General features: G+C 37.5%; 60 protein-coding genes, 1 other RNA gene and 2 pseudogenes (1 of these 63 running past the window's edge). 16 read left to right on the top strand and 47 right to left on the bottom strand.

Annotation, left to right across the window (positions count from 1 at the left end; genetic code table 11):
- Positions 1 to 484 precede the first annotated feature (484 nt).
- Both QRN68_RS09985 and QRN68_RS09990 read right to left on the bottom strand, forming a co-directional pair.
- Positions 485 to 1,486: a serine hydrolase domain-containing protein gene (locus QRN68_RS09985; protein ID WP_285396731.1), complete on the bottom strand. Its 1,002-nt coding sequence runs from the start codon at positions 1,484 to 1,486 to the stop codon at positions 485 to 487.
- Between the two features lie 35 nt (positions 1,487 to 1,521).
- Positions 1,522 to 2,346, bottom strand: coding sequence for a MerR family transcriptional regulator (locus QRN68_RS09990; RefSeq protein WP_285396733.1), 825 nt, complete (start codon positions 2,344 to 2,346; stop codon positions 1,522 to 1,524).
- Positions 2,347 to 2,529: 183 nt separating this feature from the next.
- Here QRN68_RS09990 and QRN68_RS09995 point away from each other — a divergent pair, with 183 nt between their 5' ends.
- Entirely contained in the window at positions 2,530 to 3,126 is a 597-nt protein-coding gene (locus QRN68_RS09995; protein WP_285396735.1) for a TetR/AcrR family transcriptional regulator, read from the top strand.
- 62 nt (positions 3,127 to 3,188) lie between these two features.
- Positions 3,189 to 4,331 (top strand): MFS transporter, encoded by a 1,143-nt coding sequence (locus QRN68_RS10000; RefSeq protein ID WP_285396738.1) that lies wholly within the window; start codon positions 3,189 to 3,191, stop codon positions 4,329 to 4,331.
- A 501-nt stretch (positions 4,332 to 4,832) separates the two neighbouring features.
- Here the strand turns inward: QRN68_RS10000 and mdh are convergent.
- From mdh to QRN68_RS10025, 5 genes are read right to left on the bottom strand one after another with little or no spacing between them, the layout of a single operon-like run.
- Positions 4,833 to 5,780, bottom strand: coding sequence for a malate dehydrogenase (mdh, locus tag QRN68_RS10005; RefSeq protein WP_285396740.1), 948 nt, complete (start codon positions 5,778 to 5,780; stop codon positions 4,833 to 4,835).
- Positions 5,780 to 6,145: a BMC domain-containing protein gene (locus QRN68_RS10010; protein WP_285396742.1), complete on the bottom strand. Its 366-nt coding sequence runs from the start codon at positions 6,143 to 6,145 to the stop codon at positions 5,780 to 5,782. The genes mdh and QRN68_RS10010 overlap by 1 nt, the downstream gene beginning before the upstream one ends.
- On the bottom strand, positions 6,138 to 6,422 hold the full coding sequence (locus QRN68_RS10015; RefSeq protein ID WP_079560024.1) for a EutN/CcmL family microcompartment protein: 285 nt from the start codon (positions 6,420 to 6,422) through the stop codon (positions 6,138 to 6,140). The genes QRN68_RS10010 and QRN68_RS10015 overlap by 8 nt, the downstream gene beginning before the upstream one ends.
- A gap of 36 nt (positions 6,423 to 6,458) precedes the next feature.
- Entirely contained in the window at positions 6,459 to 7,325 is an 867-nt protein-coding gene (locus QRN68_RS10020; protein ID WP_285396743.1) for a phosphate propanoyltransferase, read from the bottom strand.
- Between the two features lie 12 nt (positions 7,326 to 7,337).
- Positions 7,338 to 7,928, bottom strand: a complete 591-nt coding sequence (locus QRN68_RS10025; protein ID WP_285396744.1) for a phosphate propanoyltransferase — start codon at positions 7,926 to 7,928, stop codon at positions 7,338 to 7,340.
- Between the two features lie 59 nt (positions 7,929 to 7,987).
- Here QRN68_RS10025 and QRN68_RS10030 point away from each other — a divergent pair, with 59 nt between their 5' ends.
- Entirely contained in the window at positions 7,988 to 8,494 is a 507-nt protein-coding gene (locus QRN68_RS10030) for a hypothetical protein (protein ID WP_285396745.1), read from the top strand.
- Here QRN68_RS10030 and QRN68_RS10035 read toward each other — a convergent pair.
- The 18 genes and pseudogenes from QRN68_RS10035 to QRN68_RS10120 all read right to left on the bottom strand — a co-directional run.
- On the bottom strand, positions 8,474 to 8,752 hold the full coding sequence (locus QRN68_RS10035) for a BMC domain-containing protein (RefSeq protein WP_053482447.1): 279 nt from the start codon (positions 8,750 to 8,752) through the stop codon (positions 8,474 to 8,476). The two genes, QRN68_RS10030 and QRN68_RS10035, sit on opposite strands and share 21 nt — an antisense overlap.
- A gap of 16 nt (positions 8,753 to 8,768) precedes the next feature.
- Positions 8,769 to 10,256 (bottom strand): aldehyde dehydrogenase family protein, encoded by a 1,488-nt coding sequence (locus tag QRN68_RS10040; RefSeq protein ID WP_285396746.1) that lies wholly within the window; start codon positions 10,254 to 10,256, stop codon positions 8,769 to 8,771.
- A gap of 14 nt (positions 10,257 to 10,270) precedes the next feature.
- Positions 10,271 to 10,921: an ethanolamine utilization microcompartment protein EutL gene (gene eutL / locus QRN68_RS10045; protein WP_285396747.1), complete on the bottom strand. Its 651-nt coding sequence runs from the start codon at positions 10,919 to 10,921 to the stop codon at positions 10,271 to 10,273.
- 11 nt (positions 10,922 to 10,932) lie between these two features.
- Complete coding sequence (gene eutC, locus QRN68_RS10050) at positions 10,933 to 11,958, bottom strand: ethanolamine ammonia-lyase subunit EutC (protein ID WP_285396748.1); 1,026 nt, start codon at positions 11,956 to 11,958, stop codon at positions 10,933 to 10,935.
- A gap of 9 nt (positions 11,959 to 11,967) precedes the next feature.
- Positions 11,968 to 13,338 carry an ethanolamine ammonia-lyase subunit EutB gene (locus QRN68_RS10055; protein WP_285396749.1) on the bottom strand — a complete coding sequence of 457 codons (1,371 nt, stop codon included), beginning with the start codon at positions 13,336 to 13,338 and terminating at the stop codon, positions 11,968 to 11,970.
- Between the two features lie 5 nt (positions 13,339 to 13,343).
- Positions 13,344 to 14,768 (bottom strand): ethanolamine ammonia-lyase reactivating factor EutA, encoded by a 1,425-nt coding sequence (locus QRN68_RS10060; RefSeq protein WP_285396750.1) that lies wholly within the window; start codon positions 14,766 to 14,768, stop codon positions 13,344 to 13,346.
- 20 nt (positions 14,769 to 14,788) lie between these two features.
- The gene (locus QRN68_RS10065) at positions 14,789 to 15,286 is read right to left on the bottom strand and encodes a EutP/PduV family microcompartment system protein (RefSeq protein WP_285396751.1); all 498 of its coding nucleotides are present in this window, start codon (positions 15,284 to 15,286) and stop codon (positions 14,789 to 14,791) included.
- Positions 15,287 to 15,296: 10 nt separating this feature from the next.
- Positions 15,297 to 15,638 carry an ethanolamine utilization microcompartment protein EutS gene (gene eutS / locus QRN68_RS10070; RefSeq protein WP_053593758.1) on the bottom strand — a complete coding sequence of 114 codons (342 nt, stop codon included), beginning with the start codon at positions 15,636 to 15,638 and terminating at the stop codon, positions 15,297 to 15,299.
- Positions 15,639 to 15,662: 24 nt separating this feature from the next.
- Positions 15,663 to 16,907, bottom strand: coding sequence for an ethanolamine utilization protein EutH (eutH, locus tag QRN68_RS10075; RefSeq protein WP_285396752.1), 1,245 nt, complete (start codon positions 16,905 to 16,907; stop codon positions 15,663 to 15,665).
- 91 nt (positions 16,908 to 16,998) lie between these two features.
- A complete protein-coding gene (locus QRN68_RS10080) occupies positions 16,999 to 17,577 on the bottom strand; it encodes an ANTAR domain-containing response regulator (protein WP_285396753.1) in 579 nt (192 codons plus the stop codon).
- Positions 17,570 to 19,000: a histidine kinase N-terminal domain-containing protein gene (locus QRN68_RS10085; RefSeq protein ID WP_285396754.1), complete on the bottom strand. Its 1,431-nt coding sequence runs from the start codon at positions 18,998 to 19,000 to the stop codon at positions 17,570 to 17,572. Before QRN68_RS10085 ends, QRN68_RS10080 begins: the two co-directional genes overlap by 8 nt.
- Positions 19,001 to 19,250: 250 nt before the next feature.
- A complete protein-coding gene (locus QRN68_RS10090) occupies positions 19,251 to 21,158 on the bottom strand; it encodes an ATP-dependent DNA helicase (protein WP_285396755.1) in 1,908 nt (635 codons plus the stop codon).
- An 85-nt stretch (positions 21,159 to 21,243) separates the two neighbouring features.
- Positions 21,244 to 22,380, bottom strand: a complete 1,137-nt coding sequence (locus QRN68_RS10095; protein WP_285396756.1) for a THUMP domain-containing class I SAM-dependent RNA methyltransferase — start codon at positions 22,378 to 22,380, stop codon at positions 21,244 to 21,246.
- Between the two features lie 3 nt (positions 22,381 to 22,383).
- Positions 22,384 to 24,129 carry a putative bifunctional diguanylate cyclase/phosphodiesterase gene (locus QRN68_RS10100; protein WP_285396757.1) on the bottom strand — a complete coding sequence of 582 codons (1,746 nt, stop codon included), beginning with the start codon at positions 24,127 to 24,129 and terminating at the stop codon, positions 22,384 to 22,386.
- Between the two features lie 296 nt (positions 24,130 to 24,425).
- Positions 24,426 to 24,806, bottom strand: an RNA gene (rnpB, locus tag QRN68_RS10105) — RNase P RNA component class B.
- A 60-nt stretch (positions 24,807 to 24,866) separates the two neighbouring features.
- The gene (gene gpsB / locus QRN68_RS10110; protein ID WP_285396758.1) at positions 24,867 to 25,163 is read right to left on the bottom strand and encodes a cell division regulator GpsB; all 297 of its coding nucleotides are present in this window, start codon (positions 25,161 to 25,163) and stop codon (positions 24,867 to 24,869) included.
- Between the two features lie 121 nt (positions 25,164 to 25,284).
- Positions 25,285 to 26,541 carry a ribonuclease H-like domain-containing protein gene (locus QRN68_RS10115; protein ID WP_285396759.1) on the bottom strand — a complete coding sequence of 419 codons (1,257 nt, stop codon included), beginning with the start codon at positions 26,539 to 26,541 and terminating at the stop codon, positions 25,285 to 25,287.
- 6 nt (positions 26,542 to 26,547) lie between these two features.
- Positions 26,548 to 27,009, bottom strand: a pseudogene (locus QRN68_RS10120) (Zn-binding domain-containing protein); the annotation flags it as partial.
- Positions 27,010 to 27,472: 463 nt separating this feature from the next.
- Between QRN68_RS10120 and QRN68_RS10125 the strand changes: the two are divergent.
- Positions 27,473 to 27,784, top strand: a complete 312-nt coding sequence (locus QRN68_RS10125) for a hypothetical protein (protein ID WP_285396760.1) — start codon at positions 27,473 to 27,475, stop codon at positions 27,782 to 27,784.
- Between the two features lie 100 nt (positions 27,785 to 27,884).
- Positions 27,885 to 28,406: an SHOCT domain-containing protein gene (locus QRN68_RS10130; RefSeq protein WP_285396761.1), complete on the top strand. Its 522-nt coding sequence runs from the start codon at positions 27,885 to 27,887 to the stop codon at positions 28,404 to 28,406.
- A 42-nt stretch (positions 28,407 to 28,448) separates the two neighbouring features.
- On the opposite strand, the gene QRN68_RS10135 is transcribed toward QRN68_RS10130, so the two are convergent.
- The 5 genes from QRN68_RS10135 to QRN68_RS10155 all read right to left on the bottom strand — a co-directional run bounded on the left by QRN68_RS10135 (position 28,449) and on the right by QRN68_RS10155 (position 34,104).
- On the bottom strand, positions 28,449 to 28,649 hold the full coding sequence (locus QRN68_RS10135; RefSeq protein WP_285396762.1) for a cold-shock protein: 201 nt from the start codon (positions 28,647 to 28,649) through the stop codon (positions 28,449 to 28,451).
- Positions 28,650 to 29,375: 726 nt separating this feature from the next.
- The gene (locus tag QRN68_RS10140; protein WP_350224346.1) at positions 29,376 to 30,635 is read right to left on the bottom strand and encodes a phage tail protein; all 1,260 of its coding nucleotides are present in this window, start codon (positions 30,633 to 30,635) and stop codon (positions 29,376 to 29,378) included.
- A 289-nt stretch (positions 30,636 to 30,924) separates the two neighbouring features.
- A complete protein-coding gene (locus QRN68_RS10145; RefSeq protein ID WP_285396763.1) occupies positions 30,925 to 33,192 on the bottom strand; it encodes a DEAD/DEAH box helicase in 2,268 nt (755 codons plus the stop codon).
- The gene (locus tag QRN68_RS10150) at positions 33,167 to 33,550 is read right to left on the bottom strand and encodes a YppE family protein (protein ID WP_285396764.1); all 384 of its coding nucleotides are present in this window, start codon (positions 33,548 to 33,550) and stop codon (positions 33,167 to 33,169) included. The genes QRN68_RS10145 and QRN68_RS10150 overlap by 26 nt, the downstream gene beginning before the upstream one ends.
- 359 nt (positions 33,551 to 33,909) lie before the next feature.
- Positions 33,910 to 34,104: an endonuclease gene (locus QRN68_RS10155; RefSeq protein WP_285396765.1), complete on the bottom strand. Its 195-nt coding sequence runs from the start codon at positions 34,102 to 34,104 to the stop codon at positions 33,910 to 33,912.
- Between the two features lie 427 nt (positions 34,105 to 34,531).
- Between QRN68_RS10155 and recU the strand changes: the two genes are divergently transcribed.
- Together recU and QRN68_RS10165 are read left to right on the top strand one after the other, a co-directional pair.
- On the top strand, positions 34,532 to 35,182 hold the full coding sequence (gene recU, locus QRN68_RS10160; protein WP_285396766.1) for a Holliday junction resolvase RecU: 651 nt from the start codon (positions 34,532 to 34,534) through the stop codon (positions 35,180 to 35,182).
- Positions 35,179 to 37,935 carry a transglycosylase domain-containing protein gene (locus QRN68_RS10165; RefSeq protein ID WP_285396767.1) on the top strand — a complete coding sequence of 919 codons (2,757 nt, stop codon included), beginning with the start codon at positions 35,179 to 35,181 and terminating at the stop codon, positions 37,933 to 37,935. Before recU ends, QRN68_RS10165 begins: the two co-directional genes overlap by 4 nt.
- Positions 37,936 to 38,046: 111 nt before the next feature.
- On the opposite strand, the gene QRN68_RS10170 is transcribed toward QRN68_RS10165, so the two are convergent.
- The 6 genes from QRN68_RS10170 to QRN68_RS10195 all read right to left on the bottom strand — a co-directional run bounded on the left by QRN68_RS10170 (position 38,047) and on the right by QRN68_RS10195 (position 42,915).
- Positions 38,047 to 38,361, bottom strand: a complete 315-nt coding sequence (locus QRN68_RS10170) for a YpoC family protein (RefSeq protein WP_285396768.1) — start codon at positions 38,359 to 38,361, stop codon at positions 38,047 to 38,049.
- Complete coding sequence (nth, locus tag QRN68_RS10175) at positions 38,358 to 39,020, bottom strand: endonuclease III (RefSeq protein WP_285396769.1); 663 nt, start codon at positions 39,018 to 39,020, stop codon at positions 38,358 to 38,360. Before nth ends, QRN68_RS10170 begins: the two co-directional genes overlap by 4 nt.
- Before the next feature lie 12 nt (positions 39,021 to 39,032).
- A complete protein-coding gene (locus QRN68_RS10180; RefSeq protein WP_285396770.1) occupies positions 39,033 to 39,761 on the bottom strand; it encodes a DnaD domain-containing protein in 729 nt (242 codons plus the stop codon).
- 137 nt (positions 39,762 to 39,898) lie between these two features.
- Positions 39,899 to 41,194 (bottom strand): asparagine--tRNA ligase, encoded by a 1,296-nt coding sequence (gene asnS / locus QRN68_RS10185; RefSeq protein ID WP_285396771.1) that lies wholly within the window; start codon positions 41,192 to 41,194, stop codon positions 39,899 to 39,901.
- 28 nt (positions 41,195 to 41,222) lie between these two features.
- Complete coding sequence (locus QRN68_RS10190) at positions 41,223 to 42,416, bottom strand: pyridoxal phosphate-dependent aminotransferase (RefSeq protein WP_285396772.1); 1,194 nt, start codon at positions 42,414 to 42,416, stop codon at positions 41,223 to 41,225.
- Between the two features lie 16 nt (positions 42,417 to 42,432).
- A complete protein-coding gene (locus tag QRN68_RS10195) occupies positions 42,433 to 42,915 on the bottom strand; it encodes a cell wall elongation regulator TseB-like domain-containing protein (protein ID WP_285396773.1) in 483 nt (160 codons plus the stop codon).
- Positions 42,916 to 43,534: 619 nt separating this feature from the next.
- Here QRN68_RS10195 and QRN68_RS10200 point away from each other — a divergent pair.
- Complete coding sequence (locus QRN68_RS10200) at positions 43,535 to 45,634, top strand: multicopper oxidase family protein (protein ID WP_285396774.1); 2,100 nt, start codon at positions 43,535 to 43,537, stop codon at positions 45,632 to 45,634.
- A 507-nt stretch (positions 45,635 to 46,141) separates the two neighbouring features.
- On the opposite strand, the gene QRN68_RS10205 is transcribed toward QRN68_RS10200, so the two are convergent.
- The 5 genes from QRN68_RS10205 to QRN68_RS10225 form a co-directional block, all read right to left on the bottom strand.
- Positions 46,142 to 47,404 carry an MFS transporter gene (locus QRN68_RS10205; protein ID WP_285396775.1) on the bottom strand — a complete coding sequence of 421 codons (1,263 nt, stop codon included), beginning with the start codon at positions 47,402 to 47,404 and terminating at the stop codon, positions 46,142 to 46,144.
- A 27-nt stretch (positions 47,405 to 47,431) separates the two neighbouring features.
- Positions 47,432 to 47,623 (bottom strand): hypothetical protein, encoded by a 192-nt coding sequence (locus QRN68_RS10210; protein ID WP_285396776.1) that lies wholly within the window; start codon positions 47,621 to 47,623, stop codon positions 47,432 to 47,434.
- Positions 47,624 to 47,796: 173 nt separating this feature from the next.
- Positions 47,797 to 48,102, bottom strand: coding sequence for a hypothetical protein (locus QRN68_RS10215; protein WP_285396777.1), 306 nt, complete (start codon positions 48,100 to 48,102; stop codon positions 47,797 to 47,799).
- Complete coding sequence (locus QRN68_RS10220) at positions 48,095 to 48,670, bottom strand: MarR family winged helix-turn-helix transcriptional regulator (RefSeq protein ID WP_285396778.1); 576 nt, start codon at positions 48,668 to 48,670, stop codon at positions 48,095 to 48,097. The genes QRN68_RS10215 and QRN68_RS10220 overlap by 8 nt, the downstream gene beginning before the upstream one ends.
- A gap of 260 nt (positions 48,671 to 48,930) precedes the next feature.
- Positions 48,931 to 49,071, bottom strand: a complete 141-nt coding sequence (locus QRN68_RS10225; protein WP_285396779.1) for a hypothetical protein — start codon at positions 49,069 to 49,071, stop codon at positions 48,931 to 48,933.
- A gap of 111 nt (positions 49,072 to 49,182) precedes the next feature.
- On the opposite strand from QRN68_RS10225, the gene QRN68_RS26935 reads away from it, so the two are divergent.
- From QRN68_RS26935 to QRN68_RS10250, 5 genes and pseudogenes are all read left to right on the top strand, one after another.
- Entirely contained in the window at positions 49,183 to 49,557 is a 375-nt protein-coding gene (locus QRN68_RS26935; protein ID WP_350224348.1) for a DUF2085 domain-containing protein, read from the top strand.
- Positions 49,558 to 49,568: 11 nt separating this feature from the next.
- Positions 49,569 to 49,979 carry a zinc ribbon domain-containing protein gene (locus tag QRN68_RS10230; RefSeq protein WP_285396780.1) on the top strand — a complete coding sequence of 137 codons (411 nt, stop codon included), beginning with the start codon at positions 49,569 to 49,571 and terminating at the stop codon, positions 49,977 to 49,979.
- A gap of 22 nt (positions 49,980 to 50,001) precedes the next feature.
- The gene (locus QRN68_RS10235) at positions 50,002 to 50,304 is read left to right on the top strand and encodes a zinc-ribbon domain-containing protein (protein ID WP_285396781.1); all 303 of its coding nucleotides are present in this window, start codon (positions 50,002 to 50,004) and stop codon (positions 50,302 to 50,304) included.
- A gap of 286 nt (positions 50,305 to 50,590) precedes the next feature.
- Positions 50,591 to 51,031 (top strand): ABC transporter transmembrane domain-containing protein, encoded by a 441-nt coding sequence (locus QRN68_RS10240; RefSeq protein ID WP_285396782.1) that lies wholly within the window; start codon positions 50,591 to 50,593, stop codon positions 51,029 to 51,031.
- Positions 51,032 to 51,070: 39 nt separating this feature from the next.
- Positions 51,071 to 51,819: pseudogene (locus tag QRN68_RS10250) on the top strand (sensor histidine kinase); the annotation flags it as partial.
- Between the two features lie 42 nt (positions 51,820 to 51,861).
- Here the strand turns inward: QRN68_RS10250 and QRN68_RS10255 are convergent.
- The gene (locus tag QRN68_RS10255) at positions 51,862 to 52,449 is read right to left on the bottom strand and encodes an NAD(P)H-dependent oxidoreductase (RefSeq protein WP_285396785.1); all 588 of its coding nucleotides are present in this window, start codon (positions 52,447 to 52,449) and stop codon (positions 51,862 to 51,864) included.
- Between the two features lie 121 nt (positions 52,450 to 52,570).
- Between QRN68_RS10255 and QRN68_RS10260 the strand changes: the two genes are divergently transcribed.
- Positions 52,571 to 53,008: a MarR family winged helix-turn-helix transcriptional regulator gene (locus QRN68_RS10260; protein WP_285396786.1), complete on the top strand. Its 438-nt coding sequence runs from the start codon at positions 52,571 to 52,573 to the stop codon at positions 53,006 to 53,008.
- Positions 53,009 to 53,060: 52 nt separating this feature from the next.
- On the opposite strand, the gene QRN68_RS10265 is transcribed toward QRN68_RS10260, so the two are convergent.
- Genes QRN68_RS10265 through QRN68_RS10275 form a run of 3 tightly spaced genes read right to left on the bottom strand, consistent with a single transcriptional unit; the run spans position 53,061 to position 54,238 of the window.
- Positions 53,061 to 53,462, bottom strand: a complete 402-nt coding sequence (locus QRN68_RS10265) for a GNAT family N-acetyltransferase (RefSeq protein ID WP_285396787.1) — start codon at positions 53,460 to 53,462, stop codon at positions 53,061 to 53,063.
- Positions 53,463 to 53,474: 12 nt separating this feature from the next.
- Positions 53,475 to 54,035, bottom strand: a complete 561-nt coding sequence (locus QRN68_RS10270; protein ID WP_285396788.1) for a GNAT family N-acetyltransferase — start codon at positions 54,033 to 54,035, stop codon at positions 53,475 to 53,477.
- Positions 54,008 to 54,238 (bottom strand): Clp protease N-terminal domain-containing protein, encoded by a 231-nt coding sequence (locus tag QRN68_RS10275; protein WP_285396795.1) that lies wholly within the window; start codon positions 54,236 to 54,238, stop codon positions 54,008 to 54,010. Before QRN68_RS10275 ends, QRN68_RS10270 begins: the two co-directional genes overlap by 28 nt.
- A 271-nt stretch (positions 54,239 to 54,509) precedes the next feature.
- On the opposite strand from QRN68_RS10275, the gene QRN68_RS10280 reads away from it, so the two are divergent.
- A complete protein-coding gene (locus QRN68_RS10280) occupies positions 54,510 to 54,665 on the top strand; it encodes a hypothetical protein (RefSeq protein ID WP_285396789.1) in 156 nt (51 codons plus the stop codon).
- Positions 54,666 to 54,786: 121 nt separating this feature from the next.
- Entirely contained in the window at positions 54,787 to 55,554 is a 768-nt protein-coding gene (locus QRN68_RS10285; protein WP_285396790.1) for a YqcI/YcgG family protein, read from the top strand.
- On the opposite strand, the gene QRN68_RS10290 is transcribed toward QRN68_RS10285, so the two are convergent.
- Positions 55,551 to 56,876, bottom strand: a complete 1,326-nt coding sequence (locus QRN68_RS10290; protein ID WP_285396791.1) for an amino acid permease — start codon at positions 56,874 to 56,876, stop codon at positions 55,551 to 55,553. The genes QRN68_RS10285 and QRN68_RS10290 overlap by 4 nt on opposite strands.
- 25 nt (positions 56,877 to 56,901) lie before the next feature.
- A protein-coding gene (locus tag QRN68_RS10295; protein ID WP_285396792.1) for an arginine deiminase family protein crosses the window boundary here: on the bottom strand, positions 56,902 to 57,671 show its 3' portion. Its footprint extends 160 nt past the window's final position; the window shows 770 of its 930 coding nt (coding positions 161-930); its start codon lies off the right edge, out of view; the stop codon is at positions 56,902 to 56,904.

Here is a 57,671-nt window from a genome sequence, read left to right on the forward strand (position 1 = left end):
CACCAATCGCTTGATACGAAGGGTATTCTGTTATAAATCTATGCTTCTATACAGATTTGTATAGTTTTGTCTGATTTTATCGTAACAGTTTAGTTACCCAATAAATAACACTTAGCGCTTCTTCATAATGCTGCATTTTTTTCACATAGTCTGTAAATTGTTGTACAGTCATACTATCATCCTCCTATTTACGCTATTAGTTTATCATATTTTCGGAATTTTTGTATATTATAGACTTTGTAGAATTTCGTTAATAACCAGACTAATTCGAAAGATCAATTATGCCTCACGGAATCGGCTTTGTGAGAGGTGAGAAACTTCTGTAACTGCCGTTGCACTTTCATTACAAAAAACATTTGTACCTATCGCTTCGCTTTCGGAACAGAAAATAAATTGTTGAAAGAAGTTAAATATAAAAATGTCTACATGTCGTCAATAAACGACTTTGTAGACATTCAATGGCTATTTCTTTTATATCCAAAATTTAATCTTTTATCGCTGAAATAATATACTCTTTAATCAAGAACCATCTATCTCGCGGGTTCATCATAAAATCTGAAGTAATTGCCACAACTATATTCATTTTTGGAATACAACAAATAATATTGCCCCCATCTCCTATTGCTGAATATGTAGAAAGCCCATCTTCTTGTCGTAGCCACCATAAATAACCGTAATTGTTATTGTTCAACTCTGTTGATTCATGGATCCATCTCTTTGGAAGAACCTCGTAATTATCCCAGACGCCATTGTTTAAGTAGAGGTAGCCGAATCGTGCCATATCACGAGTAGTCAAAGTTAGCCCCCATCCACCTGTCGAGTTACCTCTTGGATCCTGGACCCATCCTTTCACATTTTTCCCGAATAAATCATCAAATCCATATGCATCCATTCGATAGTCAGGAATTTCTTTCATGCCAAGCGGTGTAAATAAATATTCATTGGCGAACGCTCGAGCACTTTTCCCTGTACTTCGAGTAATAATAGCTGATAATAAATGTGCTCCAGCTGTGGCGTATTTAAAAGTACCCAATTCCCCTTTTTCACCCATTATATCTAACGTATACTGTACCCAGTCCTGTTGCTGACATAGTATATCTAAAGGTTCATGCCAGTCCTCAAAAGGATATGGTACCGTCATCGTAAGAAGATGACGTAAAGTAATGTCATGTTTTTTAGCATCTAGCATATAGTCAGGAAAAAAATCCAACACCTTCTGTTCAACGCTTTTAATATATCCTTTATCAATAGCAATACCAACGAGTGCTGATAGGACACTTTTTGTGACAGATGCTACATGGTGAGTATCATCAAGACCGTTGCCATTAAAATATTTTTCATATGCCAGAAAACCATTTCTAACAATAACAATGCCATTTATATTGCTATACTCACTTATGATTGTCTGCTCTAGCTCCGAAAGCTTTTTACTGTCCATATTTACGTTATCCGATTCTACCGTTTGCCAATTTATTGTTGTTTGCATTAGAACCTCCTAATTTTAACTTCTTTCAGCGGATGTCATTTTTTCTTTACAGGAAAATATACCTCTGTCACATAATTCTCAGGATTGTTTACTTGATTTGGGTCTGTTATGTATATTTCATATGGTGGTAATATTAATTCATAACCCTCGTTTTCAATCCATTTCGTCAAATTAGCATAGACAGATGTCAATTCTGGATAAGCCCCCTTTAAAACAGACTTAGCACAAAGGCTACCTGGCAAATCCCTCGTTCCTTTGACAGTCTCAGCAATCGGAATAGCAAACTCGGTATCATTGCCAGCAGGATTAAATTCAGGGCTATGGTAAATCGTCATCGGCTGACCAAGTAAAGTGAGCTTCTCCTTCGCAATCTTTTCATATAACTCGCTAAAATAATGGCCATATCCTGATGCATAATCATCACTACTCATCATCAGTCGCTTATAAAGGATATTCATTGGCTTTGTTTCAACCAGTTGTACTTCGATATCATCAAGGTACGACATAATTGGTACACCTTTTTCTAAGTTCGAAATATCATGAGTCAGTTGTTTTACAAGAAAATCAAAAGCCTTTAGTTTTTCTTGGATCTCCTTTCTCTTATGATTAAGAGCTGAACAAAGCTTTTCTTCGGACTGATCCTCATCTAATTCCAGCATAGTTTTAATTTCTTCAAGAGAAAAATGATAGGATTTTAAACGGTTGATATAGAGCATTCTTTTTAGTTGTTCGATAGAATAATACCGATAACCGCTTTCAGCATTAATCTCATCTGGGTTAATTAATCCAATTTCATCGTAATATCGAAGTGTTTTTGTAGAGACACCACATATTTTTGAGAATTCGCCAATCGATAGCACAAAATCACCTCATTCATTGATTTGTTACTTGCTACAATTCATTTATACACCTTTCCCTAAGGACAAAGTCAATCAAGATTTATACTTTAACCCCTTTGACTTTTACTTTCCTTGACGAAAACTTTTATTGACCGATTAGTACAAAAAGGATATTCTAGTAATGTAAACGAGAGGAGAATCAATTTGAATAAACGAGGCAGACCCCGAGAGTTTGAGTATTCCTCAATTGTAGATGTCGCCATGAAAACTTTTTGGAAAAGAGGGTATGAGGGGTGTTCTACACAGGATTTATGCAATGATACTGGACTTGGGAAAGGTAGCTTATACAATACTTTTGGGAGTAAACATGAACTATATCAACAAGTATTAGAACGCTATCATGAATTTGGAATTAAGGAACAGCAGGAATTGTTAAATGCTCCAATTGCATTGAAAGATCGGTTAAGTAATCTTTTCGAGTGGGCATTGAAAGAAGATTTTGAGAATATTGATCAAAATGGTTGTTTATTAATTAATGCTGGTGTAGAAAGAGCTAAAAATGACGTAATGGTTCAAGAAATTTTCTCACGGCATGTCGAGCTTCTGAAACAAGCTATTGAAAAAATAATGGAGGAAGGATTGCAAACTGGTGAAATTTCAAAAAAGCAAACAGCTGAGGAATTAGCTAGTCTATTTTTAAGTAGTTATTACGGGTTCCGTGTTCTTAATGTTTCGATGCAAAATCGGCTGTTGGCTGAGCAGGTCATGAAAGGAACAATGGAGTCTATTTTCGGCGCCTAGTGCGCTCTTTTTTCTAACTATTTTTGTACCGAACATTACAATAATGGGTAAGGAGTGTTTTTATGCCATCGATAATTTATTTGCTAGCTTTAGCGATTTTTTGTATGACTACATCTGAATTTATGGTAGCAGGAATGATGAACGAGCTTGCTCTAGCATTTCAGGTTTCTGTATCGTCTATTGGATATTTAATTACTGCTTATGCAGGAGCAATGGTGATAGGGGGCCCAAATTTAACGGCAATTCTCTTAAGAATACGCAGTAAACAAGCATTGTTATTTTTAATGTTTGTATTTTTAATTGGTCAATCGCTTGGAGCCATTGCTTGGAACTATGATAGTATGATGATTTCACGTATTATTACTGGTATTGCTTCATCTTCAGCATTTGGAGTGGCTGTTTCCTTTTCTACAACATTTGTCCACCCTAATTCAAGGGGAAAAGCGGCATCAATTGTACTTGCAGGTTTAATGCTTTCAACTGTCTTAGGTTTACCTATCACAACTGTTATCTCACAATATTTTGGCTGGCGTATTAGTTTTGGGTCGGTTTCCGTTCTTGTTCTAGTATCAGCAGTCATGATTCAATGGTTGATACCATCATCGTCAATTAAAGCTCCATTAGATTGGAAAGACGAACTTTTGCATTTTAAGAATATTCATCTTTGGGCAGCATATGTAACAAGCATGTTTATTATCGGTGGTACATTTGCCGCATTTAGTTATTTCACACCTATCTTTACAAATGTTACAGGCTTTTCTAGTGCAAGTATTCCGTATTTACTTGCTCTCTACGGTAGTGCAACAGTAGTTGGGAATATAGTAATTGGAAAGTTCGCTGATAATTATACAATGAAAATACTTATGAGTGGATTGATTATATTAATTGTAGCATTGTCTGTATTTGCGTTAGGAGCGGAAAATAAATATATTGCTGTTATCTGTACTATTTTTATTGGTTTAACGGGAGTTGCGATGAATCCAGCTATGATTGCAAGAGTAATGAAAACAGCGAATAGTGGGGCAATGATAAATACTGTTCACACCTCTTTTATTACACTCGGTGTTGCTATTGGTTCATCGCTTGGTGGTCTAGGAATTAGTAAAGGATATGGTTATTTATCGCCACTGTGGATTGGCGTTTGTTTAGCTGTTCTAGGGTTACTATCATTATTCCCTTATTTACATAAAAGGAAGGAAAATTAATGATTCAAAATAGATTAAAAAGTTGGGTGAGGCATATGTGTCGCTTCCCCCACATCTATGGGCTCAACGCGTAGTTTCTTGTCCATATGCCCGATAAATCTTAAATAAAAACTAATACAAACTAAAGAAGCTCTCTTCGAACTTTCACGTTCAAAGAGAGCTTCATATTCTATATAAATAAGGGGGAATTTTAACTAGCTTTCAAGATCAATTATGCCTTGGCATAATTGCGTCTGGAATCGGGTTTGTGCTTGCACAAAGAACTCCTTTCCGATTTCCGTGACATCCGCCGGAGGCTTTAACTTCTTTCAGCGGGTGTTTGGAAACTCGCTGAAAAGTGACTTAAAACCGCATTCATCTCACCAACTATAGAGGTTGGAGACTACTGCTGAAAGAAGTTAAATGTTCGGTTTCCAATCAAACATTTTTAAGAGCTAAAGTTTTTTTACAACAGATATATAGTTGGGGATCCTACATATCTTATTGCAGCATAGCGTCTGATTACCCTATGTTTTGGCAAATTTGTAATACTTGTTTTACGGCTTCTGCTGATTGATGGAGCGCCGTTTTTTCTTCATTTGTCAGGTGCAATTCAATAACTGATTCAATGCCATTGCCACCTAATATTGTCGGTACTCCTAAAAATAATTCGTGGTAACCGTACTCTCCTTCTAAAAGGGCGATAGAAGGAATTATTTTACGCTGATCTTTCATAATGATTTCGACCATTTGTGCACAGGCAGCTGCTGGTGCATAATAAGCACTGCCATTTCCTAACAAACCAACAATTTCTCCGCCACCTTTACGTGTACGTTCTACGATTTGCTGCAATCTGTCTTGGGGAATCAGTTTTTCTAATGGAATACCTCCAGCATAGGAATATCGAATTAATGGAACCATTTCGTCGCCATGTCCACCTAAGACGAATCCTGAAACATCCTCTGGAGCAATTTGAAGCTCTTGTGCAACAAATGTATTAAAACGTGCTGTATCTAGCACACCTGATTGGCCAATGATACGATTTTTCGGAAAGCCTGTTTCTTTATAGCAAACGTAAGTCATGGCATCTACAGGATTGCTTAATATAAGAACAATGCTGTTAGGTGCATAATGTTTGATTTGCTTAGAAACTTGTTGAATGATTTTTGCATTCGTCGTCACTAAGTCATCACGACTCATACCAGGTTTACGGGGAATACCAGCTGTAATAATGACAATACTTGCTCCAGCTATATCCTCATAATTACTTGTTCCTTTAATAGAAACATTAAATTTTTCTATTGGTCCTGTTTGTAATAAATCCAGCGCCTTTCCTTTTGTCGGATTTTCCGCTTCTGGAATATCTAACAGGACAACATCTCCTAGCTCTTTTTGGGCTAAAAATAAGCTTAAAGTTGCGCCAGTATGACCAGCACCAATTACAGCAATTTTACTTTTTCGAAAAGACATTATGCCTCACCTCGATTTTCAGTAGCTGCTGTTTCCGTCGTTTTTTTAGCACGTGTTGTTGTTGTAGTTGATGTTGGCTTTTTCTTTGGTGCTTCTGGTCCTTTAATCATTTGAAAAACATCTTCATCTGGTCGTGGAATTACGTGAGCGCCTAATAGTTCTCCAACGCGCATTGCAGCGGCTTTTCCAGCTTCTACTGCTGCTTGGACAGAACCAACATCACCTTTCACGACGATTGTCACAATCCCACCATCAACGAACTCTTGCTTGACGATAGTTACATCTGATGACTTTATCATCGCATCAGCAGCTTCGTAAGAGCCTACTAATCCTTTAGTCTCAATCATTCCAATAGCGCTACTCATTCTCTTCACCTCGCATAACTTCTGTAGAATCAATAATACCTATAACAACTGCATCGATAGGCAATGGATTTTCTTTCATAATATATCTGGATGATCCACCACTCGTAATGAGCACATCATCTCCAATTCCCGCCCCGATTCGGTCAGCTGCTACAATTTCTGAGCGAATCGGCTGCTGATTGGAGTCAATTGGTTGAATAATTAATAATTTTAAGCCATTCAACCCTTCCTCTTTACGTGTCGCCCATACACTGCCTATCACTCTTCCCATCTGCATGAACTTCACCTCTATATCCTGCATGGACTTTTCTAATTATTCAGAGCGAATTGTTAACCTCTTATTCAACTCTCGTAATTTGTCATAAGCCAATGCTGTGACAATTGTTTTTTTAGGAACAACAATTTCTTTTGCTTCAATTTCAAGTACTTCTACTTGTGAAAGTAGCTTCTTATCAAAATGATAAATCGATGGTTTATCTGCTTGACTTACGACTGGCGGGAGTTCTTTGACATGCATTTGCTCATTTGCTTGAGCATTGATAATTTCTGCAAATGTACCTTGTTGGATTAAACCTGCATTTGCTTCATCTGTATCAATATGCATCTCCAATCGATATCGCTCAGAAACACGAATCATTACATTTGATAAAATAATCGGTCTTATACCCTCTACTTTAATTTGTACCGATTGTCCATCCGCTACTTGGAAACGAGCACTGTCAGCTGGTGACATATGAATATGTGCTTGTGCAATAATGAGCCCCTCATTTAGCACAACACTGCCCTTTGGACCAATAAGTGTGACAGGGCTAGAGCCTTTAATATCTCCTGATACTCTTAATGGTGGCTTAGCCCCTATTTTCATCGCGTCTGTCCAGCTAATTTCTACTTGAGATAATGATCGAGCTGGACCTAAAATGCGTACTCGCTCAATTGAACCCTTTGGTCCAGCAATAACTACTGTTTCCTCAGCAGCAAACTGACCTGGCTGTGAAAGCTCAAACTTAGGTGTTAATTGATAGTTTTCACCAAAAAGCTTCTCCACTTCCGCTTGAGCAAGATGTACATGTCTTGCCGATACACCAATAGGAATTTTTCCGTCATGTTGAGGGGAAGGCTGATTTTTCAAAACTTGCTGCAATACTTCTTCAACAATTTTTTGGACTAAATTCTCTTGCATCTAACCTCCTCCTTACGTCAATGATCTGACAATTTTTCCTTGCGCTTGCTGTTCAATAAAGCCCGCATTCGCTTCATCTGTATCGATATGCATCTCTAAACTAAAATCGTTCGACACACGAACTACAACCCCACGAAATGTCACAGGTCGCTCACTATCCACTTCCACAGATACTAATTCATTATTTTGTACATTCAATGCTATTGCATCTTCTTCCGTCATATGAATATGTGCCTGTGCAATAATGACTCCCTGCTCGATCATTATTTCTTTTTCTTGATGAATTAATTTGATACCAGCTGAACTTTCGATATCTCCCGATTGCCTTAAAGGAGGGGTTAATCCTATTTTCATTGCATCTGTCCGACTGATTTCCACCTGTGTTGCCGCTCTTACAGGACCTAATACACGTACATTATGAAGGACACCTTTTGGTCCTTCTATGGAAACACGCTCTTTTGCTGCAAATTGTCCTGGCTGCGAAAGATCAAAATCCTTTGTTAGCGCTGCATTTGGACCAAAAAGTGCTTGTAAATCCTCTTCACTTACATGTATATGCCGAGCTGAAATGGCCACAGGAAATGATTTTGTCGCTGTTTTCACGTTAGCCACCTCTATATCTTAATTACTGTTGAAAATGAATGGGCAGGATGAGGTGCAATGTGTATCATCTGTATCATCCTGACCTTCCATTTATGATGTTCTTTCCGTCACTTGGACCTTCATTCCGTCGTTCCGGCTTTTCTTTTCGTCACTTTGGCTTTTCTTTCCGTCACTCCGGCTCTTCTTTCCGTCGCTTCGACCTTCATTCCGTCGCTACGGCTCTTCTTTCCGTCGTTTCGGACATTCTTTCCGTCACTCCGGCTCTTCTTTCCGTCGCTTCAGCTCTTCTTTCCGTCGCTTTGACTTCTATCCGTCACTTCGGCTTTTCTTTGCGTCACTCCAGCTTTTCTTTCCGTCGCTTCAGCTCTTCTTTCCGTCGTTCCGGCTCTTCTTTCCGTCGCTTCGACTCTTCTTTCCGTCGTTTCGGCTCTTCTTTCCGTCGTTTCGGACCTTCATTCCGTCGCTTTGGCTTCTTTCCGTCGCTTCCAACCTTCATTCCGTCGCTTCGGCTCTTCTTTTCCGTCGCCCTTATTCTGAAGTTAAAATTAAGCTTCTGCTTTTGGTAAAATTAATTCTAATTCATGGTGTGGACGTGGGATTACGTGTACAGATAGAAGTTCTCCAACACGTTGTGCCGCTGCAGCTCCTGCATCAGTAGCTGCTTTTACTGCTCCTACATCACCACGTACTAATACAGTGACAATACCGCCACCAACATGTACTTTTCCTACTAAGTTAACGCTAGCAGCCTTCACCATTGCATCCGCTGCTTCAATTGCTCCTACTAATCCTTTTGTTTCTACCATTCCTAATGCTGTACTCATTTGTCATTCCTCCAATTTATTTATTTAATGTTATTTGTTTTAATACTTGATCAACAATTTGCTGAACCATCGCTGTATCCAAAGTTGGATCTTGTTCTTTACTATTTTCTACTACTGGTTTTGTTAAAAATTCTGGTTTTGGCACCTCTACATCTTTAATGCCATAAGCCATACGTTTAATATTCAATAAATGTCTCGCGGTAATGTTATCGGACGTAATATTGCCACCAAACGTACCGCATCCTAATGTAAAGGATGGTGCTAATCCAGTAGTTCCACCAACAGCGCCAATAGATGATAATGTATTGACAACAATTCTGGACACTGGTAGTTCAACTGCAAATTGCTCAGCTAAAGCTGTATTTTCTGTATGAAGAGAGCATGTATGGCCTCGTCCACCAATGTTTAGTAAATCAATCATCACTTGTTTTGCCTCTGTGCTGCCCTCGACTGTGTATAGTGCAAAGATCGGCGACAATTTTTCAAGTGAGAATGGAATATTTTTGCCAATCATTGTTTCCATACCAACGAGTACTTTCGTATCTTCTGGCACGGTAATACCGACAGAATCTGCTAAGCATGCCGCTGATTTCCCTACAATTTGAGGATTTACTTTCCCTGGGACAGGAGAAATTAACTTCTCCATCTTCACCTTCTCTTCATCACTCAAAATATAAGCATGGTTTTTCTTTAACTCTGTCAAAACTTGCTCAGCAATTACCTTATCTACAATAATGGATTGTTCCGTTGCACAAATTGTGCCATTATCAAAAGATTTACTTTGTACAAGCTGACGAACTGCTTTAGAAATATTAGCTGATTTTTCAATGTAAGCTGGAACATTTCCTGGTCCTACACCGTAAGCAGGTTTGCCTGAACTATAGGCTGCTTTCACTAGCGCACCGCCACCAGTCGCTAAAATCAAATGAATATCTGGGTGCTTCATTAGTTGCTGTGTAGCCTCCATAGAAGACATCGTTAAACAGTGTAGCAATCCTTCTGGTGCTCCTGCTTTTTCTGCAGCAACTCTACAAATCTCTAAAGCTTCCTTTGTACAATCAACCGCATAAGGATGTGGGCTTAATACTAGACCATTTCTAGTTTTCAATGAAATAAGTGTTTTAAAGATTGCAGTAGATGTTGGATTTGTCGTTGGGACAATGCCCGCGATCACTCCAAACGGACTAGCGATCTCTGTCACTTTTTTCATGCGATCGAAACCTACGACACCAACTGTCTTTAAATCTTTTATATCTTCGTAGACATCTCGAGAGGCAACCTCATTTTTCATTTTTTTATGATTAGGTATGCCCATCCCTGTTTCCTGAACGGCCATATTTGCCAAACGTTCTGCTTCTTTAAATGCGGCATCGGCAACAGCTTTGACGATACTATCTACTTGCTGCTGTGAATACTGCATGTAAGCAGCTTGTGCGATATTGGCATGTCTCACGGCGTCTCTCATTTCTTGAATTGCTAATAAATCTTTATCTAATGTGGCCATAAAGCCCCTCCTTTCTATACAACTGGATTTCTCGCTAAATTCTCAATAGCTTCTCTAAAAGCATCTGCTGCAGCTTGGCAGGAAGATTGGCTACCACTTAATAAGCCTCCACCGAAATTGGTTTCAGATGGTGGGCCAAAGAAAACCTTTAGCTCTACATCTGCCGCCTTTAATGCAGCGTCTAAACCAACGACAGCCTCAAGCGGTGGTGCTATTAAATAAGCAAGAGCCGTTCCAGCCTTCACATTCGCCAACTCTGCCAGATACGTACCACAGCTTGCTACAGTATGTGCAAAAAGAGCGTGGTTTTCATTGTGAAGAATAGCTTCAAAATACGTATCAAACTGAATTTTCTGCTGAATGGCATCTAAACCACTGCGTATTTCATCAGGCGAGCTACCAGCAATGATGCCAATGACCTCACCGGATAACGGACCAGATGCATGTGCCGCTCCAGCATAAAAGCTTTTTGCATAAACAACTTCAACATCAGCTTTTTTCGTCGCTTCGTCTAATGCTACATAGCCAACATCATCTATTGTGAGAGTTACGAGTCCAATGCTATTGTGATATGGCTTTAAATCTAATTGCTCTGCTAATTCACTATTTACTCTCGGAATGATTTGCATTGCCAAAATTTCTGCCATAATTTTTTGAGGATTCATCGTTTGCCCTCCTAACCTTCTTTTGCCACAAGACCTACTCCACTTGCCTTGTAATGCAATATTTTTTGAACGACCGTTCCTAAATAAGCACCTGCCTCTAATGGCGGGATGCCACCTTTATGGATGTTCGAAACGACCATTCGATCAGCTTCTACTGTGCCAATTCTAGGTTGGTAGCATATATAGGCACTCATTGACTCCGCTGATACAAGCCCAGGACGCTCACCGATTAAATAAACGATTACTTCTGCTTGTAAAAGCTCGCCAATTTCATCCATTAGCGCTACACGCCCTTTATCAATATAGAAGGTAGTTCCTATTTCAATATTTAAATTACGAAGACTTTGCTGTAACGCTAAATAAACATCTTGCACATTTTCTTCAATCGCACTAGCGCTTAATCCATTAGAAATAATAATTTGTACATTTGGATTTTTTTGGCATTTCGATTGAATCAATGTCTTAGCTTCATCTGATAAACGACGACCTAAATCCGGTCTTGTAATGTATTCTTCCTTATCTGTCACTTTAGTTGTAACTTGAAAGACATCAAGCTTTTGTAGTAGCTCCTCTGTCACTTCTCCATATACTGCATCCACTGCTGCCGCATGATCGAGGCGGAATTTTAGCCAAGTTTTTGTTTTTGGTCTGGTCCCAGCTCTCCCAACACCTATTCTTGCTGGTGTATGTTTTTTTGCCGCTTGTACACTTTCAGACACTTCATCCTCTTCAAATTTAAAGGCTCGGATAGGCGCCACCGTGTGCGACGATTCATCATAACTTGCACTGTAATATGATTGTTCGTGATTACCTGATTCATTCTGATAAAGCTTAATTAACGGTTCATTTGATTGTTCTGATGTGCTTGGACTTGCTACTTCATCAGCATGATTAGCTGCCGTATCATAGAATTTAATAAGTGTTTCCTTTTGTTCTTCTGTTGCCACAGCTGGTTCTGGTGAAGATTTAACGGACGTATCATTACCCATCTTTTCCATTACGAGCTGTGTAATCATCGATACTAATTGTTCATTCAATAGACTCACCTACCTTTCAAATATCGATAAATCGCCAGCTCTTGCTGATAGACGACCATTTTCATAAATGCCCATTTTCTCTAACCATGCTAGATATGCAGGTGCTGGTTTTTTACCAAACGTTTGAAGTAATGTAGCGACATCATGGAAGCTCATTGACTGATAGTTCAGCATGACATCGTCGCCCATAGGTGCAGCAATAATAAAATTAACGCCAGCTGCTGTTAGTAAAACACTTAAATCTTCAACATCATTTTGGTCTGCTTTAATATGGTTTGTGTAACAAATATCAACGCCCATTGGGATGCCGTGCATTTTGCCCATAAAGTGATCTTCTAGGCCCGCACGTATAACCTGCTTGTTATTGTATAAATACTCAGGTCCAATAAAGCCAACAACCGTGTTTACAATATACGGATTAAAATGTCTAGCAAATCCGTAATTGCGTGATTCGAGCGTTACTTGGTCTATGCCCATATGTGCCTCAGCAGATAACTCGGAACCCTGTCCTGTTTCAAAGTAGAATAAATTCGGACCAGTACCAGTTCCTTGTTTTTTTACAAGTTCCTCTGCTTCTCTGATTAAGTCTGCAGAAATACCGAATGAACGGTTTGCAATTTCAGTCCCCGCAATACTTTGGAAAATCATATCTGCAGGTGCGCCTTGTTTAATTGCCTTCATCTGTGTCGTAATATGTGCCAATACACAATTTTGCGTAGGAATCGACCAATCATTGATAAACTCCTTTGTGGCTTGCAATACTTTTTTCACACTTTCAACTGAGTCATCAACTGGGTTAATTCCAATGACCGCATCACCAATTCCGTAAGACAACCCTTCTTTTAATGAGGCAATAATCCCGTCAATATTGTCTGTCGGATGATTCGGCTGCAATCTCGAAGAAAGTGTGCCCTTTTGTCCGATCGTAATATTACAAGTCGACAGTATTTCTACTTTATTAGCTGCATGAACAAGATCTAAGTTGGACATCAGCTTTGTAACTGCCGCAATAATTTCTGAATTCATGCCCTTGCTTAATCGTTTTAATTCCCGATCGCCTGTTTCATTGGATAAAATATATTCCCTGAGCTGCTCGATACTCCAGTTTTTAATTTCCCCGTAAATTTGCTCATTGATGTCCCCTTCAATAATGCGTGATACCTCATCATTTTCTTGAGGAACTAATGGATTTTCTCTGATATCCTTCACTAATAGCTCACTTAAAACGGCCTTTGCCGCAATTCGCTGCTGTACAGATTCTGCCGCAATTCCAGCTAGCTGATCTCCTGATTTTTCTTCATTGGCCTTGGCCATTACATCCTTTAATGAATTAAAATTATATTTTTCTCCACCAAATATCACCGATAGATTCACATTCATCCTCCTTACTTTGAGTGGAAAGCAAGTGTTTTTACGACGACCGGGACAACACCAGATGGTAGTACTTCCCCAATGTCAATGTAATCACCCGTTTCTACTTTGATTTGATCGATGCAAATGATGGGAACTGTTTGATTGATCGCTTGTATGGTTTGCCCAATAATTTTTGCATAATCTGATTGAATGACTATGATAATTGGTATTTCCTTGGAGCTTCTCGTCGCTAAGTGCTTCAAAATAGCCTCACATAATGCACGGACATCCTGAAAGCTTAAATATGGTAACTGACTAAAATAGAGTGCAAACGGAGAGCGATTCTCCTGGATAGAAAATAGCGCATCGGCTCGTTCAACAGCTGTTTTTACCGCATAGTCGAATTCTTTGCTGTTCGTATCCATATGACAATCGAAAACAGGCACATTTTTTAAAGGCAATACTTCTGCATCTACCTGGATCGTTGCACCACTAATTTCAGTTGTTTGTGTACCAGCACCTGTCACCGTTGCCCGCGCTGTTTCCTTTGGCTCAAGCCATAAAAAGGATTGCAGTTGCTCGTGCTGTAAAAGACTTTTCGCTAATTTTTCGCCGATATCATCATATTGTCGTTTTGTACATTCATTTTCATAAATACAGGCAGCTACTCCGCCTGAAAATACGACTGCATCAACTGGTTTATCCCATGTCGGCAAATGGCCTAGCAATAATGGATGTTGTTCATCTATTAATTGTCCATTTAGCGTCATCGCTACTATATTCAACATTTCTTGAATCAGTTGTGTGACACGTACATCCTCTGCCGAATCACCAATTTTTAATGGATTTGGCCATTTCTCCATAAGCTTCATAATCGGTGGTGATATCGATTGGACAATGCCATTGTGAAATTCTATAAGTCTTCCACCAACATGCAATGTACACGTACCAATTACCTCTCCGAACTGCATGACCGCAATATTTGCTGTTCCACCGCCGATATCGATATTTGCAATTACTTTGGCAGTATTTTTAGACTGCTGTAAAGTACCTGCGCCTTTCGCGGCTATGATACCTTCTAAATCGGGGCCAGCAGTAGCCACTAAAAAGTGCCCGGCTGTATCTGCAATCGCATGGACAACCTCACTGGCATTTTCCTTTGTTGCAGATTCGCCTGTAATGATAATGGCACCTGTTGAAATTTCTGATGGTGAAATTTGGGCCAGTTGATATTGCTGAAAAATAAATTGTTCTATCTTTTCCATATCGATCATTTCTTTATTGATAAACGGTGTTTTAATAATAGGACTTTGATGTAAAACCGTTTTTTCAATAATTTCTATCCGTGGCACATGTGTTACACCTGCAACATTTTTTAACAGAAAACTACTCACAACCATTTTTGTTGTACTTGTACCAATATCAATGCCTGCACTATAAATTTTTTCTGTCTTCAACTTACTCCTCCCTCTCGCCACTATGGGCAATACATGAGATAAGGACTATCACGATCCTTCACAAATTGGCGAATTTCTTCGTCAGAATTGAGCTGAATAAGTGGCGCAATAAACTCAATACCAAGCTTTTGCCACGAAGAGGTTTTCACAATAGGACCATGTGTCATGACATTTTGTAATAATGCTGTTGCTCTTTCTACATCTGCAAGGGGTGCATCAATTTTTGTAATGACACCAATTTGAATTTTCGGAATTCCTAAGCTAAATTGCGGAGGAAAAACACTCTTTGGTGACGTGGCATCCTGCAAATAAATCACATGTGTCACTTCAAGCGATGTTGCCATAATGTTTCTGTAATACATCGGATTTTCTATATATTCTCCAGGTGTATCAACAATCCAGTCATCATAAACGAGTGCCTGTGTTTTATTGGCTTGTCCATCTTTCCCCAATAACGCATTCATCAGTGTCGACTTCCCTGCTTGCACACCGCCTATTATCATTACTCGATTTTTCATACGGCACATCCTATGACTTAGTTATTTTTGATGGCGTATAGCCTAGCATCTCTGATAAAAAACGATTAATTTCTAACATCGCCATTTCAACCTCTGACACACTGCCAACAATAACGAGACTGCCAGTAAAGCGATCTAAAAATCCTAGTCTTACATTGGCTGCCTTTGTTGCTAAATCTCCTGCGATAATTACTGTTTCACTCGGTGTACATGTCATGATGCCAAGTGCACCCGCTTCTTGAATGCCTAGCTTTTGAAACATATCAGGGTCAGGATTGGCTATTAGATGGCTCAATGTTAGCTGCTTACCTGGCACAAACTCCTGAATAAACCGTTTCTTCTCTTCACTCACACGTCATCACCTCTTTCGTGTTTTTTAAGACTTTTGATCCGTTAGATATTCACCTTCTTTAATAATGCCTGCCTTGCGATCCTCTTGTTCTAGCTTTAAAGCTGTTGGAACAGATAACTTATAGGCTAAAATAATAGCGATAACACCAGCTAAAAACTTACCAGTAATAACAGGTAAAATAATTGTCGGCTGGAAGTTTGCCGTAAACGATAAATGATCTCCTAGAAGGAATGCTGAACAAACACCAAAGGCAATGTTAATCACCTTATCTTTTGGTGGCATATGTCGAACGAGTGTAAACATGGCCAAAATATTAGCAATTGTCGCTAAAAGACCTGCACTTCCCACTGACGATAAGCCTAATTTTTTACCTACTGCTTCTAGAGGTTTCGATGCATATTTTCTTATTAAATACACCATTGGGAATGCACCCGCTAGCATAATACCGATATATCCAGCCGTTTCTAATGCACGGAATTGATCGGCTTTATCTGCCATGATTGGATCAAAGCCCCATGCACCAAAGACCTTTGTAAAAATACCTGTAAAAATTTCTACAATCGAGAACACTAGCACAAGCTTGATAGCAGCATCCATCACACGTCCAAAAATCATGAAGCCTTTGATCATGCCATTTGGAATTAGCTTTAGACCTAACGCAATTAACACTACGAATATAAATAAAGGCAATAAATTAATTAATATTTGTAAAACTGAAATGGCAAAAACATATGTTGGTTCTGCTGTTGTACTAATCACTTCACGAACATTTGTATCAAACGTCACAATCATGATGGAAGAAATAAATGCTCCAATCGGAATTGTTAAAACACCCGCCATAATACCTAAAGCCATATATTTATGATCACGCTTATCTAACATGGCAAGACCCATTGGAATAGAGAAGACGATTGTTGCACCAGACATAAATCCGACAACTAGAGCCATGACCCATCCTTCATAGGACTCTTTTAACGCATTTGCTAATTGATATCCTCCCATGTCTGAAGCTAAAATTGTCGTTGCTGCAATTGCAGGATCAGCACCAATCAACTCAAAAATTGGACTAATAAAATGACTTATAAACCACGTTAAGTAAGGTATAGCTGCCATGATCCCTGCAGCAGGTACAAAAATGTGTCCAACCGTATGAATACCATTCATAAACTCTTTACCGATACCATATTCAGCATCCCGAATTGCTCCGAATGCCCCTAAAACTGCACAAATCATAATAATATAAACGATAACCGTTCCTATCATTGCCATCCTTCTCACCACCCCTTTATTTTTATCTATCTTTTTTATCTATATGAAAAAAGACGCATTAAAGAGGAAACCTCTTTAAAGCGTCTTTGCTTCAACTATTTACTTGTAAAGTATTGATAATGCGCCTTGCAATAAGCACCATTTCCTGTTGCGTCTGCATACTTTCACTGCGAATTTTTTTATAAGCTTCGTCCTCACTAAGATTTTCTGACTGCATCAGCAAACCTTTTGCTCGTTCGATTATTTTTCGCTTTTCTAATTCTGTTTGTTTATGCAGCAAATCCCCGTTAAGACGGTTGAACTTATCAATTTGATGAAAAGCCACTTCCAACGCTGGAAGGACATTTTTCTCAGAAAACGGTTTCATAACATAGCCTAAAATATTGTCCTGCTTCATGTATAGTAACAATTCTTTTTCACTATAAGCTGATATAAATAGCACTGGTATACCGACCTGTTGTTCGATAATTTTGCTCGCCTTTAAACCATCTAGCTTCGGCATTTTAATGTCCATTAAGATTAACTCTGGCTTATGTGTAAAAGCCAATTCAATTGCTGATTCTCCATTATTCGCTTGTGCTACCACTTCGTAGCCATTATCTTCTAGCATTAACTTCAAATCCATCGCAATTAGTGACTCATCCTCGACAATCATAACTTTCCTAGACATTTAGGATAAATACCTCCTCACTTACAGGAAACTGAATTTGAGTATGTGTACCTTGTTCACTAGGGATAATTGTAAATGTGCCAGCTAAATCATATTCAACAAGCCTTGTAATAATCTCCATTCCAAATGATGCCTTCACCTCTTGCATTCCAACGCCGTTGTCAGAAATATGAAGTGAAATAGTGGAAGCATCCTGCTGAAATTGTATATCGATTATTCCCTCCTCACGATCAGTAAAAGCATATTTCAGTGCATTTTGCAGTAGCTCACAAATGATTAACGCGAGCGAAACAGCTTTTTTAGCATGACAAAACAGCTGTACATTATCGTGATGAAAGATTAATTGAATAGATGTTGTGTTGGATGTCCCAACCATCTTATGTCCAATCTTTTTAGACAACGCGATAACGTCTACTTTCTCTTCAGCGTTATCCTCATTTTCTAAAATAAGTTCATAGACAGATGAAATACTATATATTCGATTTAATGCTTCTTGAAAAGCACTTGCATTCGAAGCTGACAAATCATTTCGCATTTGCAAACGTAATAAGCTTGTAACTGTCTGTAAATTATTCTTCACACGGTGGTGAATTTCTCGAATGGCAAATGTTTTCATCATTAGTTCATTTTCTTTTAGCTTAAGCTCTGTAAGATCATGAATAATGAGAAGTGTCACTTTATCGCTTTGATCACGAATAGGAATCTTTTTCACAATAAAGGATTTACGATCTATTGTAATTTCTATGAAAAAGACATCATCGCCTTTATCATAGACCTCCTGTAAAAAAGGTAAAATCTTATTCAATGCAACGTTGTCAAAACGTTCTAGCCCTGATAGCTCCGATATAAATCGGTAACCTGCAGGATTGCTATAGATGACTTTATTTTCATGATTTGTGAGAATTATTGATTCTACTAACAAGTCAGAAACAACTGGAATCGGTTGAGAATTGGGCTCTACGATATGCTCAATTAACGCAAATGGCATATTCCGAAAATCATCTTTAGGTGTTGTTTGCATCTCTACCTTTTTTTCCTGGATTAACACTGCAATAACCTGTTGTTGGTCATTAAATAGAGGGACAACGTTTTGTTCAACTGTTAAACCTTCCTGTGTAATCGCTCTAGTAATTGACGATTTTTCTTTATGTTTAAAAGCAGCAAATACTGCTGGTTCAAAGCTTTCAAATACAAATTTGCCAATTACGGATTTTTCATATAACCCTCTTTCTTCTTTTGGGAATGCCTCTGCCACAACAATTGCATGCGGTAAGTTTTCCATCATACAATCTATGAACATATAACAATCTGTCAACTCAGCATAATATGTTAGTGTAGATTCTATTTCTATTAACTTTTCTATATCTGTTGTAGATAAGTTCGTATATTTTCTACACAATGATTGAATGTTCGACAGGTTCAAACCCCCTATCACCGAATAATCAGAATTGAATTATTCTTAAAATTTCTTGTCATCATTATAAACCTTTTGTAAAATCATTTTCAATATAAAAAATAATTTATTTTAATAATTTCCGTTGCATTACAGAGAACTATATAGCTTAAAAGAGAAATATACAACACTTTTTTCAGACCATTCTACATTTTACAACAAAATTATTATTTTAATATATAAAAAAACGAGGTTGCAATGGGTGCAACCTCGCTTCTTTCTATTTTATTTCTGGTGTTACAGCTAATATATTTTCAAATGTTTCTTGTCGCTTTGCTTCTTCTTCATTCAATAAAATATGAATATCTCCATGGTCGTTAGAAGTACGAATTAAACGCCCCATTCCTTGCTGTAAACGAAGCTGCATGAATGGCAATTCAACTTCTTCATATGGATTTTCAGCAAATGTACGTTTCGCATCAAATAATGGATCGTGCGGAGGGAAAGGCAAATCATAAATAATAACCCGCGTTAATGCCTCCTCTGGCAAATCTAGACCTTCCCATAAATGATAGGAGCATAATGTTTTGATAGCGCCTTCTTGGAAATCACGTACGATTCCCGATAGTTCACGGTCTCCCTCAAATGCTACATACATCCGTTCCATAAGAGGTAACTCCGCTTTAAAATCTAACATTGCTTGTTTTGATTTAAATAAAATTAACGTTTTTTCACCATCACGTAATAGCTGTTGAACACGCGCCGTTTTGCCTTTTTGAGAAAGCTCATGTAAATAAATTCGCATAACTTCTTCATAGTCAAATGGAGAAGGCACAGAAAACGATTGATAATTACGAATTCCTAAACTATAGGCAATGTATGAAAAATCTTTATTGACTGATAAAGTTGCTGAAGAAAATACTATCGGAAGTTTTTTAGAGAATAATTTTTCTGCTAAAACTTCTGTAATAAGACGCGGCATAATGACGAGCGTTTCTTCACCATCAGTTTCCTCTAACCAATCGACTGCATCTCCTTGCGCTATGAAAATACGTAAAGATGCTTCGTATTGTTCCAAATATTCCTCTGCCATATTCAATTCATACTCTGGAATCATATACATTTCAGATTCAAAAACTAATTCCTCAAGTAATGTTTCCACATCATCAATCAGTTGTTTACCGTATTTCAAGAGATTTGGCGATTTATTAATACGTTTACGTTCTTCTTCAGAAGCTACTAGATCATCTCGCAGCTGGTCAAAGAATAGCTCATGGTCATCTTGTAATTTTTCCATTGCATATAATGTACGTTCTCTCACACCATCTACCATTAAACGCTCTAACAATTGAACAATTGTTGTCGCCTGTACTTTATACGTCATTGCTTTTTGCGCAGCATATTCTAATAAATGACCTTCATCTAACACAATCATTGATACCTCAGGCAATAAAGCTAATTGCCCTTCACGTTCACGAGACTCTTTTGTAGCTAAATGCTCCATCAAAAAATCTTGTGAACAAATGATTAAGTCAGTTGATTTACGATAATGTGCACGATGTAACGTTTGCCCACATCGATTACGCAGATCACATACTGAACACTGCATAATGGAGTTGTAGTTTACTTTTTGCCAATCTTCATCACTGACAGTTGGATAATCACTACGTTCTCCATACGGTTGTATAGCAATCATCGAGCCCTGTGCATATACTCCATCAGGTATAGAAAACGCAATATCATCGATCCATTCATCTGTTTCAACTTTTTCAGCTTCCTCAAAGCGCTTTAAACATAAATATTGGTCTCTTGATTTTGCTAAGCGGACATCAATTTCTAGACCTAATGTTTTCTGTAATTTATAAATATCTCCGCCCTCTTTTACTAGCTGATCGATTAAAGTTTCATCTGCACATGCAATAAGGGCTGGTTTACCAGTATAACGTGCATAGGATACAGCTGGTAGTAAATAGGCAATTGTTTTCCCAGTCCCTACCCCCGCCTCTGCAAAAAGCACATTTTTCTCTTTTAGGGCCTGCTCGATTTGATAGGCCATAAAAATTTGCTCATCACGACATTCAAAGCCCTTTTCAGGTAATTCATCGTAAAGGACGTCCCCCATCCAGTCACCTAATGACTCAAAAAATGAACGGTCCTTCGTTAATACAAATGGTAAAGATTTACGCAATTGACGTTCCCCCTCTAACTATCTGCTCCTATTATACGCGACGAAACGGAAGATAAGAAAAAATCTTATCTTCCGTTATCCTTCGTTAATCTCTTTTAGACTTTTGTCCCCAGAATTGATAATAATTCGTTTCAATAAAGCCATTAAATAATTTACGCTTCTTCGTCGATTGTCGACCGTACAGTTCTTCAAAGTTTTTCATTGAGGATAGCATATACACAGACCAAGTCGGATAGTTTTTCATGACTTTCCCTAAATCACGGATTACCTGCTCCACGACCTCAATGTCACCAATACGCTCCCCGTATGGTGGATTACCAATCATAACACCATCTGTTAGCTGTGTTGTAAAATCACGTGCTTGCATTTGCTTGAACGTAATCATATCACCAAAGCCCGCTTCTATTGCATTTTCTTGTGCAATACTCACCATGCGATGATCGATATCAGAACCAAAAATTTCCAATGGTTGATCATAGTTCGCTAAACTATCCGCTTCATCTCGCACGGCATCCCAAATTTTTGCCTTCATCCATGGCCAATTCTCTGAAATAAATTCACGATTATAGCCCGGTGCAATATTTTGTCCAAGCATCGCTGCTTCTAATGCAATTGTGCCAGAACCACAAAATGGATCAACGAACGGTCGATTCGGATTCCACTTTGAAATTTGTACGAGTGCCGCTGCTAATGTTTCTTTTAAAGGTGCTTCGCCCTGTGCTTGGCGATAACCACGCTTATGCAAGCCCGCACCTGATGTATCAATAGTAAGTGTAGCCACATCTTTTAAAATTGAAACTTCAATTTTATAGGTTGCACCGGATTCATCTAAAAATCCTAAACGCTTATAATGCTGTTTCATGCGCTCTACAATTGCTTTTTTAGTAATTGCCTGACAATCTGGCACACTAAACAGCTTGGATTTAACAGACTTCCCTGATACCGGGAAAGCTGCATCAACTGGTAAGTATTTTTCCCAAGGTAGAGCTTTTACACTTTCAAACAACTGTTCAAAAGATTTAGCCGGGAACTGTCCTACAACAATTTTCACTCGGTCTGCTACACGTAGCCATAGGTTTGTTCGTGCAATGGCCGTTTCGTCACCTTCAAAATATACTTTGCCGTTATCGACTGTTGTTTCATAGCCGAGTGCCTTTACCTCTTGTGCCACAATTGACTCTAATCCCATTGCAGCAGTTGCTACTAATTTATAGTTTGCCATATATTATTTCCTTCCTTGATGCTCAATTTCCCAATACTCCATAAACTCAATAAGTTCGTGAAGTGGCAACGGTTTGCTGTAATAATAGCCTTGAATTATATCACAGTTCATTTTACGTAGTATATCCACTTGTTGTGCTTGTTCTACACCTTCAGCAACAACTTTCATTTTTAGGCGATGCGACATTTGAATTATCGCATCCACTACTGCCTGTTTTTCGTCGAGTGAGCCAATATGCTGAATAAAGCTTCGATCGATTTTTAAATAATCAAGGGGGAAGCGAACTAAATAACTAAGAGACGAATAGCCTGTCCCAAAATCGTCAATAGAAATTTTAAAGCCCATTTTCTTAAGTTGCATAAGTTTGCTAACCGTTTCATTTGCACTGTTCATCACAGTACGTTCTGTCACTTCAATTTCAAAATTGTTAGCAGGCGTGTTATAACTCTCTAATATCGCTTGAACAGTGCTTAAAAAGTTTTGTTGCTTAAAATGAATGCTTGAAATATTGATGGCAACTGGAGTCATGTAACCACATTGACGCATCTCAATAACTGCCTCACAAGCTTTTTCCAAAATCACTTCGCTTAAAGGAATGATTAATCCTGTTTCCTCAGCATAAGGAATAAATTCTGCTGGAGAAACAAATCCTAGACTTTCACTATTCCAACGAACAAGTGCCTCTACGCCTTGAATCTCTTCATTTTCCACAGAGATTTTAGGTTGGAAATGAAGCTCAAATTCACGATTTTCTATTGCTCTCCGTAGTTCTGTATCTAATAATAAAACACGCTGAGAGTCCGTCTTCAATTCATCAAAATAAAACGCATAGCCATTAAGGTCGTTCTTTTTGGAATAGGTCATTGCCTTGTCAGCACTATGAATCAATTGCTCCGTTGATTCGCCATCTGCTGGATACATGCTGACACCGACACTAGTAGAAATAAAAATGTCCTGACCATTAATATCCATAGGCTGTTCAATAGTCCCAATAATTTGTTCAGCAAAGTTTGCGGCTTCTTTGGCACTTTTCACGTTTGTTAACGTAATAATAAACTCATCGCCGCCAATCCTTGCAATGATATCTTTATTTTTTAACAATGCTTTTAGGCGCTTTGCCACTTCTACTAGAATGGTATCTCCGATTGTATGTCCTAAAGTATCATTAATTTGCTTAAATCTATCTAAATCTAAAAAATAGACTGCATGCTGTACTGAATGAGAAATAGTAGAAGTCGATTCTAACAGATTATCCATTCTTTCAATATATGCAAATCGATTTGATACATCCGTTAATGAGTCAGTTAATAAACTCTTTTCTAGTTCATTTTCTACTATTTTTCTTTCAGACAAATCTGTGAAAATACCACAGTAATTTGTAATCTCTCCCTCATCATTAGCTACACCGACAATGGTTAACCATTCAGGATATACGTCTCCGGTTTTACGACGATTCCATATTTCCCCTTGCCAAATGCCTTCTTGTCGTATCTTTTGCCACATATCTAAATAAAATTGCAATTCATGTACACCTGACTGTAGAACCGCTGGCGATTTGCCCATCACTTCATCACGCTTAAAACCAGTTACGAATTCAAATGCAGGATTGACCATTTCTATTTTTTTATTTTTATCTGTAATCATGATGCCTTCAGATACATTTTCGAAAATTTTCGTCATTAAGGCAATAGGATACTTGGAAATAGAATCTAACTTATCGAGACCATTCCAATCGTTCAATCCGTTCATGTTTCCGCTCCATCCTATCTCTCATTACTACCCTCATTTTTTAGAAAAGCGCATTTGCGCAAGTCTACTCATATGTAGACAAATATGTACATCGTTGCGATATCTGTTTTTTAGATGTTTATGTTTAAAATCGTAGTGACAGAGGCATGACCAACAGTATACTGCCTTATTCTCAAACGTATATCGCGCATGTCTAGACATGATCAATAAGTAACACTTTTTCTTATTGAATTCAAAAGAAAAGCTCTCCACCAAATTGGAGAGCGCTTGTTATTTCGTAGATAAGCATCAAAAAATTCCATAAGCCATGTTTTGTTCCCGAGTACTCAAACAGCTAACGCCTCGTACGACCGGGTAGTAATCATCTATCTACAGAGCGAACTCTGTCCCTCTATCCGTTCAATTCCTTCAAGAGAGTGCCCCTACCATAATTTGGGTTTCTCACTCGTGGGGTTTACCTCGTTCCACCTTGCATGTTTCCAAGCAAGCTACGTCACTGTGGCACTTTCAGGAAGTTTCAACCATATCAATAAGACTTAGGTTTTCCTTCCGCCGTCAGCCTTTACAGCTGCCTTACCTTATTTTTTCAGTAAGCACGAACACTACGGTCATCTCAGAACCGTGTGAGCATGGACTTTCCTCTACGACGTCTAGCGCCGCAGCGATTACCAGAATTTTATGATGACACAAAAGATTATACTAGAGTTTTATGATAAATACAATATATTTGATAAAAATTATTCGTATAACTTACTACCAAATACGTGTTTTTCTAAATTTGAAAGACGTTTTAAAATATCAAAGTTTGTCGTACCAGATGTTGCAGCTGCGACAGGTTGTCTCTTCGGTGTATTATCAACTTCTTCTTTTAGCTGTTTATTTTCTTCACGTAGTTGGGCCACTGCTTTTTCAAACGTTTCATAGTCTTGAATAATTTCATCAAGAAATGAATCGACTTCTTCTACATTGTAGCCTTTAAAGTTTTTCTTAAATTCCTTTTCAAGGATCATTTTTGACGTTAATTTTATGTCCATTTACATCGCCCTTCCTCACACTACATACACGATTTTATTATAGCACACTTCATCACATTATATCGTCTGAAACTATCAAATGTAAGGCTAAACTTGTCGTTTCTTGCACTTACCCGGGAAATTATTTCTTATTTCCTAATCTGTGCAACCTCTTTTCCCAAGAAATTTCCCATTTCTGCTTTTGTTCCACTCTCCATTGCTCATTCTTTTTTATTAATTGTATGCCTTCTTGCGTATAAAAAAGGGCCTGTTCATAATCTTTTATTTGATGCTCATATATCATGGCTAGCTGTTCTAATACATGTAATCTTTTTCGTGGCTCAACAAAATGTAGAGAAGCAACAAAAGCATCGATTGCTTCACTAAACTTTTTATTTTTTTTATGTTGTATTGCTAAATAATACTGAGCATTACCTGCTTCAAGTTCATTAAATTGGGTCGTAACCTTTTCTAAAACCTTTACGCTCTGTGAACTTTCCTTTAAATCAGCATACCATTTTCCGATATTCGTGAACGTTTTTGCAGATTCTTCACTTGTCTCTTCAAACAGCAAGTTCGTCGAATGGATATAAAGCGTTATTAATGAAAGTAAATCCCATTCATTATGAAGAAGAACTTTCATAAGTGCATCTGGAACACCACTTTTGATGGCATCTAAATAAATAATAGGTGCTAGATAGCCAGGAATATCTCCAATGCGGGAAAAGCCAAGCTTCTCTTCTTCCACAGATTTTAATTTCATTCGTTCCATATCATTTTTCCATAAACGCTTGGAACTATGCAACAAATCGATTTGCCGCTGTGTACGTAATTTAGGCAATTCTTTTTGGTGGAGCGTCCAACGTGTTTCAAGTTGCGGCCAATCAAAGCTTTTTCCATTGTAGGTAATAACCGTCGCTGTTTTTTGCCAAAGCTTTGATTCAAAAAGTAACGCTGCCTCATGATCAGGGTCAGCAAGAATATACTGCGTTAAAATAAAGCTTTCTTCTTCCTCAGACACTTCTAAAAAACCGAGAAGAAAAATTTGTGTACCTACACCTTTTAAACCAGTAGTTTCCGTATCAAAAAACAATACCTTTTCATTCATCTCTAGTGCATATGGATGTTCAAACTGAGCCTCTCGCCATTTTACTAATGCATCAAAAAATGACTGCAGCTTATAATGACCATGCTGATAATTAAACGGAAAACGCACCTGTCGTTTAAAAACTATACCAAATTCATTTTCTACAACTGTCAGTCCCGCCTTTTTCCACTGCTCAGTATAGCTTGGAGCAGCAGGTCTTTGATAAGTAGGTTTACTTTCTTTTTTTATAGTGGTTGTCGTTTTTTTACCGAGCATTTTTTTCATTTGTAGTATTTTATTTTCGTAAGACATTTACCTTCACTCATTTTCTGCCTGTAAAGTTGCTAATACTTGTAGTACCCTTTTCTTCGCCTGCTGTAAACTATCTTGAGCTCCTATACATGATGGACAGCCTGATTCGCAAGCACAGCCTGCTACATGCTGTTCTGTCCTCGCTAATAGCTCTTCCCATAATTCATAAACTTTTTCGCTTAAACCAATACCACCTGGATACTTATCATAAACAAAGAACGTAGGTTGCTCATTATGAGTTGCCTTTACCTGTGGTACCACTGCTACATCACTACTATCACATTGTATAAACAAAGGTATGAACGCATTCATCGCATAGGCAGTTCCAGTCATGGCGTCCGTAAGCTCTGCCTCCGACCATTTTTCCGGTGCAGAGAATGATAGCCACGATGAACCTGTATGCATTTCATCCGGTGGTAGATAAATAGGGCCAGAACCGATATTATCGTGCGATCCGAAGCGCATTTTATTTAACTTAGGTGAATCACTATTAAAATATAGTTAAGTCTCCAATGATGAAGATAGCTGGATTTACAGCTATGGGCAACAAATTTGTACTCATGTATATAGTATATACGTATTAGGCGTATTAGGCATATATTATATATGGTATATACACCTATATTATATAAATACACTCAATAGATATTATTTGTTTACTTTGTTTACTTATATAAGTGAATACTTTGACCTCAAGGGTTTAGTGCACACAGAAACGGCAACAAAGTCTGTTTACCCTTGTTGTCTTTGTTTACCTACTTTAGCACTTTAAAGCACTAACATTTGTTGCCTTTTTGGACTTTGTTGCCCCTAATTTCAAAAGTTTGTTTACCCTAAAAGTGGTATAGTTTAAGCATGAAAATACAGACAGGAAAGGTGACTATTCAATGTATGCGACTGAGCAAATAAAAGAATACTAAAAACCTGAAGGTTGGATGGTTCTAAACAATTTCAAAAGGAAATTAAAATGATTGGCGAGATTGTTGAACAAGATGAAATCATTGAAAATGCAGCTATTCTCGTAAGAGGTCTTGGTGGACTCAAACAATATCTTGGGGTACTGACTTCAAGTAGATTCCTGACTACAGATAAACAGAAAAAAGTTGTTACCTATAGCTATTCAGATATGCTAAAACCCATTGTTAATAATAAAATTAATTCTACTGAAATAAAGTTTCAACACGGTTCTGAAGAAATTCAGATAAATATCCTAACTAGTAATAATAGCAAATTATTTTCGTAAATTATTTTTACAAAACTTACAGGAAAAATTAAATATACTACCTGCCCCACAAGTTGAAACTGAGGAAAGAAAAGTTGTTCGTGTCATGAAGCCTGTTAAAATGAACATTGAAATTCTTAATGGCAAAGAACAATTAATAGATCAAGGTAGTGTTTTTAAACTGACACAAACAAAACCCGGTACTATCGAAATTTCAGTAAATTATAAAGCACCCGAAACATTTAAATTAATCAAATGGGAACGTGTTGAAAACATCCAGAAGAGCGCGCTTAACATTGCTGGATGGTCATTAATTGGAAGTACATTAGGTAATGTAGGAGCAATTGCTAGGGCAATGGGTGCTAATATTGGGAAGGATAAATCTGTAGCAACTCTTTTCCTTAAAAGAGTGAACGGAGATAAGGTACCTTTAGTTATTAAATGTGACAAGAAGGATCTCGAGAAGCTTTCACTTTTAATTGTTGCTGAAGAAGAGGAAACTACAGAAGAAGCTGTCACATTCTCCACAACAACAACAACAATCCCAACTGATGATCTAATTAAGTTAAAAGAGCTAATGGACGCTGGTATTTTAACTCAAGAAGAATTTGATGATAAGAAAAAACAACTATTAGGAATATAAAGTAAAACCACTCAACTAAAGAGTGGTTTTCTTCATTAAAAATTAAAGTTTTACGATGTTTGCAGCTTGTGGTCCACGTTGGCCTTCTTCTACTGAGAATTCAACTTTTTGACCTTCTTCAAGTGATTTGAATCCATCACCTTGGATAGCTGAGAAGTGAGCAAATACATCTTTACCGCCTTCCATTTCGATGAAACCAAAACCTTTGTCTGCGTTAAACCATTTCACTGTTCCTTGTGCCATTTAAATGACCTCCATTAATTGTATTAAATAAAATCATACTACTTCAAAAGAAAAAAATTCACATATTACAAAAAGTATCTAACAAAACACGATTACTCTTTGTAATATGTGAATTCATTGTTCCCTTGCAAACGATTCTATTACATCAACTATATGTTAAAAAAACCTATTTGTCTAGTGTAAAAGCAAACTTATTAACTATTAGCTAAGCTAAATGACCATCAACAATTTTAATGACTTTTAAGGCTGTTCCAGCATCAGTAAAAATAGCTCTTAAAAGCGAAGTCGGACCGAACTTAGCCCTGATGGCATGCTTTTTCATTAATTAACAATCATTCTGTTTAAAGTATTGCGGGATATCTACGTCATGTAATTCTGCCGTCTTCAAATATTCAGAATATAGCTTCGGTTGTTTATCAAATAAACTGAGCAATGCTTTCCCTAACTGGGTAGGATGGTATGCACCCGAAAATGCAGTGTACAAAGCTCTTACAACATTTTCATTAAAATTATATTCCTCTAGATAACAACATATTAAATATTTGTTCTCTCTTGCCCAATCAAATTTATTGATTTTTGGAAATTGCGAAAAAGCAATGTCTCCTAAATTTTCGATAAAACCTTTGTCAATTAAAATTCGAAGGTCCTGTTTTCTCTCATCTGAAGAAGAAAAATAGTTGTCATTTAGATTTTCAGAAACACTAGATACAAATTCGTTCAGTTGCTCTACAAGTTAGGAGTGGCTGAACCAGCTAATCCGTATAACTGATAGGCATTAGCACTGATTGTAGGTGCATAAAGCTGCACTTCAGATAAACTGTTTACTGCTACAGTGTTATTACTTTGTAAAATCATATGACCTTGTCTATTTGTTAAATAGGAGTCGTTAGTAAACCGAATAGATTTGGAACTGTACACATCTCCCTCTTGCATGTAGATGTTGTTTCCTACTCGGATATCTTGTTGAATATTAATATTCCCTGAATGGATGGTACCTAAGTTACCACTGATGTCTGAAAGAGCATAAATCTCGCCAACAAATTTAATTTTACTTGCCCTAATCAGTACTTCAGATTCAGTCTGATTAATCAGCGAAGATATTGTGTTACCGTTATAATCCGTAGTACTTACCTTTTGCGAGATTTGATGAGCTTGCTGGGTGATTGTTGATTCGGCATTCGCTACTCTGGTATCCACACCATGGAGCTGAGCGCCTTGAGAACTTACCGTTGATTGGATTTGATCAGCTCGAATGTTGATAGCAGTCATCTCATTCGTAATTCGATTATTTACGGACATATTGATGCTATCAGCTTTTACATCAATCCTAGCAATCGATTTATTTAACTGTTCAACTTCAATCGTTATACGGTTATCCGTTTGTGTGATGGCTGACCTAAATTCTTTTTTGCTTTCGTCGATTACTTCTTCTAGCTCTTCTTTTGTATCAGCAAGATCCTCTTCTCCATCAAGCTCGTTATCGGACATTGATCGTGGTAATGAATTGCCCAGCGTTACTTCAATGGTTTTTAACTCGTCTGTGATTTCGTCTACTACACAAATTCGCTTAAGAATTCGAGTCTGAAGCTCTAACCCATCTATTGGCTCGTAAATCAGCCAAACCTTTTCACCTAAAGCCTTATCTAACAATTCGAGTGTATCAAGTTCAAAGCCAACCTCTGGATAGTCAATAAGTGAATCTTTGGCTTTTTTCAACAAATTATCTGCGTGTGTAAATCGCTCGTCACTTATTGGATCAGCTACACGGATGCCCCATAGCGTGTGATTCGGTGATGTATAAGTCACTGTTAAATCATCTTTCCCTGTAGCTGTGATTTGTGTTCGCAGATGGGTCGTGGCGATTTTTCTGCTAAGTGTCTTAATGTTATGACCGTATCGATACTGTGCATTGTTGTCTGGACCAAATGATTTACTAAAATGGCACTCGCTTATTTGTAAGAATCTCAAATTCATAGTTGAAGGCATCGCATATTTGATTTACACATTGGATGATGTTCTTTGAACCGAATTTTGTAATTGTAGCCGTTTCAGTAAAATCACATGTAACAACCCATCCGGTACCAGCAAACAAGTAATTTACAAACTCCTGACTAGAGTGGGTACCACCATAAGTCGTATCTTTAAAGTGATAAGATAGGTCAAAGAATGTCGAAGAACTTACAGGCATTAATCGTAAAATGATTTATAAACTAATAAAAGAAGAAGGCTTGAAGGAATAGTGTTAGACTTTTTCCTTTCAAGCCTTCTTTGTGCTCTAATTTAAAATCCGAAGAAGCTCTACTACTTTTTTCTTCGCTTGTTGCAAGCTATCTTGAGCTCCTATACAAGATGGACAGCCTGATTCACAAGCACAGCCCGCTACATGCTCCAATGTCTTAATCAATAGCTCCTCCCACAAATCGTACACCTTTTCACTTAGTCCGATTCCGCCCGGATACTTATCGTAAACAAAGAATGTTGGCAGTTCATTATGTGAGGCCTTTACTTGTGGTACCACAGCTACATCGCTACTGTCACATTGAATGAATATTGGAATGAAAGCATTCATCGCGTATGCAGCACCAGCCATAGCATCTGTAAGCTCTGCCTCAGACCACTGTGTTGAATTATTGAACGATAGCCACGATGAACTTGTATGCATTTCGTCGGGTGGTAAATGTATTGGACCCGAACCTATATTATCATGATTTCCATTGAACTTTATTTTTTTAAATATCGTTGCCTGCGCGACTAATCCTACATCACCGAAGCTTATGATACCACCCTTATAATCTCGACTTCGATCTTCCTCTAACACTTTCATCTCAACTGCTAGATTCGCGTCTGTATAGTAATCGACATCTACTTCACGTACATACGCTTTTTTCTCTTCCCAATCCAGCTTTTCAACTTGAAATTGAATACCCTGATGCAAATAAATTGCCTCTTCATGTAATAATGTCATCGCACTATGGCGATCCATTTCACCAATTACCTTTGTCTGCGCAGGGACAGTCAAATCAATGATAACAACATTTTCTTGTGAAGCCGAACGAAGACTAATGTCATGTGCTGGGAAACGGTCACTCATCCAATGCCACTTCTCAGTCGTTTTAAAAACAACGCCTTCCTCCGCTAAATATTCAAGTAGTTCCTGAATCTCATATTCACCATACGTATCGTGCGAGGAGAATGGTAACTCAAACGCTGCACATTTCAAATGATCCATTAAAATTAGCATATTTTCAGGATAAATACGGGCTTCCTCAGGTGCACTGCCAAGTAAAAAGAGAGGATGGTTCACGACGTACTGGTCGAGTGCTGCTGATTGCGCTACATAAATAATTAGCGCCTCGTCCTGACGACGTCCAGCGCGACCTGCTTGTTGCCAGGCACTTGCGATATTTCCCGGGTAACCTGTCATGATACATGCTTGTAATTGACCAATATCGACGCCCAGTTCAAGGGCATTTGTACTAACTACCGTTTGAATAGTACCGTCACGAAGCCCTCGCTCAATAACACGTCGCTCAGAAGGCAGATACCCCCCTCGATAACCGCGCACCGATTCATCCAAAAGCTTATTGCGTGTTAGCTCCTTTAAATACGTCACAATCATTTCTACACGTACACGACTTTTAGCAAAAATAATGGTTTGAATACCTGCTGTATATAATCTTTTGGCAAGGTCACTCACCTCCAAAACAGCACTTCGACGCACGCCAAATGTTTTATGGACGATGGGTGGGTTATAAAAAAGAAATGTCTTTTTTCCAACTGGCGCTCCGGAATCGGCGATTAGAGCATGGCTTTCATTCGTTAAAGCTTCAGCTAATTCTTTTGGATTTTTAATGGTTGCTGACGTACAAATGAAAACCGGCTTACTGCCATAAAATTCACAAATACGTTTTAACCTTCGAATAACATGCGCAACATGAGAACCAAACACACCTTTATATGTATGCAACTCATCAATGACGATATACTGCAAATTTTCGAATAGTGAAACCCATTTCGTATGATGTGGCAAAATCCCTGAATGAAGCATATCCGGATTTGTCATCACAATATGCCCTGCCTTACGAACCTTTTGGCGAATACCAGGCGCAGTATCACCATCATACGTATAGCTTAAAATTTCCTCACCACTTTGTTCGATTAATTCATTTAAATCATTTTTTTGATCCTGCGCTAAAGCTTTCGTTGGGAATAAATAAATAGCCCGCGCATTTTTATCCTCTAATATTTTTTGAAGTACCGGTAAATGGTAGCAATATGATTTTCCAGACGCTGTTGGTGTAACGGCAGTAAAGGAAACACCCTCCATTGCATAATCAAATGCCTGACGCTGATGGGTATACAGTTGTTCTATCCCTCTTGCTTGAAGAGCCTTTACAAGTGAAGGATGTAAATTTCCCGGGAAAAGTGCATAATTAGCTTCACGCCCATCAAGCGTTTGCCAATGTAAAATACGTTCCTTTAATTCCTCGTCATATCTCCACTCGTTTAACAATTCACTAATGGTCCTTTTTTTCGATAACATCCGTTTGCTCCTCCTTCACTAACTGATCAAAAATCTTTAACGTATAAGAGGTTGAATGAATCGCATCTAAAAAACGTTTTTTACTTGTTTCTTTATAAAAGGATTGCACAACAAATTGCTCCATCGATTCAACCACTGAAGCAATTTGTTGTGCATGCATATATTTGGGTCGATTTTTTTGAATCCACATATTCGCCTCTTGCTGCCATTCCTTTAAAAGCTGGTGAATAACATCAGCGTGTGGCTTAACATCCGTAAAAAAGTCTGGAGTACGATCCTCCTCACGCATTTGCCAAAAGCGTGAAACACATTTTTCACATTCATCTATTAATATGGAAGTTTGCTGTATTAATAACAATTCCGCACCTCATCTCATCAATTACAATATTATCGTAACTAGCTGACAATTTCGTTAACCTCTAAAAAGAAGTTCGAATTTTATCTTTTGCTTCATCCTTAAAATGAAGATTCATCTACATGAACGTAAACGCATAGTATCATTTTAAGCCAATTTTTCGAAACAACGATTTTAAAACTCGTCCAACTAAAAAAACCGTCTGCTAATATTATTTACGCTATATGAGCAAATTTACTCCCAATGATTTATAAATGCTTTTGTTTATCCCAAAGCATCGCATTCATTATGGTAAATAGTGTATGAAAAATACTCATATTGCGTTAGTTAAATTGCATATGAGATAAGTGTACCAAAGTCTATCATTTTTCACTACTTATAGGCGAACAAGCATTCTTTACTTGCCAGTTCTTTTCTGCTAAGCTTACTTTCTGGCTAACAGATTTGAGCTGCATAAAAAAGTGCATGCTCTGTGCATTGTTTTCCAAAGACACTCTCGTTAAAAGTAATTTATTGACCAGATCCAACTGCGCAACTAATTGTCCTAACTTGTTCAATTTAACGCCTCCTTTTGCTTTACTTATGTATTCCCCGCATGTATAAAATTACCTTCATGCGTGACAAAATAAGCGTAAGTTAGCTGAAAGAAGAAGTATTTCGATAAAAGTTAATTGAACAATTCTATCAATCAAGTTGTCTTCAAAGTCGGTATGTATGTAGTAATGCTAATGTGGAGAACAGTTTCTCTATAAAATGTGCTTAGAAATTTCGTCTGTTATTTTGACGATTCAAGTGATAGAACTAGTTGTGCTACATGATATTTTTCGACTTTAAGAGGCGAAAATTGCCCAACTATTGGTTATTTTTTTAGTAATTTTAACCATCACTAATCTAGCATCAAACATACTATTAATGGAAGTGGAGAACTGCTACAGAATCATGGTAAACTATTGTATAATAGCAGTATTATAGAGGGTGAACTAAGTGACAATTCGTTATCCGAATGGGAAGTTGTATTCTCCTAATCCAGCTGTGCCAAAAACAGCAAAAAAGACGAAAGATAAGGATTTATCTTTTAGTAATCGAGGAAAAACACTAGAGGATGAAATTAATGAAGCAAACGACTATTATGTAAAAAGGCGACTTGCTATCATTCATAAGAAACCTGTTCCCGTGCAAATCGTCAAAGTAGAGTACCCATCACGAAGCGCTGCAGTTATTCGTGAAGCTTATTTTCGAACGCCATCAACAACGGATTACAATGGAGTTTGGAACGGGCATTATATTGATTTTGATGCAAAGGAAACTGCTTCAAAAACCAGTTTCCCCCTAAAGAATATTCATTTACATCAAATGACACATATGCAGCAAGTGACGGAACAAAATGGTGTGGCTTTTATTATCGTTCGTTTCTCAGCTTATGAACGATATTTTATCGTGCCATACGAAGTTTTACAAAAGGCCTGGCTAGCGATGGAAAACGGTGAACGTAAATCGATACCCTTTTCAACGATTGAAAAGGAAGCTTTTGAAATTTCCACAAGCTATTATCCACGTATCGATTATTTACCGATTATCCAAAAGCTCATTGAAGCACAAAGCCATGGTTCTGAAAGTGAGGAGATAGTAGAATGACTGAACGTCGTCGAACACGCGGTGAGCACCAAAAGGCTCTCGCTCAAAAAAATAAAAAAAGTGCGCCTCCAAAATCATCGAAGAAAAAATGGTTCAAGCGCATTACGTTAACACTTGTGGCAATTGTAGCTGCATGCTTTATTGGAGGTGCTGGGTTATTCGCCTATTATGCAAGTACCGCACCTGAACTAGATGAAAACTTACTGAAGGACCCCGTTTCTTCTGAGTTCTATGATAAAAACGGTGAATTATTTGCAACAATTGGTGCAGAAAACCGTAAATATGTAAAATATGAAGATATACCTGAGGATATGGTTAACGCAATCCTCGCAACGGAAGATGTACGCTTTTTCGAGCATGGTGGTATGGATTTTTATCGCCTTGGTGGCGCAATACTCGCTAACTTCCGTGATGGCTTCGGGGCACAAGGAGCTTCTACATTAACACAGCAAGTTGTTAAAAACTCATTTTTACAAAATGAGAAAAAATTAAAACGTAAAGCACAGGAAGCTTGGCTTGCCTTCCAATTAGAACGTAAATATTCAAAAGAAGAAATTTTTGAAATGTACTTTAACAAAATGCTGATGTCAGGTCGTGTTTACGGCTTCGGAACAGCTGCTCAATATTTCTATGGTAAAGATTTAAAAGATTTAACTTTAGATGAAGAAGCATTACTTGCAGGTTTAGTACAACGCCCAAATGCTTATAATCCATTAAAAAATCCTGAACTTGCAGCAAAACGTCGTAATACGGTTCTAGGATTAATGTATCAACATGGTAAAATTACAAAAGCTGAGATGGAAGAAGCAAAGAAAGTAGACGTGCAAGCTGGTCTAGCTGACGATGCAACACGTCAAAAATTTACTGGCTCTAAATATGATGCCTTCCTTGATGTTGTTATTAATGAGCTAGAAGATAACGGTGACGGTAATGCAATGGCGGAAGGTATTAAAGTCTACACAACTCTTGATCCGAAAGCACAACAAGCTGTTGAAAAAATTATGAACGATGACAGTAACTTCCCAACAGAAAAGATTCAATCAGGTGTAGCTGTCATTGATACAAAAACGGGTCAAATTCAAGCGATTGGCGGCGGACGCGATTACGGAGCTGACCGTGGTTGGAACTATGCATATGACTTAAAACAACAACCAGGCTCTACAATGAAGCCATTACTCGATTATGGACCAGCAATCGAAAATTTAAAATGGTCAACTGGTCAAACACTTGTGGATGAACCGATCAAATACACAAATTCGGAACAAACCATCACAAACTGGGATGGTAAATATATGGGTGCAATAACAGCACGTAAAGCTTTATATGCTTCACGTAACGTTCCAGCTGTAAAAGCATTAAAAGAAGTTGGACCTGACAAAGCAAAAGAATTTATTGGTCGTTTAGGTATTGAAGCTGAAAATGTTTATGAATCTGATGCGATCGGTGGTGGGGATATTACGATGTCTCCAATGCAAATGGCAGCTTCCTATGCAGCATTCGGGAATAATGGTGTTTACACTGACCCTCATTCGATTACAAAAATCGTTTACCGTGACGGTAAAACAACAAAAGACTATACACCAGAGTCTAATGTTGCGATGAGCGATTATACAGCTTATATGGTGACAGATATGCTACGTGACGTTGTCGGCAATAAGCCGGATGCATCAGGTACTGCTGCTAATGTTTCTGGATTAGATATCGCAGGTAAAACAGGGACAACAAACTACTCAAAAGCTGATTTTGACAAGTATAATTTACCAGATACAAGTGTGCCGGATTCATGGTTTGCTGGTTACACAACAAATTATTCTATCGCTATTTGGAGTGGTTATGAAAAACACTTTGATCCGATTACAACTTGGGATGAACGTCGTTTACCACAACATTTATTTAAAAAAATTATGAAAGAGATTTCGGCAGACGTTGAAACACCAAATTTCAAAAAACCAAGCTCAGTTGTAGAAGCAACAATTGAAGTAGGCTCAAAGCCACTTAAATTAGCAAGTGATTACACACCAAAAGAAAAACGTCAAACAGAGCTATTTGTTCGTGGTACAGAGCCTAACGAAGTTTCAAATAAATACGAAGTTCCGGAACTTACTACACCTTACAATGTAAGTGCAAGCCTAAGTTTAGAAGGTCAATCTATTGATATTTCTTGGGAGCATGATGCAATGCTTAATCCGGAAACAAATGAACCACTACCAACTACCTTCGAGGTAACTGCTAAACGAGAAGGTGGAGAGACTGTTTCTCTTGGTAAAACGGAAAGCAAGGGCTTAACAGTTAGCAACACACTGGAAGATGGCAATTACACGATTTCTGTCGTAGCAGTTGCAGACGGTACACGCAGTAAACCAGGTACAACATCCATCCAAGTAACAGGTATGACCGATGAAAATAAAGAGCCTGATACTCCAGAACAACCTGGTGTTGAGGAGCCAACATCGCCTGATCAAGAAGGCGATAACGGCGACAACGGCGACAAAGGTAATCAAAACGGCAACCACAATGGCAATGAAAATGGGAACAATGGCAATCACAACGGCGATGGAAATAGTACCGATGGCAATAATAACAACAATGGGAATGGCAACACCGGCAATGCAGGAAATAATGGGAACAACAGTAACACCGGCAATGCAGGAAATAACGGAAACAACAACGGCAACAATAATAGTAGCCAACCACCAACTCCACCAACCGAACCCGCAGTACCGGATGATGGCGGCGGCAATAAGACTGAATAAAAAAAGCAGAGTAGCGTGATTGCTACTCTGCTTTTTTATCTCTTCAGTTTGCTGAATTTATCTAACGAATGAGCACTTCTATCCGTCGCTTCAGCTATTTATCCGTCTATCTTAGCTTTTTGCTGCCTGCAAACGTAGTCGTGCTGCTCGTTTTTTTGTTTCCTTAAATAATTCATCCAGCTGACGATAACAAGCATATTGGCCAGGTTTTGCTTTAATAAAGGCCAATCGTTCAACACCATTAATGGGTAATATCTCCTCACCCGCTTCTTGCACTAAACGCTCAAACAATAAGATGGCCTCTTCCATTAAGCTCTTTGCTTTACCGTTTCTTGCATCATGAGCAGAATGGATTTTTGCTTCAAGTACTGTCCACTCTTCATACCAAGCATCCATTTTTTCCTTTGTGATTACCTCTACATTCACGTTTCTTTCACCAGCCCTTTTTTCAAACGCTTTTGCCCTTCTCTACAATCATCAAATAAAGGGCATGTGTGACAGCCAGGATTTTGAGCCTTACAATGGTAACGGCCGAAGAAAATTAGCTGATGATGGGTTTTCGACCACTTGTCCATCGGAGTTTTTTTCATAATTGTTTCTTCGACCTCTAGCACTGAATCCTTCCAGCGACATAGCCCTAATCGTTTAGACACACGCTCTACATGCGTGTCCACTGCAAGAGCAGGAATATCAAAAGCTACAGACAACACAACATTAGCCGTTTTACGACCAACACCAGGCAAAGTGACTAACGCTTCTCGGCTTACTGGTATTTCGCCGTTGTATTCCTCCAACAGTCTTTGACATAACGCTTGAATATTCTTCGCTTTATTTCGATAAAGACCGATGGAGCGAATGTCCTGTTGTAGCTCATCTAATGATACAGCTAAATAATCTTCTGGCTTTTTATACTTTTGAAACAATGTTTTCGTTACCTTGTTTACAAGTACATCCGTGCACTGCGCCGATAATAACGTGGCAATAGTTAGCTCAAACGGATTGTCATGCACTAGCTCACAATGTGCATCAGGAAACATACGATCCATTTCCGCTAGACAATGCTCCCATTGTTTTTTTGTTAACATAACGGAAGCCCCCTATTCTCTTTCTTCTAACCAATTATAAAATGGTACTTTATTTGTCGACTGCATTTCTTGTTGCATTGTACGGACTGGCGGTCTATTAAAAGTTTGTTTTTCACGGAACTGCTCACTTTGTTTTTGTGCAGCCTGCGGTGTCGTAATATTTTTCTTTTTCCATTCAAGCAATATTCGATCAATATAACGAATACTCACCTTGCCAGCAAACACAGCCTCCTTCAGCGCCTCCTTAATAAGCGCTGGGCTGTGCTTATCCTCATCTAACCAAGAACCGATTTTTTCTAGCTCTAAAGGAGATAAAAGACGCCCCATTTCCTCTTCAAATATCCGGAATACTTCACCTTCTTCTTGTCGAAGTGATGCTGCTGATTTTTGGTGCTCCTTCATTTCAATAATCTGCATAATACGCTCCCAAAGTGGGTATACCGAATATTTTTCATATAGCTTGCCACTTGCATCGACATCGCTTGTAATTTCAAGGAAGCCTTTTTGCATTAAGCGCTGTAGACGTGAAGTAATGTCATTGTCAGACATTGTGAGACGATTTTTCAGATCATTAGGTGTCGGAAAATCATTACCCTCCATATGGAACGCAAGTAAATGTATGACAATCAGCGCCTCTTCATCCTCAATATTTAACTCCTTATAAAACTGAAAAAAAAGCTGAGGAATTTGGATCATTCTCTGCTCAGTCCATGTACGGAGTCGATTATTGTTTGTGTTCATAGTATACTTGACTCCTTTTTCCATCGTAAGTAGAAAAGCCGCGTAGACATATCACTACGCGACTTTTTAATTTAATCAATTTCGACCAGGTTTTATCTTCATTTGCTGAATGAAGATAAGACCAAACTAGTTGTTGCTTATGGATATAAGCGATTAAGTAAACGTGGGAATGGGATTGTTTCACGGATATGCTCAGTGCCAGAAATCCATGCCACTGTACGTTCCAATCCTAGACCGAAGCCTGAATGTGGTACAGATCCTTGTTTACGTAGTTCTAAATACCATGCATAAGCATCTAAAGATAAATGATGCTCTTCAAGACGAGATTTTAATAAATCATAGTCATGGATACGCTCAGAACCACCAATTATTTCACCATAACCTTCTGGTGCAATTAAATCTGCACATAATACTACATCATCGCGATCAGGATGCGGTTGCATGTAGAATGGCTTAATGCCTACTGGGTAGCAAGTGATGAAGACAGGTTTGTCAAATGAATTGGCAATTGCTGTTTCATGTGGTGCACCGAAATCATCGCCCCATTCAATATCGTCAAACCCTTGTTCATGTAATAATTTAATGGCATCGTCGTAAGAAATACGAGGGAATGGCGCTTTGATATTTTCAAGTTTTGATGTATCACGACCAAGTCGCTCTAATTCTAATTTGCAGTTTGTCAGAACTGATTGTACGATGTGCGCTACATATTGTTCTTGCACTTCTAGGTTTTCTTCAAATTCTACAAATGCCATTTCTGGCTCAATCATCCAAAACTCGATTAAGTGACGGCGTGTTTTAGATTTTTCAGCACGGAACGTCGGACCGAATGAGAATACTTTACCTAATGCCATCGCAGCCGCTTCCATATAAAGCTGACCAGATTGAGAAAGGTATGCATCTTCATCAAAATATTTTGTATGGAATAGCTCAGAAGTACCTTCAGGAGCTGAACCTGTTAAAATTGGTGGGTCCATTTTTGTAAAGCCATTATCGTTGAAAAACTCGTAAGTTGCACGAATAATTTCGTTACGGATTTTCATAATTGCATGTTGCTTGCGAGAACGTAGCCATAAGTGACGGTTATCCATTAAAAACTCTGGCCCATGTTCTTTTGGTGTAATCGGAAAATCTGTAGCAGCATGTAATACTTCAATACCAGTTACAGCTAGCTCACAGCCAAAGCTTGAACGCTCATCGGCTTTAACCTCTCCCGTAATGTACATTGAAGTTTCTTGGGTCATACCTTTTGCAATAGCAAAAATTTCTTCGCCTACTTCTTCTTTCACAACAACGCCCTGAACAAAGCCAGAACCATCACGTAATTGTAAAAAGGCAATTTTCCCACTTGATCGTTTGTTTGCTAACCAAGCGCCTAGCTTGACTGTTTCACCGATATGTTTTGGCATATCTTGAATCATAATTTTTTTCATAGAAATCCTCCAAAGTTGGTTAAAAGGATTAGTCTTGCCATTTTGATTTAACAAATGTATCAATTCGACGGACTGCCTCTTCTAATAAGTCTAAAGATGTAGCATAAGATAATCGCATTGTAGTTGGTGCACCAAAGCCAGAGCCTGGAATCACTGCTACGTTTGCTTCTGTTAAAATATCTGCAGCGAATGCATCTACTGAATCATAGCCAGTATGAGCCATAGCTTCTGCTACATCTGGTAATAAGTAGAATGCCCCCTGAGGTTTTAATACGTTGAAGCCAGGAATTGCACTAAGCTGTGGATAGATTTTTTCAAGACGAGATTCGAAAGCTTGACGCATTTCTTCTACAGCGTCTTGTGGTCCGTTATACGCTTCCACTGTTGCATATTGTGCAGTTGTTGTTGCGTTTGATGTAGAGTGAGATGCAAGGTCAGTCATTGGTTTAATAATGTCTGCATCGCCTGCAGCATACCCGATACGCCAGCCTGTCATAGAGTGAGATTTTGCAACACCATTTACAACGATTGTACGTGCTTTCACTGCATCAGATAGCTGTGCAATTGAAAAATGCTCAATACCATTGTATACAAGCTTCTCATAAATTTCATCTGACACGATTAAAATATCTTTTTCTTCTGCAACAGCAGCTAATTCAGCTAGCTCCTCACGAGAATAAATCATACCTGATGGGTTGCTAGGAGAGTTAATAATAACTGCTTTTGTTTTATCTGTCACAGCAGCTCTTAATTGGTCTGCAGTAATTTTATAGTTTTGCTCACGTGTGCCTTCAACATAAACAGGTACACCGCCCGCTAATTTCACTTGTTCTGGATAAGATACCCAATAAGGAATCGGAATAATAACTTCATCGCCCTCGTTTAAAATAACTTGGAATAAAGTGTAAAGAATATGTTTTGCTCCAACACCTACAATAACTTCATTCGGCTTATATGTAAGGTTGTTGTCGCGTTGTAGTTTATCGATAATAGCGTTCTTCAGTACAGGAAGACCGCCAGCAGGTGTATATTTTGTTAAACCTTTTTCCATCGAGTCAATGGCAGCATTTAAAATATTTTGTGGAGTGTTGAAGTCTGGCTCACCAGCGCCTAGACCAATTACATCAATACCTTGATCTTTTAACTCTTTTGCTTTCGCTGTAATTGCTAAAGTTGAAGATGGTGTTAAAGTTTTTACACGGTTTGCTAATAAATTTTTCATACGGGATCTACTCCTCTTATAAATTCGTAATGCGCGTCCACCAGTCGCCGTCCTTAAACATAATATAGACATAGTTGAGCTTATCGTGATCGTTTAGGTAAGTAATTTCCCAAACAGCACCTGGCTCTTCATAGCCTAATTTTACATTGAGGACCTTTTGTACATTTCCTTCTTTTTTAAAAACCGATAATGCTTCTTTTTCCGTAATACCATCTTTCAAAAATACTTCCTTAATTGAATCAGCTTCTAGATTCGTCGGAACAAAGACAGCCTTTTTATCACCATATTCATCTACCCCGAACACAGTAACATACGAATGTTTGCCATTATATGTGTAGGACTCCGAGACAATTGCGAGGGCTTTGGCATCGACTGCCAACTGTTCAGCCTGCTCTTCAATTGAACGGAATGGAGCCTCGGCTTTCCAGAGTACTAAAATACTAATGACAAGTGACAACGAAACCATAAAGACAGAAATGAAAATCAACCAGTTTTTCATATATTCACCTTATGTTTCACATCTAGCTTATTCTTCAACACGAATGCTTGATGCTTTTGCATGTTAATAACTGTGTATACATTCATTTTGCTTTCCATTTTTGTCAACCTGCTTTCTTTCCTCATACCACAACATTATACAACAATTTTGTGCTGTCGTGTTTCTTATTTTTATATATTATGCGTTGATAAAACAACGTTTTCGAATCGTCGGATTAGTCAGAAAAAATAACAACCCTTTCAAAGAAAAAATTCCTATTCACCAGTGCAAATAGGAAATCAATTATGCCATTAAAGAACTTATGAAAGTTCACAAATTACATAGTTTGAACGCCCACCATTTTTAGCGCGATACAAGCACTAATCTGCTTGCTCAAATAAATTCTTGTCGTGATAATTTTTCTGGTCATTGACACAAACGTCCATGCTCACATACTTTGAATAGTAAATTCCTACACATCATCTTCAAAGAATTTTTCTAATCAGTCTCGCGAAATGTCAATATTTATATATATATATATTAGCACAGTTCCCTCCATTATTGTCCCCATTGCCTATTGTTTTCACCCATATCATGAAGTGATTAGCGATTTAAAGTATCGGAAAAGGGACGTGATGTATTGAGTAAGAAAATTAATCCTACTGATCCAGCAACGATTCCAAAATTTGTGGATGAGCTGCCAAAACCAATTACTGCTAAACCGAAACACTATAGAGGCCAACAGAAAATTGATTATTATGAACTACAAATGATCGAAGCAGAGCATTGTTTTCATAAATATTTCCCAAAATCAATCATTTGGGGCTATAACGGGCTTTATCCAGGACCAACTATTGAAGCTATAAAAGACAAAACCACTTATGTTAAATATAAAAATTATTTGCCCTTAAAGCATTTCTTACCAGTTGATTTTTCCCTTCATGCTGCCAACGATTCTCAAGAGGTAAGAACTGTTACACATTTACATGGCGCAAATGTAGATTGGGAAAGTGATGGTCATCCAGACGCATGGTACACAAGAGATTATACGCATACTGGGCCAAAATTTAATAAAGAAACACATGAATACACAAATCACCAACCCGGCACAACACTGTGGTACCATGACCATGCAATGGCATTAACTCGCCTAAATGTTTATGCGGGATTAGCAGGGTTTTATTTACTTCGAGACTCACTAGAGGAACGTTATAACCTACCATGCGGTGACTACGAGTATCCAATATTAATACAAGATAAATCTTTTAATGAAGACGGCTCGCTTTTCTATCCTGATGAGCCACCATTCCCCGTTCCTGTACATCCGTCCATTACACCTGGATTTGTCGGCGACACCATCGTCGTGAATGGAAAAGTCTGGCCATATTTAAATGTCGAACCTCGTAAATATAGATTTCGTTTTTTAAACGGCTCCAATAGAAGGGGGTATGTCATTAGCCTTTCAAATGGGGATCCTCTTATTCAAATTGGTACAGATGGTGGCTTTTTAACAGCTCCTCGAGAAATTCAACTTGTTAAGTTATTACCTGCTGAACGAACAGATGTCATTATCGATTTTTCAAAATGTGAAGGTCAGGAAATAACATTAATGAATTCTGATGAAGATTTTATTGATGAACATACAAGAGTCATTATGCAGTATAAAGTTATTCTTCCACTAGAATGCGAGGATACTAGTGAAATCCCAGAACGACTCGCTGTTTCAATGGATTTACATCCACACGATGCTCATATTGAGAGACATCTACCTTTAACTGCTACGACAGATGATTTTGGTCGACCAATGTTATTATTAAATAATCGAATGTACCATGACCCTGCTACTGAAAAACCTGCACTTGATAGTGTAGAGATATGGAATTTTATTAATGCCACACAGTTTGTTCACCCTATTCATCTACATTTAATTCAATTTAAAATACTAGAACGACGCCCTTTCAATATGGAACTATATCAAAATGAAGGAAGGCTAGAATTTACAGGTCCCCCAGAAGAACCGCATGACTATGAGCAAGGTTGGAAGGATACTGTTAAAGCAGAAGCAGGAAAAGTTACTAAAATTATTATGCACTGGAAAGATCATGTCGGTCATTATATGTGGCATTGTCATTTCCTCGAACATGAAGATCACGACATGATGCGACCAATACTCGTCATGAAGGACGTTCACCCTGTGCAACAGCCACATGCCGAAATTCATAATGAAAAAGAGCATTCACCAGCCCAGAATCATGCCACTATTACTGTTACGAGCAATAATCAACAAACGATACCTCTCTTGAACAACACTCAAAACATCACTCGCTCAACTGAAGATAAAGTAGAATCTTCTCCTATTTCATTGCAAATATTTGATTTAGAAGACGAGATAGAAAATATTGAGCAAACTACACCTCTCTTGAATATTACTCAAAACATTACCCGCTCAACTGAAGAACAAATAGAATCCTCTTATGTTTCTTTACAAACATCTGATTTAGAAGACAAGGTGGAACATAATCCGCAAACTACACCACTCTTAATCAATACTCCAAACATCGCTCTTGCATCTGAAGAAAAAGTAGAACCTTCTCATGTACTTGATATAAAAGACGACACGGAGCATAAAATTGTTCATGAAGTTACTAATATACGAAATATTCCACAACCAATTTTCCCGTCCGCTGAGTTTCAACCTCGAGAAAGAATCGCTAGTAGGCGCCCAAGAAGATGGTTCTAGCGTTACATTTATGATGCAGGGACATAACTAGTTGATATTAAAGAAAAAGAGAAATCGAAACAGCATCGATTTCTCTTTTTTCTTGTTTGACCAAGTCACTCTATCTTCTTTACCCTATTTCTCTGTTAACGGCCTTGCATTTCTATGGATTTACTGCCGTTAATGTACATTCAGGAAAATTAAATAACCATCTTCCATATGATATTTTCAGTTATCAGGTTTAGATGGATACTCTTTACATTCTTCCTTTTGTTCCTTTAAATAATGGTTCTACGCAAGAACTGCTCTTCAATTCGACCAAGGAAATAAATTACAATATTCAGAAAAATATTCAAACAAACGTTTTCAGAGACGATTTCACAAAGATTCCCTTGACCATTTCGTTTTCGCCATATTTAAAAGTAATCTGGAATCCGGACGTAATTATGTCGAGGCAAAATTGTTTTTTGTTTCGTGTACCCAAAATTGAAAAGTGAATATTTTACTGAGCAATTGGCTTCTTTAAAATCATTTTACTACTGCGCTCTCTTCAAATCGCAAAATCCTCTTTGTTGCTATTGCCATCACAACCATGACAACACTAATTATTAAAATAGGAACATAGATGTTAACACTAAAACCTTCGAATAACAGCCCATACAATATTTGCCCTATTGGTGCCATACATTGAGAAACGGCAATGATAATCGCCATGACCTTCCCTAAGTTTTCATTAGGTGTTTCTTTTTGTACAACTGTAATAATGTAAATGGAAATGATCGTCATAATCATAGCTATTAACAGTGCACTACCTACAAATAAAGTATAGGATGGATAATAGCCAATTTTAAGCATGAGAGGCGTAACCGATAAAGCCATTGGGACAATCAATAAAGCAGTGATAAAAATCCAAAAATACAAATTATTGATGCCCATTTTTTTCGCAAAATACCCCATTGATAAAGCCCCTAAGATTGTAGCAAAATCGATTAACCCCATCCCTACTCCATATAATGTATCACTACTATGCAAGGTGACACGGAGGATAATCGGTACACCCACAACAAACAGGGGTGTTAATAATAAGTTTAATAATGCTGCTAAAACCATACATTTGAAAATAAAAGATTGCTTAACTGCATAACTAAAGCCCTCTTTCAAATCGTTTACAAGCGTTGGAATAATGTGCCCTTTCTGTTCTCGTTGCTTAAATGGTATTTGAATAAACATCTCTAATATAGCAGAGAAGAAAAAGAAGACACCGCTTACTATGACAAGCACTTTTAAGCAAATCATGCCATATAGTATCCCCCCTAATACAGGAGCTGCTACATTGGATAACGCTTGAATACCATTGACAATTCCATTTGCTTGCTCAAGCTTTCCCTCTTCTACAAGTACTGGAATACTGGCCATCACTGTAGGTGCATACATGGCACTAACGAGGGAAAGTAGCACCATCACAACACCAATCAACAAAATAGAACTATTACCAATTGCTAATACTGCAAAGAAAATAAAAACAATTATGCTACTAGTAAAATCGAAAATCACCATTAAATTACGACGATTAAACCTGTCAGCAATAGCTCCTCCAAGTGGTGCTAGTAAAAATGGGATACTCGATATCGCAAATAGTACTGCAAAAAGATCTGCACGTCCTGTAATATCTAATACATAAAGTGATAAGGCAAACCTTAAAAGCGCAGATCCTAAAATTGAAATAATTTGCCCAATCACCATAAGATTAAAATCTTTTGAAAAACCTTTTCGTTTAATCTGTGATTCCATTCATCAGACCCCTTCCTTTTAGGGTCATCACCATAACGTGTGGTTGATTTCCGTTCCGACTGGGCGCTTTGTTGTTGCTGTCGCTACGCTTTCGCACAGACAAAAACCGTGTTGCTGACGCTTCGCTTTCGCACAGAGCAAAGCTTCCTGGGGGCGTCCGATGAGCCGCTTCACTCGCGTTGCTCGCTCCAGGGTCTCATCTGTGACGCTAATCCCCAAGGAGTCGCCCAGTCGTAACGAAGATCAACTTATATACATGTGGTGATGAGCCTCCTTTTAATCAAAATCAACAATTAATGGCTGTGAAATTCCTAAAAATATGCTCTTCTCCATAACGTAGAATTGATTTACTTCCATGATTTTCTAGCCACAGAAGTGTAGATTTGCAATGACTAAAAATATAATTTTTTTTGAATTGTAAGGAGAAGGATATTACTAAAAATACTTATGGTACTTAACCAAATGAGCCACTCAATTTGCGTGCTCCAAGACATCATTAGCAGCAAGAGACCTACGATAATAGATACATAATTTCCAGTGCGACTAATTTTTGATTTCCGATGAAATTTTTCCTTAACGTCATTCGCTGATTTCTTTATTTCCTTTATTTTACGTTTCATCAGATAAACTTTTTCTTTGAACTTCTGCTCAGTTTCTTTTGCTTTTTGATAAAAAAACGGTGTGTCTCCTTTAATCATGACGCTCTTCATCTCCATATCGTCGTTTTAATAACTCCGTTAAAACTCTCTCTTGGAAGTCCGAAATCTTTTCTGGTTTCTCTATCTCCATATTTACCGTTTCTTCATATCCATCTAGTTCCTCACCATCAAAGCGATAGAGTTTTTGCAATAATTTCCACAGTGTTTCAATTTCCTCTGCTGTGAAATCTTTAAAGATATCTGCTAAAAAGTAAGTAGACTTCTCTGAACAAGCAATTAAAGCCTGTTTACCTTCTGTGGTAATCTCAACATTAATTGATCTTTTATCTAATTTACTTGGTAGCGTTTGAACATATCCTTTTTTCACAAGACTTGTTATTAATTTGTTTGCGGTTTGCTTTGTTGTACCGAGCTTTTTAGCAATATTGACGAGCGTTGTATTTTCTATTGGTAAATGCGCTATGGCAATTAGAGCCATATGCTGTCTAGAAGTTAATACCTCTAAATATTCATCTCCTCTTATTTGGACTTTATTGACAACCGAAAACAATGTCGCATAACTTTGCTGCATAAAATGCAATTCCTTCAATAAATAATTAATATCCATCAATAGCACCTCTTTTTAGTCACCATGTTTACTAAAATAATATATATAACACATTTCTAAATGTCAACATGGTGACTATTTATATATTTTTAAAAGGACGAGATACGACACTAAATAGACCGACTGTCGGTTTATAACATTATATGATATTCCTTCAAAAAAAGGAACTTACTTTAAACATTCCTCTTAAAAAAGCTACCAATATTCCTTTTTATAGTATATTATATTTGTTGTTTCCTTTTATCGAAAAACTTGGCTCTTCACCAAAACGTGTGGTTGATTTCCGTTCCGACTGGGCGCTTTGTTGCTGACGCTACGCTTTCGCACAGATAAAACATTTGCCGCTGACGCTTCGCTTTCGCGCAGAGCAGAGCTTCCTGGGGGCGTCCGATGAGCCCCAAGGAGTCGCCCAGCCTCCACTACAATCAACTAATATACAGTTCATATATTTTAAAAAATGTCATCCACAACTTTTGGTGATGAGCCAAAAACTTGATTAAATAGGTGATTACGTGAATCGATATTTTCAATATTTGTTCCTTTGCCACAGATTACCAAGCCGATCTTTTTTTTATAAAGGTGTTCAATTTCCGATTTGCGCACGTTGCACAGGAATTTGTATAGGATATGTAATCGGCATTATATTGGCATTATTTAAAGTTTTACCTTTTTTTCATGCTTTAATTTTAACAATTCCTATGATTATAGACGGAACGGGACAATTATTTAATAAATGGCTTAGTACTAACTATCGGCGATTAGTAACAGGGATACTAGGTGGAATAGGCATTGTTTTTATGTTTTTATACGCCGCCCTCTTATTTTGGAATCTAACTATGTACCTCTATAAAAAAGGGGAATATATTGGTTCATTAATTTTTAACTAAGGAGACTGAAAATGTTTTGTACATATTGCGCAGCCAATCTATCAGAGCATGCAGAAATTTGCCTAAATTGTGGTGTTAGAAAATTCAAAGTACATAATTACTGCCATAATTGCGGGAATGAATTAAATTCTTTTCAAGATAAGTGTACTTCATGCGGAATTATTTTAAGAAAATCTCCTAAGGGTACTCATCCACTAGCTCCCGCATTACTTACATTTCTAATACCTGGTGTAGGTCAAATCATTAATGATCAAGTATGGAAAGGGTTTCTTTGCTTATTTATATTTATGACTTCTGTTTTAATTTTTAATAATCTATTAATTCCATACATTATTGTTGGTTTACCCATTTTAATTGATGCTTATTTAATCGGGAAAAAATGCTATGAAGGAAAAGAAGTTGAAAAATGGGAATTCTTTTAATTTTCTTTAGGAGGTATAAAAAATGTTTTGTCCACACTGTAGTGAAGAAATAGCAGCACAAGCAGAAATTTGCCCAAAATGTGGTGTTCGTGTACAAAATACATCCTCAGAGGATAGACCAAATATAGCTATTAATATCCTTTCCTTTTGTTGTACACCGCTCTTAGGTATTATTATGTACTTTGTTTGGAAAGACAATAAGCCTAAAGCAGCTAAATCTGCTTTAATATGGGCTCTGATTGTAATCGGTGTATATGTAGTAGTAATGGTCGTATCTGGAATAATAGGATTTGTACTTGGTTCTATCGAAGAGAGTAATTATTAAAAAGAGGCTAGGAATTAGCTAGTAGAAATTTTAAAAAGCGCTAGATATCAATTTTAAAAACATTGATTTCTTGCGCTTTTTTTATGTAAAATTTCCCCACATCGAAAATTCAAACTATTTACCCTTTATTTAATTAAAATTATACAATTGATATAAATCATAATAATCGTACTCGTACCTATCCTCATTACCTCCTCGTTTCATATTCAGTTCACAAAGACGTGCTATAGTAAGAAACATTAAAGATTCATATTTTTAGTTGTTGAAAATAAAGGATGTTTTTACGTTGCAGGAGACATCAAAAGATACTAGTAAACAAAAGGATTGGCGACGCTTTGTTCGCTTAGTCAAACAAGCTGAGCCACCAATATGGCTTTTAATAATCTCATTAATTATGAGTTTAACGACTACCGGCGTTGGATTTATCGTTCCGTTATTTACAAAAAAATTAGTGGATGGCTTTTCATTAGAATCCCTTGATTATTGGCAAATTATTTTGTTAGGTATTGCTTTTATCGTGCAGGCTATAGCGAGTGGGCTTTCCATTTATTATTTAAACCGTGTCGGACATCATGTTGTCGCGAAGTTAAGAGATCAGCTTTGGAGAAAGCTACTTCATTTACCAATTCCCTATTATGACGAAAACGATACAGGTGAAATATTAAGTCGTGTTACGAATGACACAGCTGTCGTCAAAGAACTCATTACAGAACATTATGGACCGTAGTTGGTGTATTTGTTCTCTTTACTTGCACTATTATTATCCGATCAATTTGGTCAATTAATACATGGTATCAACCATATGGCGGTCGAATTAGGCGAATTAGAAAGAATGAGACAAGAATTTATCTCGAATGTTTCTCATGAAATCCAGTCACCTCTAACATCTATTAATGGCTTTGCTAAAGCATTGAAAAACATGGACCTTCAAGAGGATAGCGTCAGCATTATTTAGAAATTATTGAAATGGAAAGTAATCGTTTATCGAAAATAAGTGACAATTTACTAAAGCTAACGTCATTAGAATCACAACATCACCCCTTCGAGCCAAAGTACTACCGACTCGATAAGCAATTGCGCAATGTAGTGCTGGCACTTGAACCTAATTGGTTAGCTAAAAATATAGAGATGGATCTTCAATTCGAAAACATTTCGATAATGGCTGATGAAGACTTAATGAATCAAGTATGGATGAATTTACTTTTTAAATTCACTCAAGCTACTGGCACAATTACACTATCTATAATGAAGCAAATGGATATGATCAATATTGCCATTCACGATAATGGTATTGGTCTAACAGAAGAACAACAAAAGCATATATTCGAGCGATTTTATAAGGCTGACCAATCGCGGACAGCCGCTAATGGTGGAAGTGGCTTAGGGCTATCCATAGTCAAAAAAATTATCAACATGCATAACGGAACCGTTACTGTCGAAAGCAAGCTTGCTGAATATACAACATTTCTTGTTACACTGCCGCTGAAGGTAGATCCGACTCGTACAAACGAATAATAGATTTTTTCTTCGTCTGCACGGGTCTATTAAACAAGGAAACTAGTAAGCTACTTTTCTAAAATATTGATAAACTTTTTCAAGTTTTTTGCTTTGTCTCCCCTTTTTACTTTCCATATTGCCAAATTCAAAAAACTTTACTTGTTTAATGCCAACAAAATTAAATAACGCTCTTTTCATTAATATTTTATGCGCATTATTCAGCCATAATAGCGGATATTTTGTTGGCCCCTTCATTGTCGAAATACACACCACTGATTTTCCCTTTAAAAGCCCTTCCGGAAATAGTCCCTTTTTATCTTTATACGCAAAATTGGCCGTAAATAATTGATCTATATACCCTAAAAGCATTGCTGGTGGCCTACCCCACCATATCGGATAAACAAAAACAATTTTATCAGCCCATCTAATTTGTTTCCGATATTTCTCAAGCTTTGGATCACGAAACATATCTCGACGGCGTTTATGTTCATGAAATACTAAAAGCGGATTAAATTGCTCCTCATATAAATCTACTAATTGAATCTCCTTAATAGAAGGATTATCATGACAGCCCTTAATAACCTCCTGTAAAAAAGAATAATTCAAACTTTTATGATTGGGATATGTATAAATAATTAATGTGTTCATCAAGCAACCTCCATTACTTATCATTTGATAACAAAATAATAAACGACGTGATTTTAGTTGTCAAATGATAATTGTTTTAAGATAAGTTTTTTGTTATCTTGTCAGTAAGAGGTGATTAAGTTTGGACAAAAAAGAATTATTCAATCAGTTTGTAACATTTACAGCAGCCGTACACCAAGTAACGCATGAACTAACTCAAAACGTTAAAATCGATCATATTACACCTGTACAATATAAAACTCTAGAATATATTAAAGTAGGTCAGCCTGTTACACCTACAGAAATTAGTGATTGTCTGCATATGTCCTTACCTAATACAAGTCGTGAATTACGAAAATTACAGGAAAGAAAGTTTATTGAAAAAATTAGCGATACTGAGGATCGAAGAAAGCATTATGTTTGCCTTACAGAGGATGGAGAAAAAATAATGGAGGATGCATTCGCCTGTATAGAAGAGCGCTTTCAACAGCTTATTCAACATGCATCAAAGAAAGATTTAGAGGATATACATTATGCATTAAACATTCTTGACGAAAAAGTCTTTAATCCAAAGTTATAAAAAAGAACCTGCAATGCTTTTCTCTATAAGACAAGCATCGCAGGTTCTTTCACTATTTATTATATTGACATAGAAAGCGTTCCACACCCGGGTATTTCTCTCCTAGGCTAGTTATGAAAAAACCATAGCGTCGATAAAAATCTACAGCCTCATTATCCGTTTCAGCAACAATTGATGAGTACTTGCATGCGATAAAATTAATCATTTTACTGCCAATGTCTTTTCCTCTTTCATCAGCTAATACAGCAATATGCTTAATCTCACACTCTGATAAACTGATTCGTTCTATCCCGATACAACCGACTATTTCATCCTCAACTTCGAAGCTATATAATGTTCTATTCGATAAAAGTATATATTTTTCATACTCTTGTTGAACTTTTTTATCTGAAGTTGCAAATGAAAGTAGTTTTCTAATAACAGGAGAAATAGTGTTTGCTTGAACTATATTCACGACTTACCTCCTTTACATGTTGGTCGCAGGAATAACGACAGCATGACAAGCTTTTTCATAGAACTCGATCGGACCTGCCCCTCCAATAATTGCATATTCATACCCAATCTCATGCATATCTTTTAAACAATGATGAAGTAGAGAGTATCCTATCCCTTTTACTCGATTTGATTTCGCTACACCCATTGGACCAAAATAACATTTTTTATTTTGATAAACGTCAAATGCAGCAAATCCAACAAGATCTCCATTATTATCAAAAGCTATATATATAGAAGGTGTAGCACTTAAAAATGCACACTTAATCGTTTCTGACCACTCTTGCGAAAAATGACTTTCTACAAATTGAATTAGCTTGTCCTTATCATCACGATTGACTCTACGAATATTAGTAGAAATTGTATTTGGGAATTTATAATTGTGAAGATGAGTCACCAAATCTCTTGATGTGGTACCAAGCTTTAAAATCAATTTCATATCTTCTTCTGAAACGAATTTCTCCAGCATATTCGTCTTTATTAATGCTTTCAGTAAGTGACCTTCATTTACATAAACCTGATTATAGTTTTGCATATAGCTAGTTGCTTGTCTGAGTTTAGACCAGATTCATTAACTAAGTTTCTTAAAGAAGCTTCATCTATAGTACACTTTAATACTATTTCGCCAAGAACCCCCTCTTTTTCTTTTAAACAAGCAAGTAGAAAATGAATTGGTAGTAACACTTTATGTTGTGAAGAGGTAGCTTCTTTTTCCGCATTCTTTATGATCCTTAACATGCGATTTGTTAATTTTATAGTAGATGAATGCAAATACCTGACATCCTTTCATTTTGATTTTTTTCAACATCTCATGTTTATTTTACAGGAAAGAGTATCCATCAAGTTGAATATTTAAAATATTAGTACTTTATCAGATCATTAATCATGTTCTCTATTATAAATAAAATTGAAACTCTTAATTCGCCTTTCGCCAAAAATTAGAAATTATATTTATTAAAATGAATGTTGAGTGGAGGCTGAGCGACTACTTGGGGATTAAGCGTCAAAGATGAGCATCGCGAGTGAAGCGGCTCATCGGACGTCCCTAGGAAGCTTTGCTCTGTGCGAAAGCGTAGCGTCAGCAACAAATATTTTCTGTAGCGAAAGCAGAGCGTCAGCTACAAAGCGCCCAGTCGCAATGAAAATCAACCCCACGTTATTGTGATGAGCCTATTAAGTCGAAATCCCCCTTATTTTCGCTATTTAGAAAACATTATTATCGATACATCGTCACTCATCTGCACTTTTTTTAATAATATAAAGATGTATAGAAGGAGGAGACTCAAGTGGAAGTAGTAGACAAGAAGTGGATAGAAGAACATTTTGAAACACTTCCATTATGGCAACAGTCAGCATATACAGACTTCGCTGCCATGGTTGCAAATGAAGCAAATGCTTTCCCCTGTATCCCAGCTAGAATAGGTTTTTTATCAAACCATCTTCGTTATAGTTTTATCGGAGATCCACGGGAGGAACAATCGATAAAGGCGTTAGCACAATGCTTAAAAGAATACGATAAGTGCTCGAAAACATTTGGAAAATATACAACCCACGCCATTTTCTTTAAAACCCCTGACGATATGCTGAAACACTTCGATGTTGAGGAATATAGAAATTTATTTTGGTCAATTTTAAACAATTTAACTAAGTTTGATGATGTCGATTGGCCGGAGGAAATTCCAACTGATCCATCACAACAACAATGGGAATTTTGTTTTAACGGTGAGCCTTATTTTATATCTTGTGCAACGCCCGCCCACAAATTGCGAAAGAGTCGTCATTTTTCTACGCTATTAATGGCATTTCAGCCTCGCTGGATATTTGAAGAAATAAATGACTCTACTGTATTTGGTCGAAAATTAAAAAAACTAATTCGCCAACGCATTTCTGAATATGATGCCATTCCAGCTCATCCTGATTTAAAATGGTATGGGCAAGAAGATAGTTATGAATGGAAGCAATATTTTTTAAGTGATGATCATCGTAGCCCAACTAAATGTCCTTTTTTACGTCTGCAAAATTCTCTAATCTTTCCAAAGAACGAAGAATATTAAACTTGCTTACCGTGTTTTTGCCTTTTCATTACAATCCAAGTCGCAATTGCTATGATGATGATAAAAAGCAGGCTCACGAAAAAACCGAGTCTGCTTGTTTTTTCCCCTAACGTTCCAGACACTGTCACCACAATGAGTAACATCCCAAAACCATTTTTTACATGCCCCCACTTCGATAGCTCCATTAGCTTCGCATATGTTACTAAAATAAAGAGCCAGTTATAAATTAGCATTAGGCCTGCAGCTGTCATCAAATATTCAAAAATCCTTTCTGGCATGAGGAAACCAATAACAATTGTAATGATTAAACCACTGGCCAAAAAGAGAAAAGCAGGAAACGGAACCTTCATTTTTCCCTTTTTAGCAAGTGAAGCAGGGGCATCATGATCCTCTGCCAATGTTATGAGAATCGTTACGACCGCGTATAAAGAGGCTACCATTGTTGAAAAACCGGCAATAATTAATATGCCATTAAATACGTCTGCAAAAAAAGGTAAATGATAGTCACGAAGAGCTGTAATAAATGGACTTTCCTCAATATTAAAATCCTTCCATGAAACAAGCGTCAATGCAAGCATAATAGCCATTATAAAAATGATAGTTATAACAATAAGCATCACTTTTCCAGCTTTCGGTGCTTCTTGAGGATTTTTTAAATCAATGACCATTAAACCCATAACCTCAATTCCTCCAAATGCATAAAAGGCATACAGCAACCCAAGCCAAATTCCTTTCACACCCTGTGAGAAAAATTCTTCATAATTCGCGTGCATTGCATCGAGTGAAGTTGTTTCCGTATTAAATCCTTTTATTATTAATAGAACCGCTACTATAATAAACATTACAACCGCCGCTGCCTTTAACGCACCAAAAATATTTTGAAAGTTTTCAAAGCCCTTCATACCAGTAAGAATAACAGCTAATCCAAGCGCAGCATAAATAGATGCAGCAACCCATAATGGAAGCGTCGGAAACCAAAGCCTTGTAAAAATACCAAGTGCCATCAATTGACTGCCCATAATAAGCATCTCAGAAATCAAGTAAATCCAACCATTACTAAATCCTGCCCATTTTCCAAAAGCTTGCTTTGCATAAGTACGGAATGATCCCTTATCTGGATTGTCAACTGACATCTTAACAAGAGCATCATAGACAATGTACGTAGCAATCGCCGCTAACAAAAAAGGAATCACAACAGCAGGACCACTTTTATGAATGGCCATACTTGTCCCAAGAAAAAATCCTGTTCCTAGTGTACAACCTATACCGAGAAGCGAAAGCTGCCACCAAGACAACCTCCCTTTACTTGTTTTAGATGTCATGTTGATTCAACCCTCCTGCCCTTTGTTATTTTCTTACCAACGGCAATGTCATACAACGAATGCCACCACCGCCTTTTTCAAGCTCTGAGACTTCAATTTCTATCAAATTCTTTTTTTGTAATTGTGGATGATTCGTAAATTGCTTTTTCGTTGCTTGCTTACTAATCAACAGCGTTTCAGGATCAAGGTTTATAAAGTTAATGTCAGGAATTGTATTATATTTTTCAAGCCAGTAAACATCAAAACCATGGTGATTTAAAAATTGCTCAGTCATTTCAAAACGACTTGTTTGAGCTGTGAACACTTGTACAGGAAAATAGCGCATAAAGTTTTTAGCTATTACTAGATTTGCGTTCGCAACATTACAATTCATATCTAAATGAAGTGTATCGGAGCGTCTGGGCAAATCAATAATCGCAATCTCCGAAAATCCTTCTTGGAAGATTCGTTCCTTAATACTTTCCACAGCCTCTAATGTTGTTCTCATTCCAAGATTAATAAGCACGGCATCCTTATTTAGGATCATTACATCTCCACATTCTAAAGCAGTAGAAGGTTGCTTATTAAATTTTTCTGGAAACCACTTTTCTAATAAAGAGTGAGCATGTGGATATTCTGGACGCCTTAACGAGCTACCTGCCTCTCCAAGGAAAATACTATTTCCTAAAACACAGGCTAGATCGCGTATAAAGTACCTATTAATAAGCTGCTCACTTACTGTTTCCACATCATTTGGTAGCTCTTTCGAATAGTCAATAACCATGACACCCACATTTTCTAGCGTTGTCTTTAATT

This window comes from Lysinibacillus sp. fls2-241-R2A-57 (assembly GCF_030209535.1).
In the GTDB taxonomy this organism is placed as follows: domain Bacteria; phylum Bacillota; class Bacilli; order Bacillales_A; family Planococcaceae; genus Lysinibacillus.

Excerpts from the sequence above, each read along its gene's own strand:
- QRN68_RS09985 (WP_285396731.1), bottom strand. The coding sequence starts at position 1,486 with ATGCAAACAACAATAAATTGGCAAACGGTAGAATCGGATAACGTAAAT.
- QRN68_RS10000 (WP_285396738.1), top strand. The coding sequence starts at position 3,189 with ATGCCATCGATAATTTATTTGCTAGCTTTAGCGATTTTTTGTATGACT.
- mdh (WP_285396740.1), bottom strand. The coding sequence starts at position 5,780 with ATGTCTTTTCGAAAAAGTAAAATTGCTGTAATTGGTGCTGGTCATACT.
- QRN68_RS10010 (WP_285396742.1), bottom strand. The coding sequence starts at position 6,145 with ATGAGTAGCGCTATTGGAATGATTGAGACTAAAGGATTAGTAGGCTCT.
- QRN68_RS10015 (WP_079560024.1), bottom strand. The coding sequence starts at position 6,422 with ATGCAGATGGGAAGAGTGATAGGCAGTGTATGGGCGACACGTAAAGAG.
- QRN68_RS10020 (WP_285396743.1), bottom strand. The coding sequence starts at position 7,325 with ATGCAAGAGAATTTAGTCCAAAAAATTGTTGAAGAAGTATTGCAGCAA.
- QRN68_RS10035 (WP_053482447.1), bottom strand. The coding sequence starts at position 8,752 with ATGAGTACAGCATTAGGAATGGTAGAAACAAAAGGATTAGTAGGAGCA.
- QRN68_RS10040 (WP_285396746.1), bottom strand. The coding sequence starts at position 10,256 with ATGGCCACATTAGATAAAGATTTATTAGCAATTCAAGAAATGAGAGAC.
- eutL (WP_285396747.1), bottom strand. The coding sequence starts at position 10,921 with ATGAATCCTCAAAAAATTATGGCAGAAATTTTGGCAATGCAAATCATT.
- QRN68_RS10055 (WP_285396749.1), bottom strand. The coding sequence starts at position 13,338 with ATGAATGTGAATCTATCGGTGATATTTGGTGGAGAAAAATATAATTTT.
- QRN68_RS10065 (WP_285396751.1), bottom strand. The coding sequence starts at position 15,286 with ATGAAAAATCGAGTAATGATAATAGGCGGTGTGCAAGCAGGGAAGTCG.
- eutH (WP_285396752.1), bottom strand. The coding sequence starts at position 16,907 with ATGGCAATGATAGGAACGGTTATCGTTTATATTATTATGATTTGTGCA.
- QRN68_RS10080 (WP_285396753.1), bottom strand. The coding sequence starts at position 17,577 with ATGTCTAGGAAAGTTATGATTGTCGAGGATGAGTCACTAATTGCGATG.
- QRN68_RS10095 (WP_285396756.1), bottom strand. The coding sequence starts at position 22,380 with ATGGCAAACTATAAATTAGTAGCAACTGCTGCAATGGGATTAGAGTCA.
- QRN68_RS10100 (WP_285396757.1), bottom strand. The coding sequence starts at position 24,129 with ATGAACGGATTGAACGATTGGAATGGTCTCGATAAGTTAGATTCTATT.
- gpsB (WP_285396758.1), bottom strand. The coding sequence starts at position 25,163 with ATGGACATAAAATTAACGTCAAAAATGATCCTTGAAAAGGAATTTAAG.
- QRN68_RS10115 (WP_285396759.1), bottom strand. The coding sequence starts at position 26,541 with ATGTCTTACGAAAATAAAATACTACAAATGAAAAAAATGCTCGGTAAA.
- QRN68_RS10130 (WP_285396761.1), top strand. The coding sequence starts at position 27,885 with ATGAACATTGAAATTCTTAATGGCAAAGAACAATTAATAGATCAAGGT.
- QRN68_RS10135 (WP_285396762.1), bottom strand. The coding sequence starts at position 28,649 with ATGGCACAAGGAACAGTGAAATGGTTTAACGCAGACAAAGGTTTTGGT.
- QRN68_RS10140 (WP_350224346.1), bottom strand. The coding sequence starts at position 30,635 with ATGCCTTCAACTATGAATTTGAGATTCTTACAAATAAGCGAGTGCCAT.
- QRN68_RS10145 (WP_285396763.1), bottom strand. The coding sequence starts at position 33,192 with ATGTTATCGAAAAAAAGGACCATTAGTGAATTGTTAAACGAGTGGAGA.
- QRN68_RS10165 (WP_285396767.1), top strand. The coding sequence starts at position 35,179 with ATGACTGAACGTCGTCGAACACGCGGTGAGCACCAAAAGGCTCTCGCT.
- nth (WP_285396769.1), bottom strand. The coding sequence starts at position 39,020 with ATGTTAACAAAAAAACAATGGGAGCATTGTCTAGCGGAAATGGATCGT.
- QRN68_RS10180 (WP_285396770.1), bottom strand. The coding sequence starts at position 39,761 with ATGAACACAAACAATAATCGACTCCGTACATGGACTGAGCAGAGAATG.
- asnS (WP_285396771.1), bottom strand. The coding sequence starts at position 41,194 with ATGAAAAAAATTATGATTCAAGATATGCCAAAACATATCGGTGAAACA.
- QRN68_RS10190 (WP_285396772.1), bottom strand. The coding sequence starts at position 42,416 with ATGAAAAATTTATTAGCAAACCGTGTAAAAACTTTAACACCATCTTCA.
- QRN68_RS10195 (WP_285396773.1), bottom strand. The coding sequence starts at position 42,915 with ATGAAAAACTGGTTGATTTTCATTTCTGTCTTTATGGTTTCGTTGTCA.
- QRN68_RS10205 (WP_285396775.1), bottom strand. The coding sequence starts at position 47,404 with ATGGAATCACAGATTAAACGAAAAGGTTTTTCAAAAGATTTTAATCTT.
- QRN68_RS10215 (WP_285396777.1), bottom strand. The coding sequence starts at position 48,102 with ATGATTAAAGGAGACACACCGTTTTTTTATCAAAAAGCAAAAGAAACT.
- QRN68_RS10220 (WP_285396778.1), bottom strand. The coding sequence starts at position 48,670 with ATGGATATTAATTATTTATTGAAGGAATTGCATTTTATGCAGCAAAGT.
- QRN68_RS10230 (WP_285396780.1), top strand. The coding sequence starts at position 49,569 with ATGTTTTGTACATATTGCGCAGCCAATCTATCAGAGCATGCAGAAATT.
- QRN68_RS10235 (WP_285396781.1), top strand. The coding sequence starts at position 50,002 with ATGTTTTGTCCACACTGTAGTGAAGAAATAGCAGCACAAGCAGAAATT.
- QRN68_RS10255 (WP_285396785.1), bottom strand. The coding sequence starts at position 52,449 with ATGAACACATTAATTATTTATACATATCCCAATCATAAAAGTTTGAAT.
- QRN68_RS10270 (WP_285396788.1), bottom strand. The coding sequence starts at position 54,035 with ATGCAAAACTATAATCAGGTTTATGTAAATGAAGGTCACTTACTGAAA.
- QRN68_RS10275 (WP_285396795.1), bottom strand. The coding sequence starts at position 54,238 with ATGTTAAGGATCATAAAGAATGCGGAAAAAGAAGCTACCTCTTCACAA.
- QRN68_RS10280 (WP_285396789.1), top strand. The coding sequence starts at position 54,510 with ATGAGCATCGCGAGTGAAGCGGCTCATCGGACGTCCCTAGGAAGCTTT.
- QRN68_RS10290 (WP_285396791.1), bottom strand. The coding sequence starts at position 56,876 with ATGACATCTAAAACAAGTAAAGGGAGGTTGTCTTGGTGGCAGCTTTCG.